General features: G+C 71.8%; 53 protein-coding genes and 1 pseudogene (1 of these 54 cut by a window edge). 31 read left to right on the forward strand and 23 right to left on the reverse strand.

Features of this window, described 5'->3' with window-relative positions:
• The 5 genes in view from ACIQUT_RS00255 to ACIQUT_RS00275 are tightly spaced (at most 32 nt apart) and all read left to right on the forward strand, a layout consistent with a single transcriptional unit that may run on beyond the window.
• A protein-coding gene (locus tag ACIQUT_RS00255) for an ABC transporter substrate-binding protein (protein WP_403557641.1) crosses the window boundary here: on the forward strand, nt 1-1,045 show its 3' portion. Its footprint begins 698 nt before the window's first position; 1,045 of the gene's 1,743 nt are visible here — the last part of the coding sequence; its start codon lies beyond the left edge, outside the window; the stop codon is at nt 1,043-1,045.
• Between the two features lie 32 nt (nt 1,046-1,077).
• Nucleotides 1,078-2,031: an ABC transporter permease gene (locus ACIQUT_RS00260; protein WP_403557643.1), complete on the forward strand. Its 954-nt coding sequence runs from the start codon at nt 1,078-1,080 to the stop codon at nt 2,029-2,031.
• Nucleotides 2,028-3,014 carry an ABC transporter permease gene (locus ACIQUT_RS00265; protein ID WP_403557645.1) on the forward strand — a complete coding sequence of 329 codons (987 nt, stop codon included), beginning with the start codon at nt 2,028-2,030 and terminating at the stop codon, nt 3,012-3,014. The genes ACIQUT_RS00260 and ACIQUT_RS00265 overlap by 4 nt, the downstream gene beginning before the upstream one ends.
• On the forward strand, nt 3,014-4,066 hold the full coding sequence (locus tag ACIQUT_RS00270; protein ID WP_403557647.1) for an ABC transporter ATP-binding protein: 1,053 nt from the start codon (nt 3,014-3,016) through the stop codon (nt 4,064-4,066). Before ACIQUT_RS00265 ends, ACIQUT_RS00270 begins: the two co-directional genes overlap by 1 nt.
• Nucleotides 4,063-5,097, forward strand: coding sequence for an ABC transporter ATP-binding protein (locus ACIQUT_RS00275; protein WP_403557649.1), 1,035 nt, complete (start codon nt 4,063-4,065; stop codon nt 5,095-5,097). The genes ACIQUT_RS00270 and ACIQUT_RS00275 overlap by 4 nt, the downstream gene beginning before the upstream one ends.
• A gap of 108 nt (nt 5,098-5,205) precedes the next feature.
• Here the strand turns inward: ACIQUT_RS00275 and ACIQUT_RS00280 are convergent, their stop codons facing one another.
• Nucleotides 5,206-7,338 carry a prolyl oligopeptidase family serine peptidase gene (locus ACIQUT_RS00280; RefSeq protein ID WP_403557651.1) on the reverse strand — a complete coding sequence of 711 codons (2,133 nt, stop codon included), beginning with the start codon at nt 7,336-7,338 and terminating at the stop codon, nt 5,206-5,208.
• A gap of 108 nt (nt 7,339-7,446) precedes the next feature.
• Here ACIQUT_RS00280 and ACIQUT_RS00285 point away from each other — a divergent pair, with 108 nt between their 5' ends.
• Together ACIQUT_RS00285 and ACIQUT_RS00290 are read left to right on the forward strand one after the other, a co-directional pair.
• Complete coding sequence (locus ACIQUT_RS00285; protein WP_403557653.1) at nt 7,447-8,994, forward strand: MFS transporter; 1,548 nt, start codon at nt 7,447-7,449, stop codon at nt 8,992-8,994.
• 62 nt (nt 8,995-9,056) lie between these two features.
• A complete protein-coding gene (locus ACIQUT_RS00290; protein ID WP_403557655.1) occupies nt 9,057-10,295 on the forward strand; it encodes a hypothetical protein in 1,239 nt (412 codons plus the stop codon).
• Nucleotides 10,296-10,335: 40 nt separating this feature from the next.
• On the opposite strand, the gene ACIQUT_RS00295 is transcribed toward ACIQUT_RS00290, so the two are convergent.
• The 4 genes from ACIQUT_RS00295 to ACIQUT_RS00310 form a co-directional block, all read right to left on the reverse strand.
• Nucleotides 10,336-11,754 (reverse strand): cytochrome P450, encoded by a 1,419-nt coding sequence (locus tag ACIQUT_RS00295; RefSeq protein WP_403557657.1) that lies wholly within the window; start codon nt 11,752-11,754, stop codon nt 10,336-10,338.
• A gap of 115 nt (nt 11,755-11,869) precedes the next feature.
• The gene (locus ACIQUT_RS00300) at nt 11,870-12,481 is read right to left on the reverse strand and encodes an excalibur calcium-binding domain-containing protein (RefSeq protein WP_403557659.1); all 612 of its coding nucleotides are present in this window, start codon (nt 12,479-12,481) and stop codon (nt 11,870-11,872) included.
• A gap of 153 nt (nt 12,482-12,634) precedes the next feature.
• The gene (locus ACIQUT_RS00305) at nt 12,635-13,138 is read right to left on the reverse strand and encodes an NUDIX domain-containing protein (RefSeq protein WP_403557661.1); all 504 of its coding nucleotides are present in this window, start codon (nt 13,136-13,138) and stop codon (nt 12,635-12,637) included.
• On the reverse strand, nt 13,135-13,335 hold the full coding sequence (locus ACIQUT_RS00310; protein ID WP_385671003.1) for a ferredoxin: 201 nt from the start codon (nt 13,333-13,335) through the stop codon (nt 13,135-13,137). Before ACIQUT_RS00310 ends, ACIQUT_RS00305 begins: the two co-directional genes overlap by 4 nt.
• A 186-nt stretch (nt 13,336-13,521) precedes the next feature.
• On the opposite strand from ACIQUT_RS00310, the gene ACIQUT_RS00315 reads away from it, so the two are divergent.
• Nucleotides 13,522-14,385 carry a hypothetical protein gene (locus ACIQUT_RS00315; RefSeq protein ID WP_403557663.1) on the forward strand — a complete coding sequence of 288 codons (864 nt, stop codon included), beginning with the start codon at nt 13,522-13,524 and terminating at the stop codon, nt 14,383-14,385.
• 88 nt (nt 14,386-14,473) lie between these two features.
• Complete coding sequence (locus tag ACIQUT_RS00320) at nt 14,474-15,031, forward strand: SMI1/KNR4 family protein (RefSeq protein WP_403557665.1); 558 nt, start codon at nt 14,474-14,476, stop codon at nt 15,029-15,031.
• 42 nt (nt 15,032-15,073) lie between these two features.
• Here the strand turns inward: ACIQUT_RS00320 and ACIQUT_RS00325 are convergent, their stop codons facing one another.
• The 4 genes from ACIQUT_RS00325 to ACIQUT_RS00340 all read right to left on the reverse strand — a co-directional run bounded on the left by ACIQUT_RS00325 (nt 15,074) and on the right by ACIQUT_RS00340 (nt 17,755).
• Nucleotides 15,074-15,529, reverse strand: a complete 456-nt coding sequence (locus ACIQUT_RS00325; RefSeq protein ID WP_403557667.1) for a hypothetical protein — start codon at nt 15,527-15,529, stop codon at nt 15,074-15,076.
• 41 nt (nt 15,530-15,570) lie between these two features.
• The gene (locus ACIQUT_RS00330) at nt 15,571-16,884 is read right to left on the reverse strand and encodes an adenosylmethionine--8-amino-7-oxononanoate transaminase (RefSeq protein WP_403557668.1); all 1,314 of its coding nucleotides are present in this window, start codon (nt 16,882-16,884) and stop codon (nt 15,571-15,573) included.
• Nucleotides 16,877-17,068 (reverse strand): hypothetical protein, encoded by a 192-nt coding sequence (locus ACIQUT_RS00335; protein WP_403557670.1) that lies wholly within the window; start codon nt 17,066-17,068, stop codon nt 16,877-16,879. The genes ACIQUT_RS00330 and ACIQUT_RS00335 overlap by 8 nt, the downstream gene beginning before the upstream one ends.
• A 93-nt stretch (nt 17,069-17,161) precedes the next feature.
• Nucleotides 17,162-17,755: an MBL fold metallo-hydrolase gene (locus ACIQUT_RS00340; RefSeq protein WP_403557672.1), complete on the reverse strand. Its 594-nt coding sequence runs from the start codon at nt 17,753-17,755 to the stop codon at nt 17,162-17,164.
• Between the two features lie 45 nt (nt 17,756-17,800).
• On the opposite strand from ACIQUT_RS00340, the gene ACIQUT_RS00345 reads away from it, so the two are divergent.
• Nucleotides 17,801-18,814, forward strand: coding sequence for a GlxA family transcriptional regulator (locus tag ACIQUT_RS00345; RefSeq protein ID WP_403557674.1), 1,014 nt, complete (start codon nt 17,801-17,803; stop codon nt 18,812-18,814).
• A gap of 96 nt (nt 18,815-18,910) precedes the next feature.
• Here ACIQUT_RS00345 and ACIQUT_RS00350 read toward each other — a convergent pair whose 3' ends face one another.
• Nucleotides 18,911-20,011 carry a M20 family metallopeptidase gene (locus ACIQUT_RS00350; protein WP_403557676.1) on the reverse strand — a complete coding sequence of 367 codons (1,101 nt, stop codon included), beginning with the start codon at nt 20,009-20,011 and terminating at the stop codon, nt 18,911-18,913.
• 96 nt (nt 20,012-20,107) lie between these two features.
• Here ACIQUT_RS00350 and ACIQUT_RS00355 point away from each other — a divergent pair, with 96 nt between their 5' ends.
• From ACIQUT_RS00355 to ACIQUT_RS00380, 6 genes are all read left to right on the forward strand, one after another.
• The gene (locus ACIQUT_RS00355) at nt 20,108-20,422 is read left to right on the forward strand and encodes a hypothetical protein (protein ID WP_403557678.1); all 315 of its coding nucleotides are present in this window, start codon (nt 20,108-20,110) and stop codon (nt 20,420-20,422) included.
• Between the two features lie 80 nt (nt 20,423-20,502).
• On the forward strand, nt 20,503-22,692 hold the full coding sequence (locus tag ACIQUT_RS00360) for a YcaO-like family protein (RefSeq protein WP_403557680.1): 2,190 nt from the start codon (nt 20,503-20,505) through the stop codon (nt 22,690-22,692).
• 9 nt (nt 22,693-22,701) lie between these two features.
• On the forward strand, nt 22,702-23,997 hold the full coding sequence (locus ACIQUT_RS00365) for an MDR family MFS transporter (protein WP_403557682.1): 1,296 nt from the start codon (nt 22,702-22,704) through the stop codon (nt 23,995-23,997).
• Nucleotides 23,990-24,496, forward strand: a complete 507-nt coding sequence (locus tag ACIQUT_RS00370) for a GNAT family N-acetyltransferase (RefSeq protein ID WP_403557684.1) — start codon at nt 23,990-23,992, stop codon at nt 24,494-24,496. The genes ACIQUT_RS00365 and ACIQUT_RS00370 overlap by 8 nt, the downstream gene beginning before the upstream one ends.
• Before the next feature lie 210 nt (nt 24,497-24,706).
• Nucleotides 24,707-25,300 carry a response regulator transcription factor gene (locus ACIQUT_RS00375; protein WP_403557686.1) on the forward strand — a complete coding sequence of 198 codons (594 nt, stop codon included), beginning with the start codon at nt 24,707-24,709 and terminating at the stop codon, nt 25,298-25,300.
• Between the two features lie 113 nt (nt 25,301-25,413).
• Nucleotides 25,414-27,108 carry a DUF885 domain-containing protein gene (locus ACIQUT_RS00380; protein ID WP_403557688.1) on the forward strand — a complete coding sequence of 565 codons (1,695 nt, stop codon included), beginning with the start codon at nt 25,414-25,416 and terminating at the stop codon, nt 27,106-27,108.
• Between the two features lie 195 nt (nt 27,109-27,303).
• Here ACIQUT_RS00380 and ACIQUT_RS00385 read toward each other — a convergent pair whose 3' ends face one another.
• On the reverse strand, nt 27,304-27,807 hold the full coding sequence (locus ACIQUT_RS00385; RefSeq protein ID WP_403557690.1) for a hypothetical protein: 504 nt from the start codon (nt 27,805-27,807) through the stop codon (nt 27,304-27,306).
• A complete protein-coding gene (locus ACIQUT_RS00390) occupies nt 27,804-28,139 on the reverse strand; it encodes a hypothetical protein (RefSeq protein ID WP_403557692.1) in 336 nt (111 codons plus the stop codon). The genes ACIQUT_RS00385 and ACIQUT_RS00390 overlap by 4 nt, the downstream gene beginning before the upstream one ends.
• A gap of 240 nt (nt 28,140-28,379) precedes the next feature.
• On the opposite strand from ACIQUT_RS00390, the gene ACIQUT_RS00395 reads away from it, so the two are divergent.
• Nucleotides 28,380-28,595, forward strand: coding sequence for a DUF1272 domain-containing protein (locus tag ACIQUT_RS00395; protein WP_403557694.1), 216 nt, complete (start codon nt 28,380-28,382; stop codon nt 28,593-28,595).
• On the opposite strand, the gene ACIQUT_RS00400 is transcribed toward ACIQUT_RS00395, so the two are convergent.
• From ACIQUT_RS00400 to ACIQUT_RS00420, 5 genes are all read right to left on the reverse strand, one after another.
• A complete protein-coding gene (locus tag ACIQUT_RS00400) occupies nt 28,589-29,503 on the reverse strand; it encodes an IS982 family transposase (RefSeq protein WP_403557696.1) in 915 nt (304 codons plus the stop codon). The two genes, ACIQUT_RS00395 and ACIQUT_RS00400, sit on opposite strands and share 7 nt — an antisense overlap.
• A gap of 126 nt (nt 29,504-29,629) precedes the next feature.
• Nucleotides 29,630-30,868, reverse strand: a complete 1,239-nt coding sequence (locus tag ACIQUT_RS00405; RefSeq protein WP_403557697.1) for a tetratricopeptide repeat protein — start codon at nt 30,866-30,868, stop codon at nt 29,630-29,632.
• 34 nt (nt 30,869-30,902) lie between these two features.
• Nucleotides 30,903-31,823, reverse strand: coding sequence for a hypothetical protein (locus ACIQUT_RS00410; RefSeq protein WP_403557699.1), 921 nt, complete (start codon nt 31,821-31,823; stop codon nt 30,903-30,905).
• A 110-nt stretch (nt 31,824-31,933) separates the two neighbouring features.
• On the reverse strand, nt 31,934-32,092 hold the full coding sequence (locus ACIQUT_RS00415; RefSeq protein WP_403557701.1) for a hypothetical protein: 159 nt from the start codon (nt 32,090-32,092) through the stop codon (nt 31,934-31,936).
• 151 nt (nt 32,093-32,243) lie between these two features.
• Nucleotides 32,244-32,471 carry a hypothetical protein gene (locus ACIQUT_RS00420; RefSeq protein ID WP_403557702.1) on the reverse strand — a complete coding sequence of 76 codons (228 nt, stop codon included), beginning with the start codon at nt 32,469-32,471 and terminating at the stop codon, nt 32,244-32,246.
• Between the two features lie 436 nt (nt 32,472-32,907).
• Here ACIQUT_RS00420 and ACIQUT_RS00425 point away from each other — a divergent pair, with 436 nt between their 5' ends.
• Nucleotides 32,908-33,951 (forward strand): helix-turn-helix domain-containing protein, encoded by a 1,044-nt coding sequence (locus ACIQUT_RS00425; RefSeq protein ID WP_403557704.1) that lies wholly within the window; start codon nt 32,908-32,910, stop codon nt 33,949-33,951.
• A gap of 16 nt (nt 33,952-33,967) precedes the next feature.
• Nucleotides 33,968-34,549 carry an HD family hydrolase gene (locus ACIQUT_RS00430; RefSeq protein WP_403557706.1) on the forward strand — a complete coding sequence of 194 codons (582 nt, stop codon included), beginning with the start codon at nt 33,968-33,970 and terminating at the stop codon, nt 34,547-34,549.
• 74 nt (nt 34,550-34,623) lie between these two features.
• Here the strand turns inward: ACIQUT_RS00430 and ACIQUT_RS00435 are convergent, their stop codons facing one another.
• The 4 genes from ACIQUT_RS00435 to ACIQUT_RS00450 form a co-directional block, all read right to left on the reverse strand.
• The gene (locus tag ACIQUT_RS00435) at nt 34,624-35,142 is read right to left on the reverse strand and encodes a hypothetical protein (RefSeq protein WP_403557708.1); all 519 of its coding nucleotides are present in this window, start codon (nt 35,140-35,142) and stop codon (nt 34,624-34,626) included.
• A gap of 411 nt (nt 35,143-35,553) precedes the next feature.
• Nucleotides 35,554-37,083 (reverse strand): helix-turn-helix domain-containing protein, encoded by a 1,530-nt coding sequence (locus ACIQUT_RS00440; protein ID WP_403557710.1) that lies wholly within the window; start codon nt 37,081-37,083, stop codon nt 35,554-35,556.
• A gap of 201 nt (nt 37,084-37,284) precedes the next feature.
• Nucleotides 37,285-38,136 carry a DUF4253 domain-containing protein gene (locus tag ACIQUT_RS00445; protein WP_403557712.1) on the reverse strand — a complete coding sequence of 284 codons (852 nt, stop codon included), beginning with the start codon at nt 38,134-38,136 and terminating at the stop codon, nt 37,285-37,287.
• Between the two features lie 258 nt (nt 38,137-38,394).
• On the reverse strand, nt 38,395-39,255 hold the full coding sequence (locus ACIQUT_RS00450) for an alpha/beta fold hydrolase (protein WP_403557713.1): 861 nt from the start codon (nt 39,253-39,255) through the stop codon (nt 38,395-38,397).
• A gap of 70 nt (nt 39,256-39,325) precedes the next feature.
• Here ACIQUT_RS00450 and ACIQUT_RS00455 point away from each other — a divergent pair.
• Together ACIQUT_RS00455 and ACIQUT_RS00460 are read left to right on the forward strand one after the other, a co-directional pair.
• Nucleotides 39,326-39,546 (forward strand): annotated as a pseudogene (locus tag ACIQUT_RS00455) (ABC transporter ATP-binding protein); the annotation flags it as partial.
• A gap of 141 nt (nt 39,547-39,687) precedes the next feature.
• Nucleotides 39,688-40,431: a lysostaphin resistance A-like protein gene (locus ACIQUT_RS00460; RefSeq protein ID WP_403557715.1), complete on the forward strand. Its 744-nt coding sequence runs from the start codon at nt 39,688-39,690 to the stop codon at nt 40,429-40,431.
• Between the two features lie 15 nt (nt 40,432-40,446).
• Here ACIQUT_RS00460 and ACIQUT_RS00465 read toward each other — a convergent pair whose 3' ends face one another.
• Nucleotides 40,447-42,246 (reverse strand): alpha/beta hydrolase, encoded by a 1,800-nt coding sequence (locus tag ACIQUT_RS00465; RefSeq protein WP_403557717.1) that lies wholly within the window; start codon nt 42,244-42,246, stop codon nt 40,447-40,449.
• A gap of 129 nt (nt 42,247-42,375) precedes the next feature.
• Between ACIQUT_RS00465 and ACIQUT_RS00470 the strand changes: the two genes are divergently transcribed.
• The gene (locus tag ACIQUT_RS00470) at nt 42,376-43,752 is read left to right on the forward strand and encodes a diacylglycerol/lipid kinase family protein (protein WP_403557719.1); all 1,377 of its coding nucleotides are present in this window, start codon (nt 42,376-42,378) and stop codon (nt 43,750-43,752) included.
• A 39-nt stretch (nt 43,753-43,791) separates the two neighbouring features.
• Here the strand turns inward: ACIQUT_RS00470 and ACIQUT_RS00475 are convergent, their stop codons facing one another.
• Nucleotides 43,792-43,914: a hypothetical protein gene (locus tag ACIQUT_RS00475; RefSeq protein WP_403557721.1), complete on the reverse strand. Its 123-nt coding sequence runs from the start codon at nt 43,912-43,914 to the stop codon at nt 43,792-43,794.
• Nucleotides 43,915-44,058: 144 nt separating this feature from the next.
• Between ACIQUT_RS00475 and ACIQUT_RS00480 the strand changes: the two genes are divergently transcribed.
• The 9 genes from ACIQUT_RS00480 (at nt 44,059) to ACIQUT_RS00520 (ending at nt 56,147) form a co-directional block, all read left to right on the forward strand.
• Nucleotides 44,059-44,499, forward strand: coding sequence for a hypothetical protein (locus tag ACIQUT_RS00480; protein ID WP_403557723.1), 441 nt, complete (start codon nt 44,059-44,061; stop codon nt 44,497-44,499).
• 261 nt (nt 44,500-44,760) lie between these two features.
• Nucleotides 44,761-47,481, forward strand: coding sequence for an aconitate hydratase AcnA (gene acnA, locus ACIQUT_RS00485; RefSeq protein ID WP_403557725.1), 2,721 nt, complete (start codon nt 44,761-44,763; stop codon nt 47,479-47,481).
• Between the two features lie 306 nt (nt 47,482-47,787).
• A complete protein-coding gene (ngcE, locus tag ACIQUT_RS00490) occupies nt 47,788-49,212 on the forward strand; it encodes an N-acetylglucosamine/diacetylchitobiose ABC transporter substrate-binding protein (protein WP_403557727.1) in 1,425 nt (474 codons plus the stop codon).
• A 25-nt stretch (nt 49,213-49,237) separates the two neighbouring features.
• Nucleotides 49,238-50,182 (forward strand): carbohydrate ABC transporter permease, encoded by a 945-nt coding sequence (locus tag ACIQUT_RS00495; protein ID WP_403557729.1) that lies wholly within the window; start codon nt 49,238-49,240, stop codon nt 50,180-50,182.
• Nucleotides 50,183-50,195: 13 nt separating this feature from the next.
• Nucleotides 50,196-51,119: a carbohydrate ABC transporter permease gene (locus ACIQUT_RS00500; protein WP_403557731.1), complete on the forward strand. Its 924-nt coding sequence runs from the start codon at nt 50,196-50,198 to the stop codon at nt 51,117-51,119.
• A gap of 220 nt (nt 51,120-51,339) precedes the next feature.
• Nucleotides 51,340-52,542 (forward strand): ROK family protein, encoded by a 1,203-nt coding sequence (locus ACIQUT_RS00505; protein ID WP_403557733.1) that lies wholly within the window; start codon nt 51,340-51,342, stop codon nt 52,540-52,542.
• Nucleotides 52,543-52,660: 118 nt separating this feature from the next.
• Nucleotides 52,661-53,782, forward strand: coding sequence for a substrate-binding domain-containing protein (locus ACIQUT_RS00510; RefSeq protein ID WP_403557735.1), 1,122 nt, complete (start codon nt 52,661-52,663; stop codon nt 53,780-53,782).
• Between the two features lie 287 nt (nt 53,783-54,069).
• Nucleotides 54,070-54,858, forward strand: coding sequence for an ATP-binding cassette domain-containing protein (locus ACIQUT_RS00515; protein ID WP_179172995.1), 789 nt, complete (start codon nt 54,070-54,072; stop codon nt 54,856-54,858).
• A complete protein-coding gene (locus ACIQUT_RS00520; protein ID WP_403557737.1) occupies nt 54,855-56,147 on the forward strand; it encodes a sugar ABC transporter permease in 1,293 nt (430 codons plus the stop codon). Before ACIQUT_RS00515 ends, ACIQUT_RS00520 begins: the two co-directional genes overlap by 4 nt.
• The last annotated feature ends 226 nt before the right edge of the window (nt 56,148-56,373 follow it).

The following is a 56,373-nucleotide window of genomic DNA, read 5'->3' on the forward strand; positions in this document are numbered from 1 at the left end:
CGGCCCGTACAGGATCGAGTCGTACGACCGCGACAAGAAGCTCGTCCTCGTCCGCAACGAGCACTGGGACCCGGGGACCGACACCGTCCGCAAGGCCTACCCGGACAAGTTCGTCGTCGTCATGGGCCTCAAGGGCGGCCAGATCGACGACCGCATCATCGCCTCCGAGGGCGCCGACGCCTCCGCCGTGGAGTACTCCAACATGCGCCCGGAGAGCGCCCCCAAGGTGCTGCCCAAGCCGGACGTCAAGTCCCGCCTGCTCGCCGAGTCCCAGGGCTGCACCACGATGCTGCACCTGAACACCTCCCGGGCCCCCTTCAACGACCCCAAGGTCCGCGAGGCCATGCACCACGCCCTCGACAAGGAGGCCGTCATCACCGCCGCCGGCGGCCCGGCCCTCAACGAGATCGCCACCGCCTACCTGCCGCCCGCCCTCACCGGCGGCAAGCAGGCCGACACCCTGAAGATCGCCCCGGCCGGCGACCCCGCCAAGGCCAAGGAACTCCTCAAGGCCGCCGGGAAGGAGACCCTCAAGGTGTCCCTCGCCGTCTCCACCGGCGACAAGGGCCGCGCCGAGGCCATCCAGCAGGGCCTGGCCCGCGCGGGCGTCGAGGTCGTCATCGACACCGTCGACCCGGGCGCGTACTACGACGTCATCGGCGACCTGTCCACCACCCCGGACATGACCTTCACCGGCTGGTGCCCGGACTACCCGTCCGGCTCCACCTGGATCCCGTTCGTCTTCGACGGACGCACCATCAAGGAGAAGGGCAACCAGGGCAACTACAGCCAGTTCCGCGACGAGGCCGTGCAGAAGCGGATCGACGAGATCAACGCCATGGCCGACGCCAAGCAGGCCAACCAGGCCTGGATCGACCTCGACGCCGAGATCATGAAGAAGGCCCCCTCCATCCCGGTCCTGCAGGAGCGCAAGCCCCTCCTGATCGGCACCAACATCGCCGGCGCCTTCGGCCACCCCGTGTGGACCGGCACCATCGACTACGCCACCGTCGGCCTCAAGGACCCCTCGAAGGGCCAGGGCTGAGCCGCTCCGGCACAGGCCAGGACCCCAACACCATGACCGCCACCGCCGCCCCGCAAACCGCGTCCGCGCCGGCCAAGGACCTCCCCCCGGGCAGCAGCCCCTGGCAGCTCGCCCGGCGGGAGCTCCGCCGCCGCCCCGCCGTCCGCGTCAGCCTCTGCGTCGTCCTCCTCTTCGTCCTGATGGCCGCCACCGCCCCCTGGCTCGGCGCCCTGGGCGGCTGGTCCCCGGAGGAGTTCGACAAGTCCGCCATCGACCCCTACCTCGGCGGCCAGCCGCTCGGCTCCTTCGGCGGGATCAGCCCCGAGCACTGGCTCGGCGTCGAACCCGTCACCGGCCGCGACCTGTTCGCCCGCGTCGTCACCGGCGCCCAGGTCTCCCTGCTCATCGCGTTCGCCGCGACCGCCATCGTCGTCGTCACCGGCACCGCCGCCGGGATCGCCGCCGGCTACTTCGGCGGCCGCACCGACACCGTCCTGTCCCGCCTGATGGACCTGACGATGTCCTTCCCGTCCCTCATCTTCATGATCGCGATGCTGTCCGTGGCCAAGGACGTCAACCGGATCGTCCTCATGACCGCCGTCATCGGCATCTTCGGCTGGCCCGGCGTCGCCCGCGTCGTCCGCGGCCAGACCCTCTCCCTCAAACACCGCGAGTACGTCGACGCCGCCCGCGTCGGCGGCTCCGGCTCCTGGCGGATCCTCACCCGCGACATCCTCCCCGGCGTCTCGGGCCCGGTCATCGCCTACACCACCCTGCTCATCCCCGGCATGATCAGCACCGAGGCCGCCCTCAGCTACCTCGGCGTGGGCGTCCGCCCGCCCACCCCCTCCTGGGGCCAGATGATCGCCGAGTCCGTCGCCTTCTACGAGACCGACCCGATGTACTTCGTCATCCCGAGCACCTTCCTCTTCCTCGCCGTTCTCGCCTTCACCCTCCTCGGGGACGCCCTGCGCGACATCCTCGACCCGCGGGGAGGCCGCAGTTGATCCTCTACCTCGCGCGCCGGCTGCTCGCCCTCGCGGGCGTGCTCCTCGCCATCGCCGCCGTCACGTTCGTCATCTTCTACGTCCTTCCCTCCGACCCGGCCGCGGCTGCCTGCGGCAAGACCTGCAGCCCCGAGCGCATCGCCGACGTCCGCGCCCACCTGGGCCTGGACCAGCCGCTGTGGCGCCAGTTCGGCGACTTCCTCACCGGCATCTTCACCGGCCGCACCCTCGGCACCGGCCAGTACGCCGTCCGCTGCGACTTCCCCTGCCTGGGCTACTCGTACGAGAACTCCCTCCCCGTGTGGGACCTGCTCATGGACCGGCTGCCCGTCTCCGCCTCCCTCGCCGTCGGCGCCGCCGCGCTGTGGCTCGTCCTCGGCCTCGGCGCCGGCGTCACCGCCGCCCTGCGCAAGGACACCGCCACCGACAAGGCCCTCATGGTCGGCGCGGTCGCCGCCGCCTCCCTGCCCGTCTACTTCACCTCCGTGATGCTCATCTACGGAGTCATCCGCATCGCCGGGCTCCTGCCCTACCCCGCCTACCAGCCCTTCACCGCCGACCCCCTCGGCTGGGCGACCAACCTGCTGCTGCCCTGGACGGCACTCGCCCTGCTGTACGCCGCCATGTACGCCCGCCAGAGCCGCGGCTCCATGATCGAGGCGATGGCCGAGCCGTACATCCGCACCGCCCGCGCCAAGGGCATGCCGGAACGCACCGTCGTCGTCAAGCACGGCCTGCGCTCCGGGATGACCCCCATCCTGACCATCTTCGGCATGGACCTCGGCGGCCTCCTCGCCGGCGCCGTCATCACCGAGTCCATCTTCGGACTCCCCGGCATCGGGCGGCTGTTCTACGGCGCCCTCGTCAGCTCCGACCAGCCGGTGGTCCTCGGGGTCACCCTGATGGCCGCCTTCTTCATCGTCGTCGCCAATCTCGTCGTCGACCTCCTGTACGCCGTCGTCGACCCGAGGGTGAGGTACTGATGACCGCCCCCGCGGCCCCCGCCGCCCCTGCCGCACCCGGCGCCACCGCGGCGCCGCTGCTCGCAGTCCGCGACCTGAACGTCACGTTCACCACCGCCCGCGGCCCCGTCCGCGCCGTCGACTCGCTCGGCTTCACCGTCGAGGCCGGGCGGACCCTCGGCATCGTCGGCGAATCCGGCTCCGGCAAATCGGTCACCTCGCTCGCCGTCATGGGCCTGCACCGCGGCGCCGAGGTCACCGGCTCCGTCCGGCTCGCCGGACAGGAGCTCACCGGCATGCCCGAGAAGGCGCTCTCCCGGCTCCGCGGCCGCAAGATGGCCATGATCTTCCAGGACCCGCTGTCCAGCCTCCACCCCTACTACACGGTCGGCGAGCAGATCGCCGAGCACGTCCGCGTCCACTTCAAGGCCGGCCGGGCCGCCGCCCGCACACGCGCCGTGGAGATGCTCGGCGAGGTCGGCATCCCCGAGCCCGCCCGCCGTGCCCGCGAGTACCCGCACCAGTTCTCCGGCGGCATGCGCCAGCGCGCGATGATCGCCATGGCGCTGGCCTGCGAGCCCGACCTGCTCATCGCCGACGAACCCACCACCGCCCTCGACGTGACCGTCCAGGCGCAGATCCTCGAACTCCTCGCCCGCCTCCAGCAGGAACGCGGCCTCGGCATCATCCTGATCACCCACGACCTGGGCGTCGTCGCCCGCGTCGCGCACGAGGTGCTCGTCATGTACGGCGGCCGCGCCGCCGAACGGGCCGGCGTCGACGACCTGTTCGCCGACCCCGCCCACCCGTACACCCGGGGCCTGCTCGACTCGATGCCCCGCATCGCAGACGGCGCAGACGGAGCCGACGACGAGCCGCTGCGGGCCATCCCCGGCTCCCCGCCCTCCCTCCTCACGCCCGCCCCCGGCTGCGCCTTCGCCCCGCGCTGCCCGCAGGCCGCCGCACCCTGCACCGGCGACCGCCCGGCCCTGCGGGCGTACGGGAACGGGCCCGGCCGGTCGGTGGCCTGCCACTTCGCCGGATCCCCCACCCCCGAGGAGGCGGCCCGATGACCACCCCCACCCACACCCCCGCCGAGACCCCCGGGGCCCCGCGGCCCGCCGAGGGCACCGGGCCCGCGGCCCTGCTGTCCGTACGCGACCTGACCATGGCCTTCCCCGGCCGGCGGACCGGGAGCGGGCGCCGCGGGGCGCCCGTCCGGGCCGTCGACGGGGTCTCCTTCGACCTGGCGGCCGGCGAGACCCTCGGCCTGGTCGGCGAGTCGGGCTGCGGCAAGTCCACCACCGGCCGGATGCTGGTCCGCCTGCTGGAGCCCACCTCCGGCACCGTCGCCTTCGACGGCCGGGACATCACCCGGCTCTCGCAGCGGGCCCTGCGGCCGCTGCGCCGGCACGTCCAGATGGTCTTCCAGGACCCGCACTCCTCCCTCAACCCCCGCCAGACCGTGGCCCGGATCATCTCCGACCCGCTGCTGGTGCAGGGCTGGACCGCGGCCGACGCCCGCCGCCGCGTGGCCGAGCTGATGGACCTGGTCGGGCTGATCCCGGAGCACATCGACCGCTACCCGCACGAGTTCTCCGGCGGCCAGGCCCAGCGCATCGGGATCGCCCGGTCCCTCGCCACCGGCCCGCGGCTCGTCATCGCCGACGAGCCCGTCTCGGCGCTCGACGTCTCCGTCCAGGCGCAGATCGTCAACCTGATGGAGCGGCTGCGCGCGGAACTGGGCCTGGCGTACGTGTTCATCGCGCACGACCTGTCCGTGGTGAAACGGGTCAGCGACCGGGTCGCCGTCATGTACCTGGGCCGGATCGTCGAGATCGGCGCGAAGCGGGCCCTGTACGAGAACCCCCAGCACCCGTACACGCGGGCGCTGCTGTCCGCCGTGCCGCTGCCCGATCCGGCGGCCGAGCGGCGCCGGGAGCGGATCGTGCTGCTCGGGGACCCGCCGAGCCCGGCCGCGCCGCCGCCGGGCTGCACCTTCCATCCGCGCTGCCCGAAGGCGCAGGAGGTGTGCCGCACCGAGCGGCCGCTGCTGCGGATCGCCGCCTCCCGCGAGGTGGCCTGCCACTTCCCGGGGGACTGACGGGGATCCCGGGAAGGGGAGGGCCCCGCGGCCGACACGATCGGCTGCGGGGCCCTCCGCCGTGTCCGGCACCCTGCACCCGGTGCCGAGTGCCGGACCTCGCGGGGCTCAGCCGGCAGCCAGTTCCCGGCGGAAGAAGTCCAGCTCCAGGGCCATGAGCTTCTCCCGGGTGCCTCCCGGGGTCATGTGGGTGACTCCGGGCAGGGCCAGCAATTGGTGGGGGCGGCCCGCGTCCGTCAGCGCGCGGGACAGGCGCAGGGTGTGCGAGGGGTGGACGTTGTCGTCGGCCAGGCCCGTCATCAGCAGCAGCGGCCGGGTCAGTTTCGGGGCGTCGGGGATCAGCGAGTCCCGCTCGTAGACCTCCGGGTGCTCCTGGGGCAGGCCGAGGTAGCGCTCGGTGTACGCGGTGTCGTAGTGGCGGAAGTCGGTGGGCGCGGCCCCGGCGGCCGCCGCGTGGAAGACGTCCGGGCGGCGCAGCACCGCGAGGGCGGACAGGTAGCCGCCGTACGACCAGCCGCGCACGCCGACCCGGCCGAGGTCGAGGTCGCGGTGGCGGGCGCCGAGCGCCTGCAGGGCGGCGACCTGGTCCTCCAGGGTGACCTCGGAGAAGCCGCGGTACATGGCGTGGGTGAAGGAGGGGGAGACGTACGGGGTGCCGCGGTTGTCGACGGTCACCACGGCGAAGCCCTGGTCGGCCCACCACTGGCGGTGCTGCCAGCGGCGCGGCTCGGCGCTGACGTCCTGGAAGCCGGGGCCGCCGTAGCCGTCCACGAGCACCGGCAGCCGCTGCCCGGGGACGTGCCCGCGGGGCAGCACCAGCGCGGTGGGCACCCCGTGCTCGGTGACCTGCTCCAGCAGCGGGGCCACCCGCCAGGGCAGCGGCGCCGCGTGGTCGGCGGGGGTGAACTCGCGCCCGTCGGCGGTGTGCACGGTGCGGCGTATGCCCTCGCGGCCGGCGGCGGTCAGCAGCAGCGTCCCGGCGGAGGCGAGGACGGAGTACACGGTGGGCACCCCGGGGTCGTCGGCGAGGACGTCGAACCCGCCGGTGTCCGGGTCGAGCAGCAGCACCTGCTGCTCGGCTGGGTCGCGCAGCCCGGCCTCGACGAGCAGCCGGCCCCGGTGGACGCCGGCGAAGCCGCGGACCTGGACGCCGTCGCCGGTGAGCAGGCGGCCGTCGACGGCCAGGGCGCGGGCGGCGCCGCCCGGAGTGTCGGCGGCGGTGAGCATGCGCCCGTCGGGGAGCCGGGCCGGGGTGCCGGGGAGCAGCGGGTCGACCCACTGGGGGTGGGTGGTGCGCGACAGCTCCCGGGTGCGGCCGGTGGCGGGGTCGGCGGTGAGCAGCAGGACGCACTGCTGGAGCCGGTCCTGGACGGTCAGCAGGATCTCCTCGGGCGACTCCCAGGCGGCGTCGGAGACGTACGGGAAGCGTGCGGCGTCCCAGTCGAGCCGGATCCGTCGACCGCCGGGCCGGAGGACCCACAGCTGGACGTCCGCGTTGGGTCCGCCCGCCTCGGGGTAGGCGAAGTCCTCGGGCGGCAGCTCGGGGTGCGCGGGGTCGGCGAAGTGGCGCCGCTGGAGGGCGGTCTCGTCGACGCGGGCGGCGAGCAGGGCGGTGCCGTCGGGGGACCACCAGTGGCCGCGGGGGCGGCCGAGCTCCTCGGCGGCGGCGAACTCGGCGACGCCCCAGCGGGCCCCGTCGTCGGGGCTGACCCGCCCGCCGGGGGCGGTGTACAGGGCGTCGTCGGCGACGTAGGCGATGCGGGAGCCATCGGTGTCGGGGCGGGGGTCGAAGGCGGGTCCGGCGGCGGGCACCTCGACGACGGCGGGCCGGCCGGTCGGGGCGGCGGCCGCCTGCGAGGCGGCCGCCTGCGCGGCGTCCGGCCGGGCGCCGGGGGCGTACGCGACGGTGAACAGGCGGCCGTGGAGGGCGAAGACCGCGCTCCGCCCGTCGCCGGAGAGCGCGTACGAGCCGATTCCGGCGGCGGTGAGCCGGGTCCGCTCGCGCAGCCGCCGCTCGGCGACGGGGAGCGGGCCGGGGGCGGGGGCGAGGTCGCGCGGGTCGGCGAGGAGGGTTTCGGCGCCGGTGGCGGTGTCCAGGATCCAGAGGGAGTCGTGGGGGTCGGCGGGGCCGGAGGAGCGGAGGAACCAGAGCAGCCGGCCGTCGTCGCCGAAGGCGAACGCGCGCGGGGCGCCGTACGTGAAGCGGGCCGTACGGGCGGAGAGCCTGAGGAAGTCGTCCATAGATGGCAGTGTGACATGTGAAATGGCACACCGCACAGGTCGTGACAGGTCGTGCAGCCTGGGCCATTCGAGTGGTGTGCCCCCGGTGGCAGGTTTAGCGTCGGGAGGGTGGACCCGAACGCAGCGCCGACCGGCAAGGAGACCGACGGCAGCACCCGCGGGAACCGGAGCGGGCTCGCACTCTTCGTCATCGGCTCGTGCCAGCTCATGGTCGTTCTCGACATCACCATCGTCAACATCGCACTGCCGCACATCCAGACGTCGCTCGGCTTCTCCACCGAGAGCCTGTCGTGGGTCGTGAGCGCCTACACCCTCGCCTTCGGCGGGCTGCTGCTCCTCGGCGGACGCACGGGCGACATCCTCGGCCGCAAACGGGTCTTCATCTTCGGCGTCCTGCTCTTCGGCCTGGCCTCGCTCCTCGGCGGCCTCGCCCATACCGAGGGCCAGTTGCTGGCCGCCCGGGCCCTCCAGGGCGTCGGCGGCGCCGTCGCCTCCCCGACCTCCCTGGCCCTGATCACCACGACCTTCCGCGAAGGCCCCGCCCGCAACCGGGCGTTCGGCGTGTTCGCCGGGGTCTCCGCGGCCGGCGGCGCGACCGGCCTGCTGCTCGGCGGCATCCTCGTCGAATGGCTCGACTGGCGCTGGGTGCTCTTCGTCAACGTACCGATCGCCGTGGTCGTCGCCACCCTCGCCACCAAGGTCCTGCACGAGTCCGAGCGCCACCCCGGCCACTTCGACCTCGCCGGCGCCCTGCTGTCCACCGTCGGCATGGTCTCGCTCGTCTACGGGTTCATCCGCGCGGCCCAGGACGGCTGGCGCGACCCGTTCACCCTGGCCTCCTTCGGCGTGGCCGTGGTCCTGCTGACCCTGTTCGTCATCAACGAGCGCCGCTCGGTCCAGCCGATCACCCCGCTGCACATGTTCGCCGACCGCAACCGCGCCGGCACCTACGGGATCATGCTCTTCCTCGCCTGCGCGATCTTCGGCATGTTCTTCTTCCTGACCCTGTTCGTGCAGAACGTCCTCGGCTTCAGCCCGCTCCAGGCCGGGCTCGCCTTCCTGCCCGTCAGCGTGATCATCGCCATCGCCGCGGGCATCACCGCACGGCTCCTGCCCACGTTCGGGCCCAAGCCCTTCATGGTGGGCGGCGCCCTGTCCTGCGCGGTCGGCCTGGGCTGGCTGACACAGACCGACATCCACTCCACCTACGCCGGCAGCATCCTCGGCCCGATGATCTTCTTCGGCCTCGGCATGGGCCTGCAGTTCGTGTCCCTGACCCTGATGGCACTGTCCAACGTCGCCGAGCGCGAGTCCGGCGCCGCGTCCGGCCTGCTCAACACCACCCAGCAGGTCGGCGGATCGCTCGGCCTGTCCCTCCTCGTCACCGTCTTCGGCACGGCCAGCCGCAACGCGGCCCCCGCCCAGCTCGCCGACTTCACGGCCACCGCCACCCCGGCACAGCAGATCGTGTTCCGGCGCACCGGCCGGCTCCCGGAGCCGTGGGGCGACCTCGTCCTCACCGCGGGCGTCAGCGCCGCCTTCGTGGTCGCGGCCGCGTTCACCCTCGTGGGCGCGGCCATCGCCCTGTTCGCCATCCAGGTCCGCCCGTCCGACCTCGAACGCCTGCAGGGCCGCCACACCGCGACAGCCGCCTGAGCGAGCGTCGCCGAGCCGTTCCGCATGCGGCACCGGGAGGGGTTCGCCACACTGGGCGTGACGTGAACGCCGACCCCGCCCCCGCACCGGCCGCCGCCCCCGACCGGCCGGCGCGCCGCGACCGGCGGCACGCCCTGCTGCCCCCGCTCGCCGCATGGCTGCTCTCGAACCTCGTCACCTGGCTCGTCGCGCAGGCATCCGTGGCCGCCGACGGATCCCGGATCTCCTACTGGTCCACGGGGAGCCGCCGCCGCTGGGACTCCGAGCACTACCTGTCCATCGCCAGGACCGGCTACGAGATGTTCTGGTGCCGGGAACGCCACCCGGACTTCCCCGACGTCATGTGCGGCAACGTCGCCTGGTTCCCCGGATACCCCATGGCGGTCCGGGCGCTCACCGCCACCGGCCTCCCCTACGAGATCTCCGCCGTGGTCGTCACCGAAGCGGCCCTGTTCGGCGTGTTCGCGGTGCTGTGGCGGCTGCTCGGCGCCCGCCTCACCCGGTCCACCGGCCTCACCCTCGCCATCGGCGCGGTGTTCCCCGGAGGCATCTACCTCCACGCCGTGTTCCCGATCGCCCTCGGCACGCTGGCGCTGCTCGTCAGCATCGCCGGGGTGAAACGCGGCTCCTGGGCCATGGCCGCCGCCGGAGGCTTCGTGGCCGCGTCCTGCCACGTCGTCGGCGCGGCCGTCGTCGGCATGCTGCTCCTGAGCGCCCTCTTCGCCTGGCACGGGGACCGCAGGCCGGTGCGGTTCGCGAAGGCCGGGCTGTCGGCGGCCGTCGCGGCCTGCGGCGTGCTCTGGGCGAAATGGCTCATGTGGCAGGCCACGGGCCGCTGGGACGCGTACGAGACGATCCAGGCGGTCAGCTACGGGCAGGGCGGCCTGCGCCAGCCCTTCGCCGAGATGGGAAAGGCCTACGCCTTCCCGTTCCGGAACTGGTACCTGCCCGAGGGGAAGCTGACGTGGCTGGTGGAGCAGGGCCTCGCGGCCCACCGCCCGCAGTTCTGGCTGAACGCGGCCTTCGTCCTGCTCGTCGTCACCGCGGCCGCGGTCCGGCTCGTCCGGGACCGCCGGCTCGACGCCGCCGAATGGGCCGCCCTCACCCTGACCGTGGCGATCTACATGCTGCCGTTCTTCGCCGGCGCGGAGATGTCGTGGTACCGCAACCACGCGCAGATGCTCGTCGGGCTCGTCCTCGTCAAGAACCTGCCCCGGTGGGTCCAGGCGCTCCTGCTGCTGGGCTGCCTGGTCCAGTACGCCCTCCTGGGCGCGATGTTCTTCACCGGGGCACTGGTGTAGCCGACCGGCGGCGGCCGGCGGGGCCCGCGCCGGACCGCAGCTACCCGGCCAGACTCCGGATCCGGCAGCGCATCGGGCCCTCGGTGCGCAGGGTGATCCCGGCGCTGACCGGGACGTCGGTGTCCACGGCCTCGACCTCGTACGCCCGCAGCAGCATCGCCAGCGCGATCACCGACTCCAGCATCGAGAAGTGCTGCCCGATGCAGGCACGCGGGCCGCCGCCGAACGGGAACCAGGCATACCGCGGCCGCTCGGCCTCCGCCTCCGGGGTGAAGCGGTCCGGGTCGAACCGCTCCGGGTCCGGCCAGTACCGCGGGTGGCGGTGCGTCACCCACGGGGCCAGGATCACGTCCGCGCCCGCCGGGACGGCGTGCCCCGCGACCTCGGTCGCGGCGACGGAGCCGCGGCCGATGACCGGGGCCGCCGGGTAGAGCCGCATCGCCTCCTTCAGGACCTGCGTGAGGTACGGGAGCCGCTCCAGGTCGGCGGCCTCGGGCGTACGGTCGCCCAGGACGCGGAGGACCTCCTCGCGGGCCCGCGCCTGGTGCTCGGGGTGCCGGCCCAGCAGGTGCAGGGAGAAGGCGAGCGAGGTCGCGGTCGTCTCGTGCCCCGCCAGCAGGAAGACCAGCACCTGGTCGCGCAGCTCGGCCGCGTCGAACTCGCCGTCCTGCGTGCTGCCGGCGGCGGACAGCAGGCTCAGCAGGTCCTCGCCGCCCGTCCCGGCGCCGTCGCCTGCGCCGGCCCCGGAGGCGGTACGCCGCTCGGCGATGATCCGGTCGCACACGGCGTACAGCTCGTCCATCGCGGCGGCGGCCCGCCGGTTGCCGGGCGTGGGCCAGTTCCGCGGGACGTTGGCGGGGGAGTAGCCGCGGCGGAGCACGTACTCGGTGATGACCGGGAAGCACCGGTCGACGACGTCGACGGTGGCGTCCACGTCGGTACCGAAGAGGATGCGGGCGACGGCGCGCAGCGCGAGCTGCATCATCTCGTCGGAGACGTCGACGACCCCGCCGGGGGCCTGGGCCCACGCGGTGAGGGTGGCCTGCGTCTCGTCGGCGACGGCACCGGCGTAGCCGTCCACGCGCCGCTTGGTGAACAGCGGCTGCACCAGCCGCCGCTGCCGCAGGTAGTCCTCGTCCTGGCTGGTCAGCAGGCCGTTGCCGAAGGAGTCCCGGATCTCCTGGTAGAAGGTGTTGTCCTTGCGGAAGTTGGCCGACTGCGCCGCCAGGACCTGCTGGGCGCCCTCGGCGGAGAACACGCAGTACAGCTCGGCCCGCAGACCGGGCGGGCCCGCGGTGATCCGTACGACGTCGCCGTGCCGGGCCTGGGCGCGCAGGTAGGTGCCGAGCGAGTCCGACTTCAGGTCGAACAGCGAACCCAGCAGCGGGACCCCCGCGAGCGACGGCACCTCCGCGCCGGCGCCGCCGTCCGCCCGTGCCTGTGATTCCACTGCTGCCATGGCCGCCCCCTCGACACCGTGCTGACAGATCGATTCTGCACGGTCCGGCCCGCGGTGGCGAGATCTGCGAACCCATCCGGTCGAAACCGGCCGTCCTCCTCGTGGCCGGTTCGGCCTACTTGTCGCAGGCGATGCCGTCGTTGTCGCGGTCGAGGCTGCGGCTGTAGCCCGGCTGGCCGCGCCGGATCGGGGCCGCCCCCGCCGCCTTCGCCTCGGCGCAGCTCTTGTACACGACGACGCCGCCCGAGGAGCCGCCGGAACCGCCGCCCGAGGAGCCGCCGGAGGCGGGCTTCGACGCCGCCGGCTTCGGGGCGGAGGCGGTCGGAGTCGCGGGTGCCTTCGACGGGCGCAGCGTCGCGCCCGCCTGCGCGGGGCAGGGCGTGCCGGGCGCCACCAGCGACAGTTCGACGGCCGTGGCCGGGCTCACCGGGCTCTGGGCGGCAGGAGTCTGGAAGCACACGGACCACTGGGCGTGGTCGGCGGCGAGCTTCACGTCCACGTACCCGCTCCGCGCCTCGATCGGGGCGGTGACCAGCTTCTTCACGGCCGCCTCGGCATCGGCGAACTTCTGCCCGACCACCGCCGGCATGACCGGCCCGGTCGCGCTCGGCGACGGCGCCGCGGCGGTGGCAGCGGATGGCTTGTCCGCGCCCTTGCCCTTGTCGGCCGACGCGGGATCCTGGCAGCCGCCCGCCAGCGCGACCACCGCCCCCACGGCCGCTGCCACGGCAAACCCCCGACGCTGGAACATGATCGGCCCCCCGAGATCGACGCACTGCGCAACCGCCGCAGAGTACGCGCACCCGCCGCCGCGGCGTGACGCCTTTTCAGGCCAGTCGGCCAGCCAGCCGGTCGATCGGTCGGGTCGGTCGGGCCGGTCTCAGTCCCCCCAGTCCCAGGTGTCGAAGTACGTGGCGGTCCCGGTCCGGCGGGCCTCCATGGCGGCTTCGAGCCGCGCGAAGTCCTGCGGCGGCATCAGGTCCCGCCACCGGTCGAGCGGCAGCGCCCGTACGTCGTCGTGCTCGGCCGGGTCCAGGGCGATGCGCCGGATCTGCCCGGTGGTGAGCCGGCCCCCGTCGAAGACGAAGCCGATCGAGCTGTACGGCCACTTCCTGCCCGGCAGCCCGAAGACCGTGGTCAGGAGCCGCGGGGGGCCGTCGTGGACGATGCCGGTCTCCTCCCGGCACTCGCGCAGTGCGGTCTCCCAGGGCCGCTCGCCCTCCTCCATGCCGCCGCCGGGCCACTGCCACGGGTGGCTGCGCGAGTACACCGCCCGCAGCTGCACCGGCCGTTCCTGCTCGTCGGTGAAGAACAGGCAGGCGAAGGCGGTCGCCTTCGGCAGGGTCGCGGCGAACTCCTCGGGCGGCAGCCAGGTGGAGGTCACGCGCCGGGCAGGGTGATCGCCTGCACGGGACAGGCCCGGGCGGCCTCCTTCAGCATGGGGTCGCCGCCGCCGTCCTCCCGGCCGGGGATCACCATCCCGAACCCGTCGTCGTCACTGGTGAACACCGCGGGCGCGCGCAGGGCGCACTGGCTGCTGCCGATGCAGACGTCGGTGTCGATGGTGATCCTGTCGGACATGGATCCGGCCCTTCTGGCATCCCGGTGCACGCGGTCGCATGCGCGCTGCTCATGATCGCCGCCGGGGGCGCCCGGAGCGGTGAGTCGCCCCGACAATCACCCCTTCGGACGAGCCGGGGGCGCCCGCCCGGCGCCATAAACCGCGGGTGTCCGGCCACGTCCCGGGCCTACGATCGCCCGCGGGGGGTGGTCGCGATGTGGCCGTGGCGCAGACGAAGGAACCGGCCGACCGCCGGGACGGGGCCGGACACCGTACGGGCACGACGGCGGGCGCCGGAGCCGGAGCCGGAGCCGGAGCCGGAGCCGGAGCCGGGGCCGGAGGCCGACCCGTGGCATGACTGGCTGAGCCGTTCGCCCGAGGCGCTCGCGGTCGGGCAGTGGTGGGGGGACGCGGTCGGGCAGATCGCCCGGCTCGGCGAGGACGCGTTCAGCGAGCGGCTGGGCGAGCTGCTCTCCCGGCTGGCGCCCCGCGACTTCGCGGCGCTGGGCCTCGGCTGCACCCGCCGGATCGACCGCTCCTGCCGGGAGCCGCAGACCTGCTCGCAGGAGCTCGTGCCGCCGCCCGCGGGCGAGCGGCCGCGGCTGCGCCAGGGCCCGGTGGCCGGCGCCTGCAGCGACTTCTGGGACTGCTACAGCCGGTACGCGGTCCGGGCCGTGTTCACCGCCGACGACCGGCACCGCGCGGTGACCGTCCAGGGCAAGTGGTCCCGGGTGATGCTGTGGGTGGACGGGGTCCGGGTGGAAGCGCCGAGCTTCCTCGACGAGACCGGCTACTGGGTGGACGACCGCTTCTTCGTCATCGAGATGGCTGCCCCCGACGACCACCCCTTGCAGGGGCACTACGGCATGGGGACGATCGCGATCCTCTCGCTGGTGATCCACGACGTCGCCACCGCCACCACCCAGATCGTGGACCCGGAGCCGCACGAGCACTGGTCCGACCCGGTCGCGGAGCTCCGCGACGGCGAGTGGCGCTTTTACCCGACGCGCGAGGCCCGCGACGCCGGCCGCCCCGACCGCACCCTCACCGCTCTCCCGCCGCAGCGGTGAGCGGCGTGCCACGCGATCCGCCGAGGCGGCCGGCAGCCTGTGTACCCTGACGCGACCACGCCCACCACTTCGACGAGCAGGACTTCCGGTGGACCCCTCACGCCTTGTCAGCCTGCTGGGTGAGCCCCAGTTCAACAGCTTCTCCGATCCGGCCTGGGACCGTGTGGAGGGGGAGTGGGGGCTGGCTCTGCCCGACGACTACAAGTGGTTCGTATCGGCCTACGGACCCTGTGTGCTGTACGGCACGTTCTACGTGTCCCACCCGCGTGGTGCCGCGCTTAACCTCCCGGGCTACATCGCCTACGTCTCCCAGGAGGCGCGGACTTCGCAGGACTACTGTCCCGAGGAGTTTCCCCATCCCGTCATACCGGAGGCAGGCGGACTCGTCCCGGTGGTGGAGACCTTCGAGGGGGACCGGGTCTTCCTCCGCCCCCCGGACGACGGCACCGACGACTGGACCGTCATGGTCCGGTGGGACACCTGGGAATGGGACTGGCACCGGATGGGTTTCGTCGATTTCCTGGAACGCGTGCTGAGCGAACCCGCGGAGGTTCCGCTGATCAGCCGGGACTGCTTCGAATGGGTCGACGTCCCCTACCGGTTGGCCGAGCACCGGGAAGCGGACGAGGCGGACGAGCCGGCATGACCGACTCCGAGGAGCCTCTGCGGCGTCGCGGCTCCCGGTCCGTCAGCTGACGGCCCAGAAGTACGTCACGAGACCCGTGGCCAGCAGCGCCCCGATGCCGGTGGCCCCCACGCGGCGCCATCCGGGGATCGTGCACACGGCAACGAGCGCCGGACCGAGCCCCAGGACCGCCAGGGCCACCGCCGACAGCTCCACGTACTCGTGCTGCGAGAACAGGGAAAGAACCGCCAGGGAGACCGTCTGCAGGAACACGCACGCGGGGACGGTCGCCGACCGGGGTCTGACATCCAGCAGGCTCAGCGCGAAGAAGAACACGATCGAGGCCAGGACCAGCCAACTGCCGAACCCTGCCGGCGGATAGAGCGTCAGACACACCGAGGGGCTGTCCTCGCAGGCCCGCTCGTCCGATTCCACCGCCCACTGCCACAGGCCCGTCGCCCACCATCCCGTGAAGGCGCCGACACATGCCGCGCCCGCCACTTTGAAGACCCCGCCCATGGGGAAACCTCCGTGATCCCGAAAGACGAACGTCCGCCCGCTCAGGCGGCCGTGGCGGCGGCCCGCACGGCCGCGCAGATCCGGGCCACGTCGGCGTCCGCGGTGACGTACGGCGGCATCGTGTAGACCAGGTCTCCGAAGGGGCGCAGCCACACCCCCTGCCGGGCGGCCGCCTGCGTCGCGGCGGCCATGGCGGCCGCGTCGAGGCGGTGGTCCAGCTGGACCACGCCGATGGCGCCGAGGACGCGTACGTCCCGCACGCCGGGCAGGCCGGCTGCCGGGGCCAGTCCGTCGCGCAGCCCGGCCTCGATCCGCCTGACCTCGCGCTGCCAGTCCTGCCCGAGCAGCAGGTCGAGCGAGGCGTTGGCGACCGCGGCCGCGAGCGGGTTGGCCATGAAGGTCGGCCCGTGGGCGAGTACCGGCACCTCGCCGCGCGAGATCCCCTCCGCGACCCGCGACGTGCACAGGGTCGCCGCCATGGTGAGGTATCCGCCGGTCAGGGCCTTGCCGACGCACATGACATCGGGCGAGACCCCGGCGTGTTCCGCCGCGAAGAGCGCACCGGTCCGGCCGAAGCCCGTGGCGATCTCGTCGAAGACCAGCAGTACGCCGTGCTCGTCGCACGCCTCCCGCAGCACCGTCAGGTAGGCCGGGGTGTGGAAGCGCATCCCGCCCGCGTTCTGCACCACCGGCTCGACGATCACGGCGGCCAGCTCGTGGGCGTGCCGGGCGATCAGCTCCCGTACGTGCGCCGCGTACGCCGGGTCCGGTTCGGCGTCGAAACCGGCGGGCGGCGCCTCGGCGAAGACCTGCCGGGGCAGGGCGCCGGACCACAGGGAGTGCATTCCGCCGTCCGGGTCGCACACCGACATCGGCTGCCAGGTGTCGCCGTGGTAGCCGCCGCGCCAGGTGAGGAGCCGCCGCTTGAGCGGCCGGCCGGCGGAACGCCAGTACTGGAGGCACATCTTGATCGCGACCTCGACCGAAACCGAGCCGGAGTCCGAGAAGAAGACGTGCTGGAGCGGCTCCGGTGTGATCTCCACCAGCCGGGCGGCCAGTCGGACCGCAGGCTCGTGCGTGAGCCCGCCGAACATCACGTGGCTCATCCGTTCCAGTTGGGCGTGCGCCGCCTCGTTGAGGACGGGGTGGGTGTACCCGTGGATCGCCGACCACCACGAGGACATGCCGTCGATCAGCTCGTCCGTCCCGCCGATCGGCTCGGCGAGTCGCAGGCGGACCCCGGCGGCGGAGTGGACGACCAGCGGGTCGGCCCGGCCGGGCATGGGGCTGTAGGGGTGCCACACGTGCTGCTTGTCCAGGGCCAGGAGCCGGCCGGTGCCGAGGGGCTCAGGCATGGGGCATCGCATCCGTTCCCGCCCGCCCGGCGAGGCCGCCGCCCCGTAAGGGGGCGGCCAGTCCGGGCGGGGGCGGGGCGGACCGTGCGCGCAGGAACACCTGGCGCAGCATCTCCGAGGTGTCGTAGTCGGTGGCCCGGGCCGGCGCCCCGGGTCTGCGGTCGACTGCGGAGTCGGGCTTCATGTCACCTGTCCTCGTTGGGGGAAGCGCGGCCTAGACACTGTCTACCAGAGGTGAGTAGACAGTGTCTACCCGTAATCGGCCGCGCCCCGGTCTTCAGCGCGGTGCGGTGTCGTCGGCCTTGAACGGCGCGCCGTGGCCCGGCACGATCAGGTCCGCGGCGGCCAGCACCCGGAGCCGGGAGGCCCGCAGCAGGTCGCGGTCCGGGGCCACCGGGTCGTCCGCCGGGCCGTCCGGGCGCCACCACAGGTCCCCCACGAACGCCACCACGCCCGCATCCGTGCCCGCGAGCAGCGTGATGTCCTCGGGGCTGTGCCCCGGGGTGCGGATCAACCGCAGCGACGGGGTGAGCTCGTATCCCTCGGCATCGCGGTCGGTCCACTGGTCGGCCTCGTAGATCGCCTTGTGGTCGTGCACCCTCGCCCGCCCGAACAGGCCCACGTTCATGGTGTTGTCGGGGTGGTGGTGGCTGAGCACCACGTCGGTGATGTCGTCGGGCCCGAGTCCCCGCTCGGCGAGCGGGCCCAGGATGCGGTCGCGGCTCGCCACCATGCCCGGGTCGACGATCACGTGCCGGCCCGCATCGGAGAGGTAGGAGACGGTGGCGGCCACTCCCGGGCCCGTGGAGAGGGTGTAACCGGTCGTCAGGATCCGGTAGGCGGCGCTGCGGCCGGCCGGTGCGTCTGTCATGTCCTCGATCTTGTCGGGCGGGCCGGCCGCCGACGAGTGGCACTGATGCCGCCGATCGCAGGAAAACTGCCACACTGCCACACTTGGCGCGTGCCTCCCTTCACGACCGTCGCCGCGTACGCCCCGCCGGGAGTCGGCCTGCTCGCCGTCGGCATCGTCGCCGAGGTCTTCGGCCCGCACGGGGAGGAACTGCCCGGCTTCGACTTCGCCCTGTGCGGCGACCGGCCGGGAAGCGTCACCACCGACGCCGGCGTGCCGCTGACCGTCGCGCACGGCCTGGACCGGCTGGCCGCCGCCGATCTCGTGATCGTCCTGCCGGGCGCCGGCTTCCGCACGCCGCCCGGCACCGAAGTCCTCGCCGCACTGTCGGCGGCACACGGGCGCGGCGCGCTGATCGCCGCCCACTGCACGGGCACGTTCACGCTCGCCGCCGCCGGACTGCTCGACGGCCGCCGGGCCACCACCCACTGGCGGTTCGCCGGGCTGCTGGCCCGCAGCCACCCGTCCGTCACCGTCGAAGCCGATGCCCTGTACCTCGACGAGGGGCAGATCGCCACCGGCGCGGGAGCCGCCGCCGGCGCCGACCTGTGCCTGCACCTGATCAGGCGCGAGCACGGTGCCGCCGTGGCCAACCACATCGCCCGGGACATGGTGCTGCCCTCGCACCGCGACGGCGGGCAGGCCCAGTACCTGGCCGTCCCCGTTCCCGAGGAGGGCCAGGACGAGCGCCTCGCCGACGTGCTCGCCTGGGCCCGCGCACACCTCCACGAGCCGCTCCCGGTCGCGGAACTGGCCCGGCGCGCCGTGATGAGCAAACGGTCCTTCGCCCGCCGGTTCGGCGCGGCCACCGGCACCACCCCGCACGCCTGGCTGCGGGAGCTGCGGCTGAGCAGCGCCGAGGAACTCCTGGAGACGACGGACCTGCCGGTCGAGGAGATCGCCCGCAGGGTCGGCTACGGCAGCGCGGCCGTCCTGCGCGAGCAGTTCGTCCGCCGCAGGGGGATCCCGCCCCGCTCGTACCGCCGCTCCTTCACCCGGACGCCCCGTACGGCCGGATGAGCCGTGGCCGGCCCGATGAGCCGTGCGGCCGGATGAGCCGTGGCCGGCCCGATGAGCCGTGCGGCCCGATGAGCCGTGCGGCCCGCGGGGCGCCGGTCAGGCGTTCCGGAGGGCGGCGACCAGGCCGGCGACCAGGTGGGCGCGCTCGGCCATCGCCTCGACCACCACGTACTCGTGGTCGGCGTGGGCGCCGCCGCCGACCGCGCCGAGGCCGTCCAGGGTGGGCACGCCCAGGGCGGCGGTGAAGTTGCCGTCGCTGCCGCCGCCGACCGCCCGGCCCTCGATACCGGGGAGCAACTCCTGGGCCAGTGCGAAGAGTTCGGCGGACGCCGACTCGGGCATCGGGGGCCGGCCGATGGAGCCCTCCACCGTGATCTCCGCCCCGTCGAGGTGCGGGGTCAGGGCGGCGAAGGCCGACTCGATCCGTTCCTTCTCCTCGTCCGACTCCACCCGCACGTCGACGCTGACGGTCGCCTCGGCGGGGACGACGTTGTCCAGGGTGCCCGCGGCGGCGACGGTCGGGGTGACCGTGGTGCCGATGCCGGGCCGGCCGAGCGCCGCGATGTCCAGCACCTGGTGCGCCGCCTCGACCAGGGCGTTCACCCCGGCGGCGGGTTCGAGGCCGGCGTGCGAGGCCCGGCCCGTGATGGAGACGTGGAAGGAACCGCAGCCCTTGCGGCCGGTCTTGAGGCCGCCGCCGTCCGCGGCGCCCTCGACCACGAGCACCGCCCCGCAGGCCAGGGCCCGTTCCTCGATGAGGGCCCGCGAGGAGCGGGAGCCGACCTCCTCGTCGGCGGTCACCAGGATCTCCACGCCCGACCGGTCCCCGAGCGCGGCCACCCCGTGCACGGCCTGCACGAGGCCGCCGAGCATGTCGAAGACCCCGGGGCCGGTCGCATGCCCGTTCTCGACGGCGAACGGGCGCCGCTCTAGGGTGCCGAGCGGGAACACCGTGTCGTGGTGGCCGAGGATCAGGACCTTGGGCTCGCCGCCGCCCGACCAGTGGACGTGCGGCCCGGCCTCGCTGTCGACGAGGACGGCGTGCCCGCCGAGGCGGTGCTCGATGACGCCGGCGACGGCCTTCGCCGAAGCCGTCAGGGCGTCGGGGTCGCGCGACGGCGACTCGGTTTCGACGAGGGTCCTGAGGTCATCGAGCATCGCTTCCACACGCACACGGCTTGTCTTCTGCGTCGTCATGCGCAAACCCTAATCCGCACGCCCGCAACGCCGCTTGAGCGCCGCAGCGGGCGCACCGCCGCCCGGCCGCGGGCCTGCCCGGCGGAGTGCCGGCCCGTGATCGCTCCCGCCGCCCGCACCGCGGCCGAACTGCGCGCCGTCGCGGGCGTGTTGGACCTGACGAATTCCCGGACGGCGGCTCCCGTGGACCGTGCAGTATCCATGAAGGTTCGTGAGGAATGCATCTGGGCGGCGACTTTGGACACCCGTAACGTTTTTCCCGTCACCGAAAGCGAAACGGGAGGTATTTCCATGATCTCGACCGTCAAGGCCAACGTCGTCACCGCCGTCGTCCACAACCGCGCCGTCGTCCACAACCGTGCGGTCGTGCACAACCGCGCCGTCGTGCACAACCGCTCGGTTGCCAAGTGAAGGTGACCCTCTGAGGTCCTTCCACCACGGTCCCGGGTTCCTCCCGGGACCGTGGCACTTTTGCACAAGGAGTCATTTCCATGGGGGCTGACATGCCGGCGGACGACACCACCGCTCTGGAACTCGTGGGCGCGGAGACATACGACCTCGAACAGGATCTGTGCTTTCTCTCCACCCCGAACGGCGGGCAGTTCTACATTTCCGCCCCGCCCTCCGAATTCCGCGCATGGCTGGCACGCTGCGACGGCACGAGGTCCCGCAGCGAACTGCTCGCGGGAATGGCCCCCGAATACGCCGAAGTGCTCGACGTCCTGCGGCACGACGGCTGCCTGCGCCCGGCCGAGCCCGCCCGCGAAGCCGAGCGGGCGGAGCGCGTGGCACGCACCACGGTCCTCGTCACCGGCGCGCCGGAACTCACCGCCCCCCTCGCCCACGCGCTCGGCACCACCGGCTACGCGCACGTCGGGCCGGCCCCGGAGGACCTGTCCGCCGTCGGCGTCCGCGACACCGTGCTCGTCGCCGCCTTCGCCCACCCCGCCCACCGGGAACTGGCCCGTATCGACGGGCTGTGCGCCCGGCTCGGCCTGCGCTGGCTGCCGCTGCGCCACGAACGCGGCCGGGCCGTCCTCGGCCCTGCCGTCACCCCCGGTACCACGGCGGACTTCGCGGACGTCCTGGACCGCCGGCTGTCCGCGGCACACGACCCCCGGATCGTCGAGGCGATGCGGGCCGCGCCGCAGCCCGACGGCCACCGCCACCGGCTCCGCGACGGCGACGTCCGCTGGACGCTGGCGCAGCTCGGCACCTACCTGGAGCGCTGGATCACGGGCGAGGCCGCCGTCGACGAGGTCGAGCTCGACCCGCGCCGGCTCGACCGGATCCAGCGCACCATCCTGCCGGTTCCGACCCGGCCGCGGCCCGTGGTGCGCGGCGACGCCGAGGCGGACCTGCTCGTCGACGACCAGGTCGGCGTGGTGACCGGCGTCCAGGAGCTGGCCCCCCTGCCGGGCATGCCCGCGCGGCTGCGGGTGTGCGCGGTGGACGTCGCCGACATGCGGCGCGTCGCGGACTGGCCCAACGACCGGCAGGCGTTCGGCACGTCCTGGTCCGATTTCGACGCCGCCCGCCGCAGCGCCGTCGGCGAGGCGGTCGAACGCTACTGCGGCAGCCGGCTCCCCGAGGACCGGCTCCGGTACGGCAGCCACGCACAGCTGCGCAGGGCCGGGGTGCCCGCGCTCGACCCGCGCCGGCTGCACCTGTACTCGCAGCGGCAGTACCGCAGCGAGGGCTTCCCCTTCGCGCCGCTGACCGTGGACGCCGAGTGCGCCTGGGTCGAGGGCCGCTCGTGGACGACCGGCGAGCCGGTGTGGGTCCCCTCCTTCCTGGTCGCCCACGCAGAGCACGACCCGGTCGCCTACTCCGACCCGCTGGTGGCCGGCGTGGCCTGCGGCGTCAGCGAGGAGCACGCCGTCACCTCGGGCCTCGAAGAGGTCATCGAGCGCGACACCACCATGCTGTGGTGGGCGAACGCCGCCCGCCTCCCCCGGCTGCCGGTGACCGACCGGATCCGCGAGCTCGTCGCGGACAGCCTGGACACGTACGACATCACCCTGATCCACCTGGACAACGAGTTCGACGTCCCCGTCCTCGCCGCGGTCGTGCGCGACCGCGCCCACGGGTGGCTGGCCATCGGCTTCGCCACCCGCCCCGACCCGCACGAGGCGGCGGAGAAGGCCCTCGCCGAGGGGTTCACCCTGCACCACACCTGCCGCTTCCTCGACGACGACAAGGCGCTGGCCGGCGGCGTGGCGGAGCTGCCGCACCTGGCCAACCTCAAGCCGTACCGCGCCGACCGCCGCTATCTCGACTCCTACCGCCCGGACTTCGGCGACGTCCGGGACCTGCTGTGCCAGCAGCAGGTCCACCTCGACCCTCGGGCGGGCGAGCGGGTCGCGCCCTGGCTGCAGGACCTCCCCGCCCGCCCCTGGGACGGACTGCCCGCGCTCGCGCGGCGGAGCCTCGACGCGTACCGCGAACGGGTCGAGGCCCGCGGCTTTGAAGTGATCAGCGTCGACCTGACGACCTGTGACGCCGAAGCGGCCGGGTTCAGCGCCGCCCACACGATCGTGCCCGGCCTCGTGTCGAACTTCCCCGCCGGCATGCCCATGTGGGGCGACGGCAGGATCGGCCGTGCGGGCGTCCGGCTCGGCCGGCGGTCGCGGCCGCTGTCCGAGGACGAGTTCAACGTCTTCCCCCTACCCCACGCGTGAGGGACACCGATGGCTGTCATCGACACACTCGGCCTGCCGAACACCACGGGCCGCAGACCCCTGATCGTCGCGCAGGTCGTCGACGCCCTGGGCACCGGGCTCTTCCTCCCGTTCGCCGTCGTGTACTTCCACGCAGCCAAGGGCATCCCCCTCACCACGGTCGGCCTGATGCTGTCCGCCGGCGCGCTGCTCTCGCTGCCCGCCGGACCGCTGGGGGGCCGGCTGATCGACCGGATCGGACCGCGGGGCGTGCTGGTCGCGAGCAACCTGATCCGCGTCCTGACCTTCACCGCCTACGTGTTCACCGACACGCCCTGGCAGCTGGTCCTGCTGGTCACCGCCACCATGTGGGGCGACAGCCTGTTCCGGCCCGCGGTCTTCGCGCTGGTGGCGCAGGTCGCCGACGACGGGCACCGGGCGCGCTGGTACGCGATGGACCGGTCCCTGCGCAACGCCGGGATCGGTGCCGGCGGACTGGTGGGCAGCACGCTCGTCGGCTGGGGCGGCACCTCGGGCTACACGGCCGTGGTCGCGCTGAACGCCGTGTCGTTCCTCGCCGCGGCCGGGCTGGTCGCGACCTGGCGCCGGACCGCCGTCCCACGCCCCGCCGGAGCCGCCGGAGCCGCCGGCCCGGTCGTTCCGGCCGGGGACGGCGTCCCGGCCGGGGACGCTCCGGAGCAGCGGCGCGGCGGGTACCGGGAGGTGCTCGCCGACCGGGCGTTCCTCGGCGTCCTGGCCACCGTCTGGGTGTTCGCGCTGTGCGACCTCGCGCTGACCGTGCTGCTGAGCGCGTACGTGATCGAGGCGCGCGGGTTGCCGGCCTGGCAGCCGGGGATGCTGTTCGCCATCAACACCGTCATGGTGGTGCTGGCACAGACCGCTCTGGCCAGGGCGGTCGAGCGGTACCGGCGGCCCGCAGTGCTCCAGGTGGCTGCCGTCCTGTGGATGGTGTCCTTCGCCCTGTTCGCGGCGGTGCCCGGCGAGTACGCCGGGCCGGCCCTCGGCGTGCTCGTCCTGGGCATGGTCGTCTTCACGGTCGCGGAGCTGCTCCAGGCCCCGACCAGCAGTGCACTGATCGTGGGGATGGCCGCGGGGCACCTCCGCGGCCGGTACCTGGGGCTGGAGGAGCTGATGTGGAGCCTGGCCAAGGTGCTGGCTCCGACGGTGTTCACCTGGCTGCTGGCGCGGGGGGCGGGCCTGCCGTGGCTCGCGCTCGGCGTCTGCTGCCTCGTGGCGGTCGTGCTGCTCCGGCGACTCCACCGGGTGCTGCCCGCGCACGTCCAGCGCGAGACCGTCGATGCCTGAGCGCGGGTCCGAGGTCCGCCGCCCCGAGGAGTTCCGCGTCGTCTACCACCGGGTCTACCGCGAGCCGCCGTACCACGAGGACGCGGCGGCCGCGGACGGCTTCGCCCGGCAGCTGGCCGGCCACGCGGCGCTGCCCGGCTTCTCCGTGACCACCGTCCGCGACGGCGGCGTGCTCGGCGGTTTCGCCTACGGCGTGCACCGCGAGGAGGGGTGGTGGCATCCGCGCGCGGCCGCGCCGGCGCCGCCGTGGCTGCGCCGGCCGCTGTTCTACGTCTACGAGCTCGCGGTCGTCGGTGAGCTGCGCGGCCGAGGGCACGGGCGCGAGCTGCTGGACCTGCTGCTGGCCGACCGCGCCGAGCCGTTCGCCGTACTCGCCGCGTCGAGCCGGGCTTCGGCGCGCGAGCTGTACCGGCGGTGGGGCTGGGCGAAGGTCGGCGAACTCACGGGCCCACCACACGGTGTGGACCTCCTCGCCCTCCCCCTGACGCCGCTGCGGTGACCGGGGCGAGGGGCCGCCGCCCACGCCGCCACCCCGCCCGCCCCCGCGCAGGAGACCGCCTCCGCCCGGCCCCGGCACCCCCGCCGGGGCCGAGCTGACAGAGGCAGCGGTCGGTTCGGCGTCCGGAGCGCGTCCGCGTGCAAGGGTGTCCGGTGTGCACGCTGTTGCTGCATCGTCTCACTTCACAGGGGGAACCGAATGAGGGTCGATGTGCTCGTTCACGATGGCCTGGCCCTGTCCCGGCATTCACTCACGGCATTGCTGGAACAGCATCCGGACATCAGAGTCGTGGGATCGGTGGACGGCATCTATGCCGCACTTGAGTTCGCCGAGTTGAATCGACCCGATGTCGTGATCGTCAGTTTCGACGGCAGGGACGAGGAAACGGTCGACGTCGCCGAGAAGATCGCCATCCTTCCGACGGTCCGCACACTGCTGGTCGCCACCGCGTGCGTCCGGCCGGTCGTCCGCAGGGTCTTCGCCGGGGGAATCGACGGAATGGTGCGCCGCGGTGTCCCGCCCGAGCGCCTTTTCGAGGCCGTCCATCGGGTGCACCGCGGCGAGCGGGCCTTCGACACCGAGCTGGCGGTCGCGGCCGTGGCCGACGGGGACTGCCCGCTGACCCCCCGGCAGTCGTCCGTCCTCGACCGCCTCCACCGCGGTGACACGGTGGAGGAGATCGCCGCCCGGCTGTCCCTGTCCGAAGGGACGGTACGCAACTACGTTTCCACCATCGTCGTGAACCTGGGCGCACGCAATCGCATCGACGCGCTGCGCATCGCCCGGAACAACGAATGGATCTGACCCGCGTGCGGAATGCACGGCGGCGAATGCGCAGCACATCGACCACGGCATGAACACCCACTGCCGGCATCCGAATGACGTATTGCAGAAGCATCGGTGAAAGGACGGCTCGCATGCCCCATACCAGCAATCCCGGCGGCGGTCCGCTGCCCCGCCAGGTGGCCGACGCCCATGTCGACGCCCTCGTCGGACTCGACCCGATCACCGGCACCTTCCTCGGCGTCGCCGGAAGTTCCGACCGGCTCCCGGACCTCTCGCCCGAGGGCCGGGACGCGGTGGCCGGGCTGGCCCGTACGACCCTCCGGCAGCTGGCCGCGGCAGAGGCCGCCCCCGGTGCGGACGACATCGCCGAGCGCCGCTGCGCCCGGCTGCTGCGCGAGCGGCTCACCGCCGAACTCGCCGTGGACGAGGCGGGCGAGGGCCTGCGCGCGGTCGCCAACCTCGGCTCACCGCTGCACCAGGTCCGCTACGCCTTCACCCTCACCCCCGCGGACACGGACGAGGACTGGGCCGCGATCGCGCGACGGCTGCGCGCCGTGCCGGACGCCCTGGCGGGCTACCGGGCCTCCCTGAACGCCGGCCTCGCCCGCGAGCTGCCCGCGGGGCCGCGGCAGGTCTCGGCCGTCGTCGGCCAGTTGACCGAATGGATCGGCACGGACCGGAGCTGGTTCGCGGAGTTCACCGACCCCGGTCCCGAGCCGCTGCGGGGCGAGCTCACCGCGGCCGCCGCGGTGGCCACCGGCGCCTTGGCGGAACTGCGCGACTGGCTCCGCGACCGCTACGCCCCGGCCGTCGAGGGCGCTGCGGACGTCGTCGGCCGGGAGCGCTACGTCCGTCTCGCCCGCCACCACAACGGCGCCGACCTCGACCTGGACGAGGCCTACGCGTACGGCTGGGCCGAGTTCCACCGGCTGCTCGCCGAGATGCGCACCGAGGCCGCGAGGATCCTGCCGGGCGCCGGCACCCCCTGGGAGGCGCTGGCCTGGTGCGACCGCCACGGCGCGGCCGTCGAAGGCGTCGAGGAGACCCGGCAGTGGCTCCAGACGCTGATGGACGACACGATCGACATGCTGGACGGAACCCACTTCGACCTGGCCGAACGCGTACGCCGGGTCGAGTCGCACATCGCCCCGCGGGGCAGTGCCGCCGCCCCCTACTACACCGAGCCGTCACTGGACTTCTCCCGGCCCGGACGCACCTGGCTGCCGACGATGGGCCAGACCCGCTTCCCGGTCTACGACCTGGTCACCACCTGGTACCACGAGGGCGTACCCGGCCACCACCTCCAGCTGGCCCAGTGGGCGCACGTCGCCGACCGCCTCTCCCGCTACCAGACCACCGTGGCCTGCGTCGGCGCCAACGCCGAGGGCTGGGCGCTGTACGCCGAGCGCCTCATGGACGAGCTGGGCTACCTGACCGACCCCGAGCGGCGGCTGGGCTACCTGGACGCGCAGATGATGCGGGCCGTCCGCGTCGTCATCGACATCGGCATGCACCTGGAACTGGAGATCCCGAAGGACTCCCCGTTCCACCCGGGCGAGCGCTGGACGCCGCGACTGGCCCAGGAGTTCCTCGCCCGGCACACCAGCCGCCCCGCCGACTACGTCGAGAGCGAGATCACCCGCTACCTGGGCATGGCCGGCCAGGCCATCGGCTACAAGCTCGGCGAGCGGGTCTGGCTCGCGGGCCGCGAGGCGGCCCGGACCCGGCACGGCGCGGCCTTCGACCTGAAGGCCTGGCACATGGCCGCGCTCTCGCAGGGCTCGCTCGGCCTGGACGACCTCCTGGCCGAACTCTCGGCGCTCTGAGGGAACACGCCCGGGCGCCGCCGCACCCCACCACGCCGTGGGGAAGGCCTCTTCCGCCAACGCCGAAGGAGCAGCAGATGCCGGAGGCCGAGTGCTGCTACACGACCTGCTTCCGGAGGCGGTGATCCCCGTGAACGGCGCCCCCTTTCCCCACCATGCGGGAGAGGGGGCGCTGCTGTGCGGGGTGGTCTTCGATCAGACGGCGGCCAGGGCGACACCCAGTTCGGCCGCGGTGGGGCGGTCATCGGGCTCGGCGCGGAGGACGTCGAGCAGGACTTGTCGGAGTTCGGGCCAGGGGCGGGCGGTGTCGAAGGGGAGGGAGCGTTTGGCGATCTGGGCGCGGCGTTCGTCGAGGCCGGCGTCGCTCTTGATGCCTGCGGCGTCGTAGTCGAGCGGCCACCGCCCGGTGATGCAGGTCCACAGGGTTCCGGCGAGGGAGTAGGCCTCGGCTTCGGGGGTCACCCAGATCCTGCGCATGCCGCTGGTGACGTCGGCGGCGGTCCCGGGGGCCAGGACGTGGACGATGCCGCCCTTGAAGTTGTCCGCCGGGTCGAAGCCGGGTCGCCAGGCCCAGGCAAGGTCGATGAGGTGGACTCCGTGGGGGGTGTGGAGGCCGTGGGAGGGCTGGAGGTCGGCGTGGACCCATCCGGTGGAGTGGAGGTCGGCGACCGCGTCACACAGCTCCACGGCGGCACTCACCGCCCCGGCGTGGACCGGTTTCCGGCGCGGACGGACTCGAAGCGTTTCCAGGTGGAGGGGGCGTCGATCCAGCGGTTGATGACCCACGCGACCTCGCGGCTGGAGCCCCCGGCCAGAAGGTCGTCAGGCCGTTCGAGGTCGTACAGCACTTCGGCATCACGGCTGGTGACGGCGACGCCTTCGCCGGTGCCGTACTTCACCGCGACGGTCTCCGCTGGCCCGGTCACCTTCCACACCGCGGAGCCGCGCCGGTTGGTGATCTCGGTCAGCGAGGTGATGCCTTCGCAGACGATCTGTGCGGCGTCGAAGGCGTCGGGAGGGAGCTGGCCCATGCGCGGATGTCCTTCCAGACACGGGAGAGGGCTACGAGTCCCACACCCTAGATGATCGATTCCAAGGGTTGCGAAGAGGTGTCGTCTGCAGCTTGCTCGGGCGCTCCGGCAGTGGCCGGATCTTACGCAAAGCTGTCCCTGTCGACAGTGTCAGGTCAAGATCCTTGTTCCGAGAATGGCACTTGACTTCGTCCGGTGCTGACACCGGGGCAACGGATACTTGAACCTGTCAGGAGAGCCATGGCACTGGAGATGCGCGACCGCTGCGAACGATGTGAAACGGTGCTGCCGCAGGTCTCGTCAGCCCGCATATGCTCGTACGAGTGCACATTCTGCGTGTCCTGCAGCGACGCCATGCGGGACACGTGCCCCAACTGCGGCGGTGAACTCGTCGCCCGCCCTCGCCGTGCGCCGGCGCCCGCCGCCGAGCAGACGATCAGCCGCGCGGGTCAGTGATCGTAGGCGGTGAGTGATCGTAGAACGGGCTGTCCGGTGTGGTCGTTGTGCCAGATCGCGGCGGTGAGCGCGAGGATGCGCTGCATGACGCGGGTGACAACACCAACGGGTGTGCGTCCTCGGTGCTGTTCGAGATCGAGTTGGCCTTTGAGGGTCTCGTTGACCGACTCGATGACCTGCCGCAGGGGTTTGAACAGGGGTGCTCCGGGCCGTTCCGGTTCGCCTTTGCGGGCCGGCCGCAGGAGCCGGATGTCCTGTTCGGCGAGCTCGCGTTCAAAGCTCTGGCCGAAGTAGTTCTTGTCGCCGATCAGCGTCTGTCCGGGCCGTGCGGTGACGAGGCCTGGTTCTGCGGCGAGGAGGTCCAGCAGGGTCTCGCGCTCGTCGGCCTTGGCCCCGGTCAGGGCGAAGGTGACGGGCAGGCCCTGGAGGGTGCACACCAGGTGCAGCCGCAGGCCCCAGAAGTAGCGGCTGTGGCTGGCGCAGTAGCCGTACTCGGCCCATCCGGCCAGGTCGGAGCGTTTGACGGTCTCGCGGGAACGGCCGCATTCCACCGGCGTGGAGTCCACGATCCACACGTCGTCGCTCCACACCGAGGTGTCTGCGGCCAGTAACCGGGTGACCCGGCGGAGGAGTTCGGCGGCCTTGCGCAGCCGCTTGTTGTAGCCGGGCTGCTGGGGCAGGTACGGGAAGAGGTGTCGCAGGTGGGAGCGGGCGTGGCGGAGCCACCTGGCCTCGGAGGTGAACCCGAGCATGGCCTGCATCATCGCCAGCGTGACCAGCTCGGCGTCGGTGAGCTGCGGGGCGATCCCCACGGCCGGCCGCCGTGGCGCGAGATTCGGCGACCCCTTCAGCAGGTCGTCGGTCTTCACATAGAGTGCGATTGCGAGGGTGTCCAACTCTGTCTTCACACACTGACGTTGGACGCCCTCGTCCCATGCGCGCAGCCGATCCCTTGGAATCGATCATCTAGGGCGATCTGAGGACCCTGGGGGTGGGTTTCGGCACTCGGTCAGTCGTCAGGGGGCAAGTCGCCCTCAGCGTGGGACCGGTGGAAGCACGGCGACCGAACGCAGTGCCTGATCCCTGGCCCGGAAGCCGAAGCTGACGAGGATGACGCGCTCTCCGGCGCCGAGGGGTGTCCGGCCGTGCGGGGTGTGGGCCCCGTCGAACACGAGGCAGTCTCCCGGCGCGAGTTCGCACGCGCGGTAGCCGTCGGCGTTGACGAAGACGGTGGCGCTCGCGGTGGGGGCCGTGGTGGGGCGGTCGTGCTTGAGGCACAGGATCAGGTTGGCCTCGCCGAAGCCGAATTCGTCCACGTGGAAGTCGAGGAACTGCCCCTCGTCCAGGTAAGCGATGTAGACGCCGGTGTGGGGCTGTTCGACCTCCAGGCCGGCGGACCGGGCGACGACCGCGGCCAGGTCCACCTCGCTGGCGAAGAGGTTCGCCGCGTCGCCGACGGGTGCGTTCCACTTGCCGTTGTGCAGGTAGCCCTCGGCGGCCAAGGCTTTCTCGGTCTCCTCCGTCATCGCGGAGATCAGCTCGACGGGGAACTGATCCCGCAGGTGCCGGGGCCGAAGGCGTTCGTGCTGGGTGAGCGTGCGCACGGCGTCCCGGATGGTGGGGAAGTCGTCGTTCCACCGGGCCGGGGTGTGGGTGGAGGTGTGGGACTGGAGCCATGACGTCCACCCCCTGCTCCACTGGGCCGATTCCGCGGTACCGGCTGCCGGCTCGGCCTGGCCGAGCAGCAGCTCGACACAGTCAACGGCGGCCTGGGTGGACTGGATCAGGTCGCTGTCAACCTTCTCGATCCGCAGCCGAAGCGCTTCCTGGAGGTGGGCGCGGGCCGGTACGAGGTCGCCCTGTTCCATGAGGTGCTTGGCGTAGTGCTGGAGGGCGAAGTCGAGCAAGTCGGGCTGCTGGGCGCGGGCGGTGTCCAGGGCGCTGCGGTAGAGGGCGTCCGCGATCTGTGCCTCTCCGGCGTAGCGGTAGGCGTCGCCGAGGTTGAGCTGGGTGGCGATGACGGCCCGGGTGCTGCCGCTGGCCGTGGCGAGGTCCAGGGCCTGCCGCAGGAAGGCGCGGGCGCCGGGGTAGTCGCCCAGCGCGATCGAGGCGATGCCGGTCCACCGGGTTAGCACGCGCCGCCTGTCAGGGTCAGCATCCGTGGCCGGGTCCCGGAGTTCCTCGCGGAGCCGGGCGGCGGCGGCCGTCAGCTTGTCCCGGTCGGTGGGGACCATGCGCAGGTTCTCGTCTTGGGTGATGAGGTGCTGGAGCACTCGCCCCTCCGAAGGTCGTTCTGGTGGATGAGTTCTACAGCTGGTCGGTCTGGTGGCGCAGGCCGGTCAGCAGCTCCTTGCCGTGCTCGGTGAAGTGCTCGGCGAGGAGTTCGAGCTGGCCCATTAGGTAGCGGACGGCCGGCATGCCCTCGTCGTAGGCGGCCTGGAAGATCGCGCGCTCGTTGGGGGTCAGGTCGTCGCGGTCGAGTTCGGTCCGGCGGAACCGCAGGAGCTGGTTGTAGACGCACGTAGCGTGAAAGGCCCGGTCCACTTCCCAGAACTGGTTTCGGGCCTCGCCCTGTGTCGCGCGCCACGCGATCTCGATCTTGGGAGAGGTCTTGGAGTTGTAGCCGTCGGCGAAGACCTGGTGCTGGAGGACGTGGAAGCTGACCGACTGGTGCACGCCCTCGTGCAGGATGTTCTCCGCGAGGAAGAGGTGGGACGGCTCCTCGCTGACGGTGTTGGGCGGGATGTGGTGCCGCGCCTTCTCGGAGAAGACGATGACGTAGGGGAGCGCCGGGTCGCTGGAGCTGGTCAGCGAGGAGGTGCGGACGCCCGGCTTGAGGCCCACCCACAGCAAGCCCCGGACGAACTCTCGGACGCGGGCGAAGCCCTCGGGGTGCACGGTGGCCATGCGCTCCAGTGCCTGGGTAAGGGCCGCGCGGCGCTTGCCGGTGTGCTCCACGATCTCGTAGTTGCTCAGGTTGATCTCGTCGGCGATCTGCCCGGGGAGTTCGGCGGCGAACCAGTCGAAGGCGGTTCCGGAGACGTGGACGGGGTCGCTGCCGAGGGCGCGGGCGTGCTCGGCGTAGGGGACGCCGGACTTCATGAGACGTTCCATCAGGGCGAACGGGAGGGCCCGCTCGGCGCCGTCCTCGCGCAGGCGGATCAGCGCGGGGTCCTGGCGGTCGAGGTCGAAGAAGGAGCCGGACACTACGGTGGTGGTGATCTGCACTGCGGACTCTCCTTAATCGGGGTGCGGAAAAGGCGGCGGGCCGGCCCGGAAGTCTGCTCCGAGTCGGCCCGCCATACCGTCAGTCAGGCGGCATCAGGTTGGAGCCGGGGTCAGACCGCGGACGTCTGCGGCTCGAACACCCCGTCCGGGACGGAGTGGTCCAGGCGCCGGGTCAGGGACTCGACGGCCACCTCCGGCTCGAACACGCCGTCCGGAACCGAGTGGTCCAGACGCCTCGTCAGGTTGCTGACCTGGGTCTCGTTGGACATGGGAGATCCTCCCTTTCACGAAGGGTCAGCCCGCACCGCTGCGGTGCAGGGTCGTGCCCCACCTCGGCCGTAGCTCTGCTGTGCGGCATCCGGTCGAGGTGGGAGCCTGGCCGCCCCGGGCCGTAGGTGCAGGGCGGGAGTTTGCGAGGTGTCAGCCCCGTTTGAGGCTGGAGGGGTCCTTGACGATCCACTCCTTGCCGCCGCCGGGGGGTCGGGCGAAGACCGCGTTGGTGATGGTGATGCGGGTCGTGGGGTCCTGCCACTCGCCGATGAACTGGACCACCCCGATCTTGTTCTCGGCCGGGTCTCTGACGGTGGTCCCCTCCGACACCCAGCCGGGCAGTGTCTGGCGCTGGCGCTCACGGCCGGGGCGGGACACGGTCACCGCCTTCGATGTCGCGGCGGCGCATGAACTTCTCCCAGCCGCTGGCCGCGCGGACGCGCAGGGCCCGGCTCGGTGCCCCGGGGGCGGTCTCCTGTATGGCGAGGGTGCGTCCGCTGGCTCCGGGGTTCCGGCGCGGCAGGGAGGGGGTGCAGGGAGGGGGTGCTCATGGCCTTGCTCCTCTCCGACGGGGGCGCAGCGGGCCGCAGGGCGGCGCGAAGGTGGGGCCTGCGGCCCGCTGCGTGGGGGACGTCAACGGCCTTTCCCCTTCCGGGTCCTGTCCGTTTCCGCGTCTTGAACGTACGGTCGCTGGGGACGCGATAGGACTGACTGGCAGTACGTGTTGGGGGGACGGAGCGTCGTCGGGGAGCTGGGCATGGCGGGTACACCGCCCGCACGGGGACGTGCGGCCACAGGAGCGATTGCGGGCTTTGTGCTGAGGCTGGCGCGGGAGAGCATCCCGCGTACGCAGGCGGCCATGGCGGAGGCCCTGGGCGTGGACCTGGGCACCTTGCAGGGCTGGGAGTCCGGCCGGCGCCCACTGGCGAACATGAAGGCCGGGGCGCTGCTGAATCTGCGGCGACGGCTCGGGGCCCTGGGTGCGGACGCGGGCGTGGTGGGGCTGCTCGATCCGGCGATGGACGCAGACCAGATCATCGGGGCCGCCCTCGATCCGCCGGAGGAGATGGGGCTTCACCCGCTGGCGTCGTGGGTGCACACCAGGGACACTGCGCACATGCTGGCGTGGGCCTTGACCGGTACGCCGCCGCCCGCTCTGGCGGGGCGGATCCCGGCTCCCCGCCGTGGCCCCTCCGCGTCGGCTCCGCTGCTGGGTGCGGGCGAGCGCGGCCAGTTCTTCGAGCACCTGCGGGAGACCGCCGAGTCGGCCCGGCGCGGCGAGGGTGGGGTGCTGCTGCACCGGCAGGCCCTGTATCTGGCGTCGTACGACCGGGGGCCGGAGGCGGTCTCCTGGACGGCGCACGCCTTGCACGCCCGGCGGGGAGTGCTGGGCCGCCGGGGATGGTCGGAGCATTGGGCGGAAGCCCGGTCCACTGCAACGGCACTTGCCCGGTTGGGCGACCCACAGCCGCTGCTCGACTTCATTGAGCGCTCGCTGGCTGGCGACGACACGGCGGAAGCGGCGAACCTGAACTACTGGGCGTACTGGCTCGGCGGCGTCCGCCTTCCGCAGCCCGACGACGGGTTCATGCGCGACCGGGACCTGACCGGCTGGGACCCGGTGACGCTGCTGCGGGGGCTGACCTACGGGCTGCACTACGCGCCCGGATACGCGGACCTGTACGCCCACACTCTGTGGGCCCTGCTGACGGCGCACCCGTGGCTGCCTCGGGCATCGAGGGTGCTGGTGCGGGAGCTGGAGGAGCGTACCGGACGGTTACTGGACGGGCGGGGGATCTCCGAAAGGTCGCGGCACGAACTAAGCGCGGTGCATTACGTTTTGCGTGATCGCACCTGAGAGCGGAGGTCACCACATGGCAGACGAGACGGCGAACGCGCAGGGAACGGCCGCGTTCATCTTCGAGATGGGCGTCATGAAGCAGGCCAAGCGGACCGGGTGGTGGTTCACCGGCAACAACAACCCCGAGTCGATCGCCGACCACTCGTTCCGCGTGGGCATCATCGGTGCCGTTCTGGCCATGATGGAGGGCGTGGACCCGGCGAAGGTCGCCCTGATGTGCCTCTTCCACGACACCCAGGAGACCCGGATCGGGGACATCCCGCACATCGGCCGCCGCTACATCGACGTCGTCGACAATGTGGACGTGACCGCGGACCAGGTTGCCCGCGTACACCCCGCCGTTCGCTCCGGTGTGCTGCGCGTGGTCGAGGCGTACGAGGCCAACGACACCCCCGAGGCGATCGTGGCCAAGGACGCGGACAAGCTGGAGTGCCTCGTGCAGGCGGTGGAGTACCGGGCGCAGGGCAACACGCTGGTTCAGGACTGGATCGACACTTCGCTGGCCAGCCTCAAGACCGCGTCCGCGCAGGCCCTGGCCGAGGCCGCGCTGAACATGACCCCGCTGGATTGGCGGAAGAAGTTCCTGGGCCAGTAACCGGTGCCGGAAATGCAGAAGCCCCCGCTGGCCCGCTCGGGGCCGGAGCGGGGGCTTCGTGTTGTGCAGGTGGACTAGAACTCGCTCTTGGGCTTGATGCGGTTCAGCTTGCGGCCCCTGTCCCACTCGTTGGCGAAGACGTTGTATGCGGCCAGGTTTCGGCCACCGGTTCCGTCACCGTGAGCGCCTCCGCCGGTCGCGGCAGTGCGGATCTTCCCCAGCCACTGGTACGCCTCGCCGCTGCTGCCGAGCTTCTTCGCGAAGTCGTCGATCTTGACGACGTCGGAGTGCTTGTAGAGCACCATGGCCAGGCCGGTCAGGATGACGCTGTCCCAGGTCTCCGGGGTGCGGTTCCACGCCTTCTCGGCGAGGGTGAGCGCGTCGTCGAGGATGTCGGCGCCATACATGTCGACGATCTTGACGACGCCCTTGACCCCGCGGATCTGGTTGGCGGACTTGTTGCCCATCTTCAGGCCGTGCGAGGTGATGACGGCCTCGGTGTCGTCGTTCTGGTCGGCGCCGTATTCGCCGTGGCGCCAGCCAGAGCACCGACCGGTGTAACAGCCGCACCCCGGGCAGTCGGGGCACACCATGGCGTACGTCCAGCCGCAGCGCTGAACGGGACGGCCGCAACCGTCCCTGGATGCTCGGGCCTTTTCGTATCGGCGCGGCCTTGGGCGTTGTGCTGGTGTAACCCGCCACCGGGCCGGCTGAGGCAGGCGGAGGCGTCGCGCGGCTTCCCGAGCGCGCTCCGAAGGGGCGGCACCCGGTCAGCTACGGACGGGGCGTTAAGGCCGCGCGCAGAGCCCGGTCAAACACTCAGTCAAATGCCAAACGGCAGCTATGGCCTGGGCTTTTCTGGTTAAAAGTGGATCAAACGATGAGGTCCCATCACCCTTCGTGAAGAGTGATGGGACCTCAAGCGTGCGATCGCGCTGCTGATGGCGCGTCAGTCATTGTGGGTTCCGTTGCGCAGATCCTGCACAAGCCTTGTGTCTGCTTCCCTAGATGTCGCGGAAGGTTTCGATCTGGGCGCCGACCGAGTTGAGGCGCTCGGCGAGGTCCTCGTAGCCGCGGTTGATGACGTACACGTTGCGCAGGACCGAGGTGCCCTCCGCCGCCATCATCGCCAGCAGGACGACCACCGCCGGGCGCAGGGCCGGCGGGCACATCATCTCTGCGGCGCGCCAGCGGGTGGGGCCCTCGACCAGGACGCGGTGGGGGTCCAGCAGCTGGAGGCGGCCGCCGAGGCGGTTGAGGTCCGTCAGGTAGATCGCCCGGTTGTCGTACACCCAGTCGTGGATCAGGGTCTTGCCCTGGGCGGTGGCCGCGATGGCCGCGAAGAACGGGACGTTGTCGATGTTCAGCCCGGGGAACGGCATCGGGTGGATCTTGTCGATGGGCGCTTCGAGCTTCGACGGGCGGACCGTCAGGTCGACCAGGCGGGTGCGGCCGTTGTCGGCCGTGTACTCCGGCGAGCGGTCGTGGTCGAGGCCCATCTCCTCCAGGACCGCGAGCTCGATCTCCATGAACTCGATCGGGACGCGGCGGATCGTCAGCTCCGACTCCGTGACGACGGCGGCGGCGACCAGGCTCATGGCCTCGACCGGGTCCTCGGAGGGGGAGTAGTCGACGTCGACGTCGATGTTCGGGACGCCGTGGACGGTCAGGGTCGTGGTGCCGATCCCGTCGACCCGGACGCCCAGCGCCTCCAGGAAGAAGCACAGGTCCTGGACCATGTAGTTGGAGGAGGCGTTGCGGATGACCGTGACGCCGTCGTGCCGGGCGGCGGCCAGCAGCGCGTTCTCGGTGACGGTGTCACCGCGCTCGGTCAGCACGATCGGGCGGTCGGGGCTGACGCCGGGCTCGACCTTGGCGTGGTAGATGCCCTCGGTCGCGGTGATGTCCAGGCCGAAGCGGCGCAGGGCGATCATGTGCGGCTCGATGGTGCGGGTGCCGAGGTCGCAGCCGCCGGCGTACGGCAGGCGGAACTGGTCCATGCGGTGGAGCAGCGGGCCCAGGAACATGATGATGCTCCGGGTCCGGACGGCCGCCTCCGCGTCGATGGCGTCCATGTCGAGCTCGGCCGGCGGGACGAGCTCCAGGTCGACGCCGTCGTTGATCCAGCGGGTGCGGACGCCGATGGAGTTCAGGACCTCCAGGAGGCGGTAGACCTCCTCGATGCGGGCGACCCGGCGCAGGACCGTGCGGCCCTTGTTCAGCAGGGAGGCGCACAGCAGGGCCACGCACGCGTTCTTGCTCGTCTTGACGTCGATGGCGCCGGACAGCCGGCGGCCGCCGACCACGCGCAGGTGCATCGGGCCGGAGTAACCCAGGGAGACGATCTCGCTGTCGAGCGCTTCGCCGATGCGGGCGATCATTTCAAGGCTGATGTTCTGGTTGCCGCGCTCGATGCGGTTCACGGCGCTCTGGCTGGTGCCCAGGGCGTCCGCGAGCTGACTCTGTGTCCAGCCCCGGTGCTGCCGGGCGTCACGGATGAGCTTGCCGATGCGTACGAGGTAGTCGTCTGCCATGGGTGCACCGTATCTCAGATATGAGATGAGTCGTGCGTCGGGTGTGGCGTGCGGGTGTTACTGACCGTCAGTTTTCCTGAGGCGCAGGGCCGAACGGGTGGCGCCGCGAACGGTTCGCGAACCCCGCCGAGCAAGGGTGATACCGCACTATTTGGCCCGATACGGATAAATGGGTGAAGTTCGCCTGGGTCGGGCGAAACTTCAGTCCCACCAGAGCGACCACACCGACGAGCGCACCATGCCGTCGCCGGCGCTGCGGGGGGCTTGAACCGTGTCGCGGCAGTAGCCCATCAGCTCCGTGGCGGCCTGCGCGGCACCCCGCGGGTCCAGCGGCGGCCGGTCGACGACCAGTTCGAGGTAGGCGCCCTGGGCGAGGAAGAGTCCGGCCCCCCACTGCTCGTGCCAGCGCCTCAGCAGTGCCGCGTCGTCGGCGGGCGTGAGGAACCGGTCACCGTACCCGCACCAGTTGCCCGTCCCGATCACGTACGGCAGGACCACGGGCACTTCGTGGCCCCCTCGCACCGCCACGAAGTTGAGCCAGCGCCGATTCCGGCCCCGGAAGACGTCCCGGTCGCCGCAGCCCCAGCGCGACACCCCGGGCAGGGGCTCCGCGAGCTGCGGGCCCAGCCGTGGCGCCAGCCGGTCGGGGTCGTAGTCGTCGCACCACTCCTCCCGATCTTCCCCGGAGTCCTCCCACGCCGACCACCGGAGGGCGGAGACCACCACGGACGCCGCGCGGGCGTCGTGGTCCTGGCGCAGCACCTCGGCCATCAGGTCCTCCAGGGCCGCGGCATCGACGCCGGAATGCCGACTGCTGCGGGCCAAGGCGTCCGGCGACAGCAGCGTGACGAAGGGCCACCAGCCGGTCTCCCCGTGCCGTCCGCGCCATTCGTCCCACACCTCGCGCACCCGGTCCCGCGCCACGGACACGCCGATCACCTCGACGCCCGCGGCCGTGGTGGCCCGCTGGGGTCCGACCTGGGGGAGGCGGGCGCGCAGGGCGCGGACGAGCCCGTCGGCATCAAGCCGGGGCCGGTGGAGAAGACTACTCACAGGCCCAGGACCCTACGGTCCGCCCGCGCCCCCGCGCATCCCGGCAAGGGCCCTCACCCTTGAGGCGCTCGCCGAGTTCTTCCAGGCCGGCGAGGAGCCAGGTCCGGCGGCCGCGGTTGCCTTCGCCGACGAAGCCGCGCACCGCCGAACCGGCTTCCGTGCGGCGGGAGATGTCGCCGAGGCCGACAAGGCGACGCCGAGGCCGGCTCGCGGTGCGGCTCCGGGCGACGCGATTCCCGCCGCGCGGGCTCAGCGGGCTCAGTCGGCCGCCAGGAACTCCGCCACGGCCGAGGCGAAGGCGGCCGGGTCGTCACGCCAGGGGAAGTGGCCGGCCCCGGGCCGGACGGCGAGCCGGGCGTCCTTGAAGAGGCCGGCGTACTCGGTCATCACCGGGAGCGGGCCCTGCAGGTCGAGCTCCCCGGCGAGGACGAGCACCGGCGGCTCGAACCGGCCGAGCGCGGCCCGCAGCGCGGCCGGATCGTACGCGCCGTCCCCGCCGAACGCGGCCGCCGCCTCCTGGTTCTTCCGGCTCTCTCCGTCGGCGGCGAATTGCCGGGTCGCCTCGTCCCATCGGCCGTGGAAGAAGGGTTCGGCGGCCGTCCAGTCGTCGGCTCCGGCCCGGCCCGCGACGATGCGCTCCAGCGCCGCGAAGGCGGCCGGGAACCAGGGCTCGTCCCGGCGGAGCCGCGCGGCGGCCAGCCGCTGTTCGCCGCTGACGGTGATGCCGGTGGCGGCCACGCTGGGCGTGATCAGGGCCAGCCTGCCGGTGTGCTGCGGGTGCCGGGCCGCGTAGAGCGCGGCCAGGTTCGCGCCGGCACTGTGCGCGAGCAGGTCCATCCGGTCCAGACCGAGGTGGCGGCGCAGCGCCTCGACGTCTGCGACCTGCCGGTCGCAGCGGTACGTGGCCGGGTTCTCGGGTACGGCCGAGGCGCCCGTGCCGCGCGGGTCGAGCAGGATCAGGCGGCGGTGTGCGGCCAGGCCGCCGAGGTCGCCGAGGTAGGCGGAGTCCAGCATCGGCCCGCCGGGCAGGCAGACCAGGTCCGGGCCGCCGGCCGGGTCCGGTCCGGGGAGGACGCGGTAGCCGAGCGGGGTGCCGTCGTACGAGGTGAAGGTGGGCATGCGGGCGACGGTCGCAGCCCGCGGCCCGCCGGGCAACCGGGTTTCCCCCGCCCGACCGTCCTTCCACTTCCAGGAGGCGCTGTGGCGCCTCATGGAGGGGCGCACGGCGCTCGCCGTGGCGCACCGGCTCAGCACGGTGGCCCACATGGACCGGCTCGTCGTCACCGGGGCCGGATGGAACAGCGCACGCATCAGGAGCTGCTCGCCCGCGAGGGCGCCCACGCCAGGCTGTGGCAGCACCAGTCCGGCGGGTTCCTCGACGACAGCCCAGCCCGCACCGACCTCCACTGACGGCGCGTACGGGGCGCATCGGGCAGGCGCCCGCTAGCGTGGACGGAGGGGAGATGGACGGACGGCGAACCACGATGAGCCCGGCGACGAGCCCGGCACGACCCTTCCCGCGACGCGGGGACCGGAGGACGACATACGCCCATGCCCCGCCACGCCCCCGAGCACGCCCGACCGCCCGACCGGCCGCGGCCGCCGATCGGCACCTCGACGGGCGTGGCACTCACCCTGGCCGTCCTCACCGCCGCCAACGCGGCCGTACACCTGTGGCCGGGCCCGCCCGGCCTGGTCACGTCCGTCGTGGCGGTCGCGCTGCTGTTGGGCGTGCTCCGCCTGGCCGGAGGCACCTGGGCGGACGCGGGCCTGGCGCCCGGCACCCTGGTCCGCGGCGCCCGCTGGGCTTTGGTCCTGGTCGGGCTGGTCGGCGCCGTCTACCTGGCCGGGGCCCTGATCCCGGCGACCCGCACCCTGTTCGAGGACCGGCGGTACGCCGGGATGACCGGCACCGAGCTCGCGCTGCGCGGTTTCGTGCTGGTCCCGGTCGGCACGGTGCTGCTGGAGGAGACCGCCTTCCGCGGCGTGCTCTACGGCCTGGTGCGCCGCGCCCGAGGAGCGGTGCGGGCGACCGTCGTGTCGAGCGTCCTGTTCGGCCTGTGGCACGTGCTGCCGTCGCTGCACCTCGCGACCGCGAAACCCGCCGTCGGCACGGTCGTCGGCACCTCCGGGGCGGGCGCCGTCCTCGCGGTCCTGGGGGCGGTGCTGTTCACGGCGGCGGCCGGCGTCCTGTTCTGCGAACTGCGCCGCCGCAGCGACAGCCTGCTGGCGCCCATGGGCCTGCACTGGGCGGTCAACGCGCTCGGCTACCTCACCGGGTTCCTGCTGCGCTGACCGCGGGGCGGCCGCTCACCCCCAGCCGTCCGGCCGGATGATGTGCTTCAGCCGGTCCAGGTCCTGCGCCGTGAACCCTTCGGGCCGCATGACCGCGTTCCAGCCGTCGACGTACGCGACCTTGTACGTGTGGCCGTGGCCGTCCGGCACACCCGTGGAGAAGGGCAGGTCGGCGGTGATCTGCCAGAAGGTCACGAAGGGGATCCAGAACATCTGCCCGAGGACGTCCCGGCCCGGTGCCTCGGAGATCCAGTCGGGTTCGGAGAAGACCAGGTTCGGGCTCCACCAGACGATCGGGTCGGACGGGTTCATGAGGTAGAGCACCCGGGTGCCGTCCCACGGCCGGCCCGCCGGCTCGATCGCGGTGGACGGGTCGTCGGCGAACCGGACGGTCCGCCCCTCCTTGTAGACCGGCTCGATCTCCGGGCTGCCCGCGACGCGCCCGTCGCTGAACTCGCGGAAGAGCGTGTTGAAGTTGGGCGGGCCCGCGAACAGGGTGCCGGCCGTGCGGTTGCGCAGGTCGTACTCCCCGCTGAAGGCCGTCTCGCCGCCGAACGACCCCAGGCTCTCACCGGCCACGAACAGCCGCGGACGCTTGTCCTGCGGCAGTTTGGACCAGGTGTCGTAGACGGCGTCGAAGAGCTCGCGGCCGGCTTCGCGGGCCTTGGACTGGTCGACGAGGTAGGACAGCCACGACGGCAGGTACGAGTACTGCATCGCCACTGTGGCCGAGTCGCCGTTGCCGAGGTACTCGAAGGTGTCCACGGCCGCGGGGTCGACCCAACCGCTGCCCGTCGTGGTCATGACCAGCAGGTTCTTGCGTTCGAAGCCGCCGGCCCGTTCGAGGTCCGCGACCGCCTTGGCGGCCCGCCCCTCCGCGCTGTCGGCGGTCTCAAGCCCGGCGTACGTCCGTACGGGCTCCTGCGCAGGGCGGTGCGTGAACGCGCCGATCTCCGCGGCGGTCGGCCCGCTGCCGACGAAGGCCCGGCCCTCCCGGCCCAGCGAGTCCCACGGGACGACGGAACCGGACCCGCCCGAGCGCAGGGACGACGTGGGCTGGTGGATGCCCTCGGGCGTGTGCGTGTCGCGCACCGAGAACGCCTCGTTGGCGGCATTGACGAACCCTTCCAGCAGCAACCCGGTGAACGCCGTCCACGCCATGGCCGCCACCACGACCCAGCCGACCACCCGGGCCGCCCGCCAGCCGATCCAGCGCCGGAGCAGGCGCGCGGCCCATCCGTACAGGGCCCGCAGTCCGCGGCCGGCCAGGAGCAGGAGAAGGAAGACGAGCGCGGCGACGAACGGGCAGGCGACGGCGCTGAGGACGTTGTAGTCGGTGACGCTCATCAGCCTTCGGATCTCGTGCTGCCAGTACTGTCCGAGCCCGAAGGCGAGGGCGAACAGCACGACCGCGCCGACGACCAGGACGAGCCACGTCCGGCGCGAGGGGGTCCAGGCGTCCCGGTCGGCGAAGGCGCGCCACACGTGGGCCGCGACCACGCCGAGGCCGTATCCGATGGCTGCGGCGATCCCGCATACCAGCCCCTGGAGGACGCCCCCGCGGGGCAGCAGTGACGGGGTGAAGGAGAGGCACGCGAGGAGCAGCGCACCCCAGCAGCCGGGCGGCGTGAGGTGCGGCCAGTGTCGGGCCGCCCCGCCGAACCCCCCGGCCCCGTCGGTGCCGCCTGCCGCCTCCGTGCGCCCGGCCCCGTCCGTGCCGCTGCGTCCGCCCGTGCCGCCGGGCGGGCCCGTCCGGCCGTCGTGGTCGTGCGGCGGCGGATCCTGGGAGGCGGACTCCGGCGGGTCGTTGCTCATCGCTTCCTCCGGGACAAGGATCGCGCGGCCCGGCCCGCCCTGCCATCCGGGGCGCCGTCCGTGGCACCGGCAGGCCGCGCCCCGGTGCCCGCTCGTACCCTGAGGGGTGAACCGGTGGGAGGTCGTCCCATGAGAAGGCGCTGGACCGCGCGCGTGGCCCTGGCCGCCGGCCTGGCGGCCGCTCTGGTGCTCGTGGTCGTCGGCGGGTTCGGCAGCCTGCTGCTCATGGCGGTGGGGTGGGCGGGGCTCGCCGCCACGGCCGCGGCCGTATGGTGGATGCTCACGCGCACCGGCTGGATCAGGATGCTGGCCGTTCTGCTGGCGGTGGCCGCGCCGCTCGGCGTCCTTTTCCTGTACACGTCGGCCGGACTGCTGTGGGTCGTGCTGGTCTCGCTGGGCCTGTGGGCCCTGGCCGTTGCCACGGGCAGGGCGGCGCTCGCCCCGGACCGGCCGGAGGGCATGCCGGAGCACTCCGCGGACCGGCCCCGTCGGCCCTTCCTGATCATGAATCCGCGTTCGGGCGGCGGCAAGGTCGGCAGGTTCCGGCTGGCGGAGCGGGCCCGGGACCTGGGCGCCGAGGTCGTCGTGCTCGATCCGGACCGACCGCAGGACGTGGCGGATCTGGCGCGGCAGGCCGTCCAGGACGGGGCCGACCTGCTCGGCGTGGCGGGAGGCGACGGCACGCAGGCTCTGGTCGCCGGCGTGGCCGTGGAGCACGACGTCCCGTTCATGGTGATCAGCGCCGGCACCCGCAACCACTTCGCCATGGACCTCGGACTGGACCGCAAGGACCCCGCCACCTGCCTCGACGCGCTGACCGACGGCGTGGAACTGCGCGTCGACCTCGGCCACATCACCATGGGGGACCCGGAAGCCGCGGACCCGTACCGGCCTGAGTCCCCGTCTCCGGAGGGGCGTCCGGAGCGCGTGTTCGTCAACAGCGCCTCCTTCGGGGTGTACGCGGAGGTCGTGCAGAGCCCCGCCTACCGTGACGACAAGGTCCGCACGATCCTGGAGATGCTGCCCGACCTGCTGACCCACGACAGCGGCCCGCGGCTCGGCCTGAGTGCCGGTGCGCTGGCCATGGCCGGTCCCCAGGCCGTGCTGGTGAGCAACAACCCCTACGAGCGGGGCGACTTGGCGGGGCTGGGACGCCGGGAACGGCTGGACTCCGGCGAGCTCGGCGTGCTCGGCATCCTTGTCGGCAACGCCGCCGAGGCGGCGGAGCTCCTGCTGCACGGCGGGCAGGGCCGCGGGCTGACCGTCGGCACCGCGCACGAGGTCGTCGTCGCGGCCGACGTGCCCGTCATCCCGGTGGGCGTCGACGGCGAGGCCCTGCAGCTGCCGACCCCGGTGCGCTGCCGTCTCGCGCCCCGCGCGCTGCGGGTGCGCGTGCCCCGGAACCGTCCGGGCGTGCCGCGCAGCTCGCCGCCGATGGACTGGCGGCGGGTGCGGCGGCTGGCCCTGACGATGGGACGGGCCGCGGCGGGCCGCGACGGCACCTGACGGCGGCGGGGACACAGCCGGGGCGCGCGCCGGCGCGGGTCACGGCGGGCCGTCCGCCGTCCACTGCGCTCCGGTGCGCAGGCGGAACGCGGTGACGGCCGCCTCGGCCGTGGGGAAGAGGTGGCGGGGGTCGATGGTGCCAGTGAGCCCGTACCGCTCCATTGGCGTTGGCTTGAAGGGCGGGCGGGCCTGCGCCGGCGTGTGTGAGACTCCGGTGTTGATCACCAGTGGGGGATTCGCGATGTACCTGCACCCGAGGCGTCCGGCGCGGCCGCCGCGGTTCCGGCCGCGTCGGCGGCCCTGGCCTTGGCCCTGGTCCTGACGGGCTGCACCGGCACCGGCACCGGCACGGCAGGCGGCGCGAAACCGTCGCCCACGTCCACGAGGAAGGCCGCGACCGCCGACCGGGACACCGTGGACACGGAGGTCCGCGCGCTGGTGCGCGCGGCGGGCCTCGCCCCGGCACGGGGCAAGACGACCAGCATCACCCGGGACGGTGTGGGGCACCCCGGCCGGGTCGACTGGATGATGGTCCTGGACACCCCGCGCGCCGAGCGGGCCGTGCGCGCGGTGCAGGCCGAAGCGGAACGCCGCGGCTGGCACCCGGAGCCCTTGGGCGAGGGGAAGATCATGTACGGGAAGTCCGGCTGGATGCTGATGGTGGGGAGCTCCGCCTCGGCGGACGTCGTCGCCCTCCGTGCGGGGGAGAGCCTTCTGACCGTGTTCGCCGACACCTCGGGCGCGTGAACCGGCCCGCGGGCGGGGGCCGCGCGTACGCCGAGCGGGGCGGTCGGGTCGCCCCGGAGTGCGGCGTGCGCCACGCGTGCATGACCAGGGCGCGGCGATGCACTAGGGTTATCTCGACATCGAGATATCTGCCGAAGGCGTACCGCAGCCGCCCCTGCTGGTAAGGATTGCCTAACTTAGCCTTACCTTAGCGGATTGGCCACAGGGCGTGGCGGCAGGATTGCGGTTACACGCGCGAAATCATGCATGAAGGAGACTGTCGTGTCGGCGAACAGCTTCGACGCCCGCACCACGCTGCAGGTGGGCGACGAGTCGTACGAGATCTTCCGGCTGGACAAGGTCGAGGGCTCCGCCCGCCTGCCGTACAGCCTGAAGGTGCTGCTGGAGAACCTGCTCCGCACCGAGGACGGCGCGAACATCACCGCCGACCACATCCGGGCCCTCGGCAACTGGGACTCGCAGGCCCAGCCGAGCCAGGAGATCCAGTTCACGCCGGCCCGCGTGATCATGCAGGACTTCACCGGTGTGCCCTGTGTCGTCGACCTCGCCACCATGCGTGAGGCCGTCGCCGCGCTCGGCGGCGACCCGGCGAAGATCAACCCGCTGTCCCCGGCCGAGATGGTCATCGACCACTCCGTCATCGCCGACAAGTTCGGCACCAACGACGCCTTCGCGCAGAACGTCGAGCTGGAGTACGGCCGCAACAAGGAGCGCTACCAGTTCCTGCGCTGGGGCCAGACCGCGTTCGACGACTTCAAGGTCGTCCCGCCGGGCACCGGCATCGTCCACCAGGTGAACATCGAGCACCTGGCCCGCACGGTCATGGTCCGGGGCGGCCAGGCGTACCCCGACACCCTCGTCGGCACCGACTCCCACACCACCATGGTCAACGGCCTCGGTGTGCTCGGCTGGGGCGTCGGCGGCATCGAGGCCGAGGCCGCGATGCTCGGCCAGCCGGTCTCCATGCTCATCCCGCGCGTCGTCGGCTTCAAGCTGACCGGCGAGCTGCCCACCGGCACCACCGCCACCGACCTGGTGCTGACGATCACCGAGATGCTGCGCAAGCACGGCGTCGTCGGCAAGTTCGTCGAGTTCTACGGTGAGGGCGTCGCCGCCACCTCGCTCGCGAACCGCGCCACCATCGGCAACATGTCGCCCGAGTTCGGCTCCACCGCCGCGGTCTTCCCGATCGACGGCGAGACCCTGAACTACCTCAAGCTCACCGGCCGCTCCGCGCAGCAGGTCGCGCTCGTCGAGGCGTACGCCAAGGAGCAGGGCCTCTGGCTCGACCCGGCCGCCGAGCCCGACTTCTCCGAGAAGCTGGAGCTCGACCTCTCCACCGTCGTCCCGTCGATCGCCGGCCCGAAGCGCCCGCAGGACCGCATCGTCCTCGCGAACGCCGCCGAGCAGTTCCAGCGCGACGTCCTCAACTACGTCGACACCGCCGACGAGGCCGAGCTGGAGTCCTTCCCGGCCTCCGACGCCCCGGCCGTCAGCCCGAACGGCGGCGGCCCGTCGAACCCGGTCCAGGTGACCGCCCCCGACGGCACCACCTACACGATCGACCACGGCGCCGTCACCGTCGCCGCGATCACCTCCTGCACCAACACCTCGAACCCGTACGTCATGGTCGCCGCCGCGCTCGTCGCGAAGAAGGCCGTGGAGAAGGGCCTGACCCGCAAGCCGTGGGTCAAGACCACCCTCGCCCCGGGTTCGAAGGTCGTGACGGACTACTTCGACAAGGCCGGTCTGACCCCGTACCTCGACAAGGTCGGCTTCAACCTCGTCGGCTACGGCTGCACCACCTGCATCGGCAACTCCGGCCCGCTGCCGGAGGAGGTCTCCAAGGCCGTCAACGAGCACGACCTGGCCGTGACCTCGGTGCTCTCGGGCAACCGCAACTTCGAGGGCCGCATCAACCCCGACGTCAAGATGAACTACCTGGCCTCCCCGCCGCTGGTCGTCGCGTACGCCATCGCGGGCTCCATGAAGGTGGACATCACCAAGGACGCGCTGGGTGTCGACACCGAGGGCAACCCGGTCTTCCTGACGGACATCTGGCCGTCGGAGGCCGAGGTCAACGACGTCGTCGCCAACGCCATCGGCGAGGACATGTTCTCCAAGTCCTACCAGGACGTCTTCGCGGGCGACGCCCAGTGGCAGGCGCTGTCGATCCCGACCGGCAACACCTTCGAGTGGGACACCGAGTCCACCTACGTGCGCAAGCCCCCGTACTTCGAGGGCATGACGATGGAGACCACCCCGGTCACCGACATCGCCGGCGCCCGCGTCCTGGCCAAGCTGGGCGACTCGGTCACCACCGACCACATCTCCCCGGCCGGCGCCATCAAGGCCGACACCCCGGCCGGCAAGTACCTCACCGAGCACGGTGTGGAGCGTCGTGACTTCAACTCCTACGGCTCGCGCCGAGGCAACCACGAGGTCATGATCCGCGGTACGTTCGCCAACATCCGCCTGCGCAACCAGATCGCGCCGGGCACCGAGGGCGGCTTCACCCGCGACTTCACCCAGGCTGACGGCCCGGTGAGCTTCATCTACGACGCCTCGCAGAACTACCAGGCCGCCGGCACCCCGCTGGTCATCCTGGGCGGCAAGGAGTACGGCTCCGGCTCGTCCCGCGACTGGGCCGCCAAGGGCACCGCGCTCCTCGGCGTCAAGGCCGTCATCACCGAGTCGTACGAGCGCATCCACCGCTCGAACCTCATCGGCATGGGCGTCCTGCCGCTGCAGTTCCCGGCCGGCCAGTCGGCCGACTCGCTCGGCCTGACCGGCGAGGAGACCTTCTCCATCACCGGCATCACCGAGCTGAACGACGGCACCACGCCGAGCACCGTCAAGGTCACCACCGACACCGGTGTCGAGTTCGACGCGGTCGTCCGCATCGACACCCCCGGTGAGGCGGACTACTACCGCAACGGCGGCATCATGCAGTACGTGCTCCGCAACCTGATCCGCGGCTGACCACAGCGCTAGATCCGGGCTCCACCGAAGGGCCGTATCCCCGTCACGGGGGTACGGCCCTTTCGGCCGTCCGGGGGCAGGGCCAGGTTTCGGCGAGGTCTCAACTCGGAAAAGCTGCCAGACATGGCTGCGCATGATCTTGCTCACATGAACGGGAGTGGACTATACCTGTGCGCGTCCGGCTCGCCGCGGCCGTGCGGCGCCGGACGGGGGGATGGGCGGGGAGCTGCGGCAGCGTCCGCGCGTACCACAACCGCCTTGAATCCCGGCCTCCTTCACACTTCGGACGAAGGCGAGGACAAGAGCATGGGATCCACTGGCGAGGGCATGGGCCGCCGCGATCTGATCAAGCGCTCGGCCGCACTCGGACTGGTCTCGGCGCCGGCGATGGGCTTCCTGTCCGGCTGCGCCTCCGGCGGCGACGCCTCGGCGAACGGCCCCGCCAAAGGGCCCGTCACCAAGGAGAACCCTTTCGGCGTAGGCAAGGGCGGCAAGCTCGACGTCGTCATCTTCAAGGGCGGTTTCGGCGACGACTATGCGAAGTCCTGGGAGGCCGCCTTCGACAAGAAATGGGGCACCACCAGCTCCCACCTGGGCACCCAGGAGATCGCCGCCAAGCTCCAGCCCCGCTTCAACGTGGGCAACCCCCCGGACGTCGTGGACGACGCCGGCGCCCAGCAGATCAAGATCGACGTACTGGCCAAGGGAGGCCAGCTCACCGACCTCACCCAGCTCCTGGACGCCCCGTCCCTCGACGACCCGAACCGCAGGATCCGCGACGTCCTGATCCCCGGCACCGTCGAACAGGGCACCCAGGGCGGCAAGTTCGTCGCCCTCTACTACGTCTACACGGTCTTCGGGTTCTGGTACTCGGGCAAGCTCTTCAAGGAGAAGGGCTGGACCGCGCCGAAGACCTGGGACCAGTTCCTCGACATCTGCACCAAGGCCCGGGACGCCGGCCTCGGCGGCCTCGCCCACCAGGGCAAGTTCCCGTACTACATCAACGTCGTCATCATGGACCTGATCGCCAAGAAGGGCGGTCTGGAGGCCATGAAGGCCATCGACAACCTGGAACCCAACGCCTTCGAGGGCAATCCGGCCGCCCTCGCCGCCGTCGAGGCGGTCTACGAGGTCGTCGAGAAGGGCCTGCTCATGGCCGGCACCAACGGACTGACCCACACCGAGTCCCAGACCGCCTGGAACCAGTACAAGGCGGCCTTCATCCCCTCCGGCTCCTGGCTGGAGAACGAGCAGCTCAAGCAGACCCCGGACGACTTCGACATGAAGTTCCTGCCGGTACCCGTCCTCGCCGACAGCAAGCTGCCCGTCGAGGCCATCCGGGCGGGCGCCGGCGAGCCCTTCATCGTCCCCGAGAAGGCCGCCAACAAGGCCGGCGGCCTGGAGTTCCTGCGGTCGATGCTGTCACGCGAATGGTCCACCCTCTTCGCCCAGCAGGCCAACTCCCTCACCGTCGTCAAGGACGGCGTCGACCCGGCCGTCAGGCTGCGGCCGGGCACCCAGTCGGCCGTCGAGGCCGTCAAGGCGGCCGGTGCGAACACCTTCAACTACCTGTACCCCGACTGGTACAGCGAAATGGACACCGAGATCCAGAACGCGTCCAATGAGCTGATGGCCAAGCGGATCCAGCCGAAGGAGTGGATCAAGCGGGCCCAGGCCGCGGTGGACAAGGCCGCCAAGGACCCGAACGCGAAGAACAACCGCCGCAGCTGACGCCACCGACGGACGGACGGACACCATGAGCCACGTAGCCAGGGGGCGGGGGCGGGCCGGCTTCATCAGCGGCTTCCTCTTCCTGCCGCTCGCGCTGTACCTGACCTTCGTCATCTGGCCGTACATCCAGACCTTCGGCTACTCCTTCACCGACTGGTCCGGCCAGTCGCCCACGTTCGCCTTCGTCGGCTGGGACAACTACACGGCCCTGCTGCAGGACGAGGTCTTCCGCGGCGCCCTCTGGCACAACCTGCTGCTCCTGGTGTTCGTCCCGGCCCTCACCATCCTGCTGGCCCTCTTCTTCGCCTTCATGGTGAACGCGGGAGGGCGCAGTGGGGCCGGCGGGGTGCGGGGCGTGCGCGGCTCGTCCGTGTACAAGATCGTCTACTTCTTCCCGCAGGTCCTCTCCCTCGCCATCCTCGCCGTCCTCTTCGGCGCGGTGTACCGCAGCGACGAGGGCGGCCTGCTCAACGGCCTCCTGGTCGGGCTGGGCCTGGTCGACCCGGCCCACCCCGTCGAATGGCTCAACGAGCCCGACCTGGTGCTGTGGTGCCTGCTGTCCGTCGTGGTCTGGCACGGGGTCGGCTTCTACCTCGTGCTCTTCTCGGCGGCCATGCAGTCCGTACCCAGGGACATCTACGAGGCCGCCCTGCTCGACGGCGCAGGCCGCGCCCAGACCTTCCTCAAGGTCACCCTGCCCCTGCTGTGGGACGCCGTGCAGACCTCCGCCGTCTACCTCGGCATCGCCGCCATGGACCTGTTCGTGCTGGTCTCGACGATGACCTCCGGCCAGTTCGGCGGCGGGCCCGACCACCACAGCGAGGTCATGGCCACGGTGCTCATGCGCAACTTCCTGTACTTCGGCAAGAGCGGCTACGCCTGCGCCATGGGCGTGGTCATGCTCCTGCTGACCCTGATCCTCTCCGTCGTCACGCTGCGCGCGACCCGCCGCGAGCGCATCGAGTTCTGAGCGGGAGACCCCGATGACCACTGTGATCAAGGCGCCCGGAGAGCGCTCCGACGAGCGGGCCGGCGGCGCCGGCCCGGGGCAGGGCTCCGGCGGCGGCTCCGACGGCACGGCGCTGAACGTCTTCTCGCACGGCTTCCTGGCCCTCTGGGCGGTGCTGATCGTCCTGCCGCTGGTCTGGCTGGCGCTCGGGTCGTTCAAGACCGACTCCGAGATCGGCAGCTCGGCCCTCAGCCGGCCCTCCAACTGGCACCTCGACGCCTTCGCCCGGGCCTGGGACAAGGGCATCGGCGACTACTTCGCCCACACCCTGATCGTCATGGCCTTCTCGGTGCCGCTGACGATGCTGCTCGGCTCGATGGCCGCGTACGTGCTGGCCCGCTACCCCTTCCCGGGCAACCGGGTCGTCTACTACTTCTTCGTCAGCGGGGCCATGTTCCCCGTCTTCCTGGCGCTCGTCCCGCTGTTCTTCATGGTCAAGCGCCTCGACATGCTCAACACCTACCAGGGGCTGATCCTGGTCTACGTCGCCTACTCGATGCCGTTCACGGTCTTCTTCATGCACTCCTTCTTCCGTACGCTGCCGACGGCCGTGCACGAGGCGGCGGTGATCGACGGGGCCTCCGACACCCGGATCTTCTTCCGGGTGATGCTGCCGATGGCCAAGCCGGGCCTGATCAGCGTCGGCATCTTCAACGTCCTGGGCCAGTGGAACCAGTACATCCTGCCGTCCGTGCTGATGCAGCCGCAGACCGGATCGGACCCCGAGCGCTACATGCTCACCCAGGGCCTGATCCAGCTCCAGTACCAGATGGGCTACGAGACCGACCTGCCGGTGCTCTTCGCCGGTGTGACCATCGCCATGGTCCCGATGCTGGTGGTGTACCTGTCCTTCCAGCGCCAGATCCAGGCCGGCCTGACCTCCTCCACCCTCAAGTAGCACATGAGGCCGCCACAGCACGATCTAGAGGGATGTCTCTCATACTTATGACCGATAAGGGCAGAATCGTGCCGTGTCCGCCTCTTGACGTGTGGATGCCCAAGAGCTCGACTTAGGGTTCACAAGTTGGAGAGACGCCGGCGTCTCGGAGACTCCAGTCCGCGATGGCCGGCCGGGGGGCGACGGCCGGCCGTCGCTTATGGGCAGGAGTGGATGAGTCGTGCAGACTCCCGGATCGCAGTCTTCACTGCACCGTGCGAATCTCGAGCGGGTCGTGCGGGCGGTGCGGCTCGCGGGTTCGCTGACCCAGGCGGAGATCGCCCGGTCCACCGGACTGTCGGCGGCCACGGTCTCCAACATCGTCCGCGAACTCAAGGACGGCGGGACCGTCGAGGTCACGGACACCTCGTCCGGCGGCCGCAGGGCGCGCAGCGTCTCCCTCAGCGGCGACGCGGGCATCGTGATCGGCGTGGACTTCGGCCACACCCACTTGCGGGTGGCGGTGGGCAACCTGGCCCACCAGGTGCTGGCCGAGGAGTCGGCCCCGATGGACGTGGACGCGTCCTGGGCGGACGGCTTCGACCGGGCGGAAGCCCTGGTCGGACAGCTGATCGCGAGTATCGGCGTGGGCCTGGAGAAGGTCATCGGCGTGGGCCTGGGCGTCCCCGGCCCGATCGACGTGGAGTCCGGGACCCTCGGCTCCACCGCGATCCTGCCGGGCTGGGCCGGGATCAACCCCCGCCAGGAGCTCTCCCAGCGCCTCGGCGTGCCCGTGTACGTGGACAACGACGCCAACCTCGGCGCCCTCGGCGAGCTGGTGTGGGGGAGCGGCCGCGGGGTCAAGGACCTGGCGTACATCAAGGTGGCCAGCGGCGTCGGCGCCGGCCTGGTGATAAACGGGCAGATCTACCGGGGCCCCGGCGGCACGGCCGGGGAGATCGGGCACATCACGCTGGACGAGTCCGGTCCGGTCTGCCGCTGCGGCAACCGCGGCTGCCTGGAGACCTTCGCCGCCGCCCGCTACGTCCTGCCGCTGCTCCAGGGCACGCACGGGCCCGGGCTCACCATGGAACGGGTCGTGGAACTGGCCCGGGAAGGCGACCCCGGCTGCCGCCGGGTCATCGCCGACGTGGGCCGCCACGTGGGCAGCGGTGTCGCGAACCTCTGCAACGTCCTGAACCCGAGCCGGGTCGTGCTCGGAGGTTCCCTGGCCGAGGCCGGCGAGCTGGTCCTGGCCCCCATACGCGAGTCCGTGGGGCGGTATGCGATTCCCAGCGCGGCGCGTCAACTCTCCGTCCTCACAGGCTCGTTGGGCAGTCGCGCCGAGGTGCTGGGGGCGCTGGCCCTGGTGCTCAGCGAGATGGGAGATTCAACCCTTCTGGCCGATTCGTCATCGCTGAAGCTCTTGCCTTCAGTTAGATAACGGATGGCACCGTTGTCATCTCGTTAAGGATTCACTCCTTGACGACAAACTCGCGGCCGAGGTTGACTCCATCACACCTCGGCCGCACCGATGCGGCCTCGTCAGGGAGGTTCAGGAAATGAACACGCGTATGCGCAGAGTCGCCGTAGTTGTCGCCGCGGGCGCCATGGCCGTGTCCCTCGCTGCCTGTGGCAGCGCCAAGGAGGCCGGCGAGAAGCCGAAGCAGTCCGGCACCTCCGCCGCCGCCGCGGGCGGCGCGATCAAGGTCGGTCTGCTCCTGCCCGAGAACCAGACCGCGCGCTACGAGAAGTTCGACAAGCCGCTCATCGAGAAGAAGGTCGCCGAGCTCACCGGCGGCAAGGGCGAGGTGGTCTACGCCAACGCCAAGCAGGACGCGACCACGCAGAACTCCCAGGTCGACACGATGATCACCAACAAGGTGAACGTGCTGATCATCGACGCGGTCGACTCCAAGGCCATCGCCGGCGCGGTCAAGAAGGCCAAGGACGCCGGCATCCCGGTCGTCTCCTACGACCGCCTCGCCGAGGGCCCGATCGACGCCTACACCTCCTTCGACAACGAAGAGGTCGGCAAGGTCCAGGGCAAGGCCCTGCTGGAGGCCCTGGGCGACAAGGCCAAGAACGGCGACATCGTGATGATGAACGGGTCGGTCACCGACCCGAACGCCGCCCTCTTCAAGAAGGGCGCCCACTCCGTCCTCGACGGCAAGGTGAACATCGGCAAGGAGTACGACACCAAGGAGTGGAAGCCGGAGAACGCCAACACCAACATGGCGGGCGCGATCTCGGCACTCGGCAAGGACAAGATCATTGGCGTCTACTCCGCCAACGACGGCATGGCCGGCGGCATCATCACGGCCCTCAAGGCGGCCGGCATGGACCCGCTGCCCCCGGTCACCGGCCAGGACGCGGAGCTCGCGGGCGTGCAGCGCATCGTCACGGGTGAGCAGTTCATGAGCGTCTACAAGCCGTACGCCCCCGAGGCCGAGGCCGCCGCGAAGATGGCCGTCGCGCTCGCCAAGGGCGAGAAGCTCGACGGCGTGACCACCTCGACGGTCGACAGCCCCACCGCGAAGGGCGTCCCCTCGGTCCTGGTCCCGGTCGTCTCGCTCACCAAGAACAACATCAAGGACACTGTCATCAAGGACGGTGTCTACACGGCCGACGAGATCTGCACCGAGAAGTACGCGGCCGCCTGCACTGCCCTCGGCCTGAAGTAGGCCGTACCGGCCTCCGCGGTCCACGAGACCCACGAGGGCCGTACGCAGTCCACGCCGGCCCACCCGGGCCGGCCGCGGCCCCGCACGGACACCGGCCGTGCGAGGCCCCAGCGTCCTGCCGGCCGGGGCCCGCTCCGCGGCCTCCGGTCCCCCGGGACCCCCGCGCCTGCCCGGCGCCCCGCCCACTCATCCCCGCCACCGGCGGGACGCCGGGCAGAAACGATTCCTCCCCCACCCCGCTCCTGCACTTACTGCACGACATCCCCGCCGGTCAGGCGGCGAAGGAGATGGTTCATGTGACCGCTGCGCCCGTGCTGGCGTTGCGAGGGGTCTCGAAGCGGTTCGGCGCCGTCCAGGCGCTCACCGACGTAGACCTCGAGATCCACTCCGGCGAGGTGGTCGCCCTCGTCGGCGACAACGGCGCCGGCAAGTCCACGCTCGTCAAGACGATCGCCGGCGTGCACCCCATCGATGACGGCGTCATCGAGTGGGAGGGCAAGCCGGTCACGATCACCAAGCCCCACGACGCCCAGAACCTGGGCATCGCGACGGTCTACCAGGACCTCGCGCTGTGCGACAACATCGATGTCGTCGGCAACCTCTTCCTGGGCCGCGAGCTCAAGCGCCGCGGTGTCCTGGACGAGGTGGAGATGGAGCGCCGCGCCCGCGAGCTCCTGACCACCCTGTCCATCCGGATCCCCAGCGTCCGCATCCCCATCGCCTCGCTCTCCGGCGGTCAGCGCCAGACGGTGGCGATCGCCCGTTCGATGCTCGGCGAGCCCCAGCTCGTCATCCTCGACGAGCCGACCGCCGCCCTCGGCGTCGAGCAGACCGCGCAGGTCCTCGACCTGGTGGAGCGGCTGCGCGAGCGCGGCCACGCGGTCATCCTCATCAGCCACAACATGGCCGATGTGAAGGCCGTCGCCGACCGGGTGGCAGTCCTGCGGCTGGGCCGCAACAACGGTGTCTTCAAGGTCGCCGACACCTCGCAGGAAGAGATCATCTCCGCCATCACCGGGGCCACGGACAACGCCGTGACCCGCCGGGCGGCCCGCACCGGGGAGGCCCGCAAGTGAGCACCGAACACCACACGCACGCGGAAGAGGTGGCCCAGCTGGCCAACCCGGCCGCCCCGGCGGACGCCATTCCCGCGGTGGATCCCCGCCTGCTCGTCCGCGAGCAGGGCCTGGCCGGCTACCTCAGCGAGTTCCGCCGCAAGATGAAGGCCGGAGACCTGGGGTCCCTCCCGGTCGTGATCGGCCTGATCGTGATCTGGGGCATCTTCCAGGGGCTGAACGAGAACTTCCTCTCCCCGGAGAACCTCACCAACATCGCGATCACCATGGTCGCCACGGGCATGATGGCCGTCGGCATCATCTTCGTGCTGCTGCTCGGCGAGATCGACCTCTCGGTCGGCTCGGTCAGCGGTGTCTCGGGCGCCCTCTTCGCCGTCCTGGCGGTCACCAACGGGGTCAACGAGTGGCTCGCGATCCTCGCGGCGGTCGCCGGCGGTGCCCTGATCGGCGCAATCCACGGCTTCTTCTTCGCCAAGATCGGCGCGCCGGCCTTCGCCGTCACCCTGTCGGGCCTGCTGTTCTGGTCCGGCGCGATGCTCCAGATCCTCGGCAGCAACGGCACGATCAACATCGACCCCGACGGTGTCGTGGGCCAGCTGACCACGTACTACTTCACGGACGTGGCCGCCGCCTACGGTCTCGCCGCGGTCGCCACGGCCGCGTACTTCCTGGCTGCCTTCACCGACAACAAGCGCCGTGCGGAGGCGGGCGTCCCGTCGCGCCCCATGAGCGAGCTGCTGCTGCGCACCGGCCTTCTCGCGGTGTTCACCTTCGGCCCCGCCGCGGTGTTCAACCAGTACAAGGGCCTCCCGCTCGCTGTGGTGCTCTTCGTGGTGGTCCTGGTCGGTACGGACTTCCTCCTGCGCCGCACCACCTTCGGCCGGAACGTCTTCGCCCTCGGCGGCAGCGTCGAGGCCTCCCGCCGCGCGGGCATCAACGTCGACGGCATCCGCATCGCGGTGTTCTCCATCGCGGGCACCTTCGCCGCCATCGGCGGGCTCTTCTGGTGCTCCAAGATCGCGGCGGCGAACCAGAGCGCGGGCGGCGGCGACCTGCTGATGAACGTCATCGCGGCGGCCGTCATCGGCGGCACCAGCCTCTTCGGCGGCCGGGGCCGGACCTGGAACGCCCTCCTCGGTGTCATGGTCATCACCTCGATCCAGTACGGTCTGGCTCTCGAGGGAATCGCCACTCCCGTCCAGTACATGATCACCGGTGCGGTGCTGCTGGCCACCGTGGTGATCGACTCGGTCACCCGCAAGACCCAGAAGACCGCCGGACGCGTCTGACAGCACGCCCGGCGCGGTAAGACCGGTCACAGTGCCCGGTGCCACTCCTCGTGGCACCGGGCACCTGTGCGTACATCAGTTCGTTGGCCCCTGTGGGCAACTGTACGGAAATGCACCCGAATGTGATGTATGACAGCGGGCGGATCCGCACAGGAATGACAAAGCTGTGACCCGCATGCGGCAGCCCGATGACCGGGGTCGCCGACGGAACATTAGACTCGACAGA

The sequence above is a fragment of the Streptomyces sp. NPDC090445 genome, from assembly GCF_044769385.1.
Classification (GTDB): domain Bacteria; phylum Actinomycetota; class Actinomycetes; order Streptomycetales; family Streptomycetaceae; genus Streptomyces.

Coding starts and splice junctions, on each gene's coding strand:
- ACIQUT_RS00330 (WP_403557668.1), bottom strand. CDS start 16,884: ATGCCTGAGCCCCTCGGCACCGGCCGGCTCCTGGCCCTGGACAAGCAG.
- ACIQUT_RS00360 (WP_403557680.1), top strand. CDS start 20,503: ATGGGGGCTGACATGCCGGCGGACGACACCACCGCTCTGGAACTCGTG.
- ACIQUT_RS00460 (WP_403557715.1), top strand. CDS start 39,688: ATGCCCCGCCACGCCCCCGAGCACGCCCGACCGCCCGACCGGCCGCGG.
- ACIQUT_RS00370 (WP_403557684.1), top strand. CDS start 23,990: ATGCCTGAGCGCGGGTCCGAGGTCCGCCGCCCCGAGGAGTTCCGCGTC.
- ACIQUT_RS00395 (WP_403557694.1), top strand. CDS start 28,380: ATGGCACTGGAGATGCGCGACCGCTGCGAACGATGTGAAACGGTGCTG.
- ACIQUT_RS00390 (WP_403557692.1), bottom strand. CDS start 28,139: ATGGGCCAGCTCCCTCCCGACGCCTTCGACGCCGCACAGATCGTCTGC.
- ACIQUT_RS00350 (WP_403557676.1), bottom strand. CDS start 20,011: ATGACGACGCAGAAGACAAGCCGTGTGCGTGTGGAAGCGATGCTCGAT.
- ACIQUT_RS00515 (WP_179172995.1), top strand. CDS start 54,070: ATGGTTCATGTGACCGCTGCGCCCGTGCTGGCGTTGCGAGGGGTCTCG.
- ACIQUT_RS00465 (WP_403557717.1), bottom strand. CDS start 42,246: ATGAGCAACGACCCGCCGGAGTCCGCCTCCCAGGATCCGCCGCCGCAC.
- ACIQUT_RS00430 (WP_403557706.1), top strand. CDS start 33,968: ATGGCAGACGAGACGGCGAACGCGCAGGGAACGGCCGCGTTCATCTTC.
- ACIQUT_RS00470 (WP_403557719.1), top strand. CDS start 42,376: ATGAGAAGGCGCTGGACCGCGCGCGTGGCCCTGGCCGCCGGCCTGGCG.
- ACIQUT_RS00510 (WP_403557735.1), top strand. CDS start 52,661: ATGAACACGCGTATGCGCAGAGTCGCCGTAGTTGTCGCCGCGGGCGCC.
- ACIQUT_RS00365 (WP_403557682.1), top strand. CDS start 22,702: ATGGCTGTCATCGACACACTCGGCCTGCCGAACACCACGGGCCGCAGA.
- ACIQUT_RS00495 (WP_403557729.1), top strand. CDS start 49,238: ATGAGCCACGTAGCCAGGGGGCGGGGGCGGGCCGGCTTCATCAGCGGC.
- ACIQUT_RS00275 (WP_403557649.1), top strand. CDS start 4,063: ATGACCACCCCCACCCACACCCCCGCCGAGACCCCCGGGGCCCCGCGG.
- ACIQUT_RS00280 (WP_403557651.1), bottom strand. CDS start 7,338: ATGGACGACTTCCTCAGGCTCTCCGCCCGTACGGCCCGCTTCACGTAC.
- ACIQUT_RS00440 (WP_403557710.1), bottom strand. CDS start 37,083: ATGGCAGACGACTACCTCGTACGCATCGGCAAGCTCATCCGTGACGCC.
- ACIQUT_RS00270 (WP_403557647.1), top strand. CDS start 3,014: ATGACCGCCCCCGCGGCCCCCGCCGCCCCTGCCGCACCCGGCGCCACC.
- ACIQUT_RS00295 (WP_403557657.1), bottom strand. CDS start 11,754: ATGGCAGCAGTGGAATCACAGGCACGGGCGGACGGCGGCGCCGGCGCG.
- ACIQUT_RS00345 (WP_403557674.1), top strand. CDS start 17,801: ATGCCGCCGATCGCAGGAAAACTGCCACACTGCCACACTTGGCGCGTG.
- ACIQUT_RS00475 (WP_403557721.1), bottom strand. CDS start 43,914: ATGGAGCGGTACGGGCTCACTGGCACCATCGACCCCCGCCACCTCTTC.
- ACIQUT_RS00325 (WP_403557667.1), bottom strand. CDS start 15,529: ATGGGCGGGGTCTTCAAAGTGGCGGGCGCGGCATGTGTCGGCGCCTTC.
- ACIQUT_RS00415 (WP_403557701.1), bottom strand. CDS start 32,092: ATGTCCAACGAGACCCAGGTCAGCAACCTGACGAGGCGTCTGGACCAC.
- ACIQUT_RS00340 (WP_403557672.1), bottom strand. CDS start 17,755: ATGACAGACGCACCGGCCGGCCGCAGCGCCGCCTACCGGATCCTGACG.
- ACIQUT_RS00435 (WP_403557708.1), bottom strand. CDS start 35,142: ATGGTGTGCCCCGACTGCCCGGGGTGCGGCTGTTACACCGGTCGGTGC.
- ACIQUT_RS00310 (WP_385671003.1), bottom strand. CDS start 13,335: ATGTCCGACAGGATCACCATCGACACCGACGTCTGCATCGGCAGCAGC.
- ACIQUT_RS00335 (WP_403557670.1), bottom strand. CDS start 17,068: ATGAAGCCCGACTCCGCAGTCGACCGCAGACCCGGGGCGCCGGCCCGG.
- ngcE (WP_403557727.1), top strand. CDS start 47,788: ATGGGATCCACTGGCGAGGGCATGGGCCGCCGCGATCTGATCAAGCGC.
- ACIQUT_RS00260 (WP_403557643.1), top strand. CDS start 1,078: ATGACCGCCACCGCCGCCCCGCAAACCGCGTCCGCGCCGGCCAAGGAC.
- ACIQUT_RS00380 (WP_403557688.1), top strand. CDS start 25,414: ATGCCCCATACCAGCAATCCCGGCGGCGGTCCGCTGCCCCGCCAGGTG.
- ACIQUT_RS00450 (WP_403557713.1), bottom strand. CDS start 39,255: ATGCCCACCTTCACCTCGTACGACGGCACCCCGCTCGGCTACCGCGTC.
- ACIQUT_RS00500 (WP_403557731.1), top strand. CDS start 50,196: ATGACCACTGTGATCAAGGCGCCCGGAGAGCGCTCCGACGAGCGGGCC.